Source organism: Halobacillus sp. ABR2_026 (assembly GCF_056158545.1).
Map to the genome: position 1 here is coordinate 2,157,126 of NZ_JBSWTM010000001.1, position 57,418 is coordinate 2,214,543.

The window sequence follows — 57,418 nt, forward strand, 5'->3', positions numbered from 1 at the left end:
CTGATTTAGTTCATTTAACTTCTCTAATTTTGAATAGAGTTCTTTGTTTTTTTGTAATCTCTCCTCAAGATTTGACCCCTTATAGGTATCCAATTGTTCATCCTTAAACATCCCTAGGTTTTTAAAGTCATCACTAGAAAGGTGGCCTTTATGAAGAATCTCTATCACTTCTTTGTAATCATAAAAAGTAGTAAATTGCATTAAACGATCGTGATCTATTTGACTTAAATAGTTATTTAATATAATGCGGTCAGTAGAAGATTGAACTTCCTCTTGAATTTTTTTTCGGATACTCAAAGATAATTCTTTGGGATGCAGAGGCATTCCCTCGCTCTGAAGGGATATACTTCCGCCACTGATTGAATCTAAGTCATCAGAAATAATACTTAGAAGCGCTTTCCCATTCCACTCGTCAACTTGGTCCCCCACACGATTCCTTAATGTTACAAGAAAATCATTGGTAATGTTTTTACTTGTATTGGCTACTACTAAGTCTGCGCCTTGATCATAACAAAATTGCCTTGTTATAAAATCTTCACCATTTTCTAAACGATATGAAAATGAAGCAGGATTTAACGATTCATTTAATGAAGTAGTAAATTCCTCAACATCCTCATTGTTATTTAAAATTAAATAGTATCTCTCCCCTGGAGAAGGTTTAGATTGTGAGAAGTATTCATATATTAAATTTGAAATAAATTTAAAAAATAGGTTTGACATATTGTGCATCACCACTATCACTCTTCTTTTCAATATAATTCTGTTGCTCAAGAAGCTGTATGGCTTCTTTTTTACTGTACTGATCGAAAGCAATCCCTCTTCTTTCTAACTCCTTAAAGAATTCCTTCAATGAGATCTTTTCATTTTTAACAGCTACAGCGCTTAGCATAAGAAAATCATCTTGTTTAAGGGATAAAATATATCCATGCTTACCTCTAGCCTTTAAAAATTTACTTTTCCCTAAATTATCGATGTTTTTCCCGTACTTAAAACACACCTCTTTACTCATACCCTCTTGAAGTTGTGAGAAAAGAGCTTTAAATAGATCAGAAAAAGTTGAGTGCTCATTCATCGTATTAGGTACTTCTTGGCCCGCTAGATTTGAATATTCTTTTATCCAATCAATTAGCTTTCGTTTTTCTTCAAGCTGCTCACTGCTTGATAATTCCTGAAGAGTTTCAATAATCGCTTTATAAGTTTTTAAATCGCTTCGCTCTTCTTTCGATTGGCTTAAATGTGACAGGCAATGGATATGCACAAATAAATTGTGAGCATTATTTTTAATCATCCTATAGTCTTCAACAGCTTGTCTATACGCTCCGATTCCGGTTTCCCAATCAAAGGTAAAATAAAAGGAATCCATTTTTTGCAAAGCTTCATTACCAAACTTTTGAGACTTCCTAAGAAACTGTAATACATATTGAAAGGTGTAAAAATGGACGATATTAAAGAAATGTTTAATAAAATAATCTTTTTGTTTACTAAGGTATAGAAAGTCCTCAATAAACAATTCCTTTAACAAGGGGAGAGTATTTGAATATTTTGGTTCTTTATATTGTTGGTTATGGCCTTTACTCTCGAGCTCTGGTAAAGAAGATATAATTAATTCTGTCAGCAAATTATTTGTCTCTTTTGAAGAAAACAGAGAGGATATTTGCTCATTGTTGTCGAATAAAAGATCATAAATAAATCGTGAATACTTCTCTTTCTCCTTTTTATCCCCCTTCTTTTCTTCAAGTAGCGTTATATAATTAAAGAGGTATAAATGTAACGGCTTTAACTCTGAGTTATTTTTAAATAGGAAATCTTCTAAAAAACCAGCTAATACTTCATGGTTTTCATCATCTCTAAATTCTACATTGTCCACAACATTGTTAATCAAGGGGTAGTCAGAATACGTAAAATCACTCTCATCAGTGAACGTAGGTTCTTTGAAGTTATTAGTTATTCTCACTAACTCACCAATAATTTCATTAATGCTTTCATTAAAAACTCTTGTTAATTTAGATGAAGTAAAAGGAAATGCATCTTTCACATTTCCAGTGTCATGCGATAAACCATTCTTCGTCTGTTTTTTTGAAAGTATCTTATGAATATCCTCGAAATAAAAAACAGTACTCATCTTATTTTTCCACCTTCTCAAATGCAAATGCTCCTAAGAAATCCTTTCCTAAGCTAAACAACTCATTTTCACCATGATAGTGAATTAGCAAATCTGCATTCTTAGAGATTGATATTAGTTGATTCATAAATGTCACAAATGATAGTCCATCTTCATAGTCTTTTTTGTTAGGTCGATACCCTTTAATCACTTTATCTAGAAGTTCAAAAAGCGCATAATCAATTTCAAAGTGGATGATTTCTGATTTGGATTGATCTGTAAAAGCTAAATTTATTGTTGTATCAAAAGTTTCTAGTACCTCTAATGCATTTGGTTTTTTTCCAAGAGGAGAAGGTATAAAATCAATTTTCTGAGCAAGACGATAGTTCTCAGACATACTATTAATATATACATAACCTCTTTTAGGAGAACCTCTCCAGGATAATATTGCTTCCCAAACACTTGTATAAATTTCTTTGACAATTTTGTTGGACATCCGATTGTATCCATATAAATAACGGACATATTTTCTCATTGATGTTTTTTCGACTTCTTCTTGTAATAAGGGATCCGTAAAAAATGCTGCTCGAATAAACAATTTACTAATAGATTGAAAGGACTCATCTTCGAGTGAGTTCTCCTTTTCCATTAATAAATCTACAAATGGATTCAATATTTTTTTATAACTCTTCTCTTTTATATACCGTTCAATGGCCTTATTAAAATCTTGAGAGCTGTAAATCGTGTTTATTATCTCGTCTATAGAGTGTGAACGTTCATGAATAGGGTCGTATTTTTGAATTCTGTCAACGACTTCACTTCTTCCCTTACGATCAAATAAAAGAGATGGCAATGAATAGTCGATTCTTTCAAACTCCGTCATATTTTGAATTTTAATTTCTTCGATACTTGTCTCTGTAGGAATTAGAATGTCTGATATGAAATTGAAGAAGGTTCTTGTTGAGATCACCATCTTGTCTTCTAAAATCAAATAACAAAGCAGTTTATTTAGCAGTTTGCTTGTATTTTCATTCGAGAGTAACTCGTAATTTAAATGAACGACAGTATAAGTGTCATTTTGTATATCTAATTGATAGGCTTGATAAAATGGATTTACAGTGTCTTTCCGAGTGATCTTTTGTAAGATTTCACTAAAATAATTGGAAAATACTTTACTTTCACTTAATTGGAATGGTTGATAATCTGAGAAATTAATAATAGCAAAAGAATCATCTTTATAAACTTCTGTGATTTCCTCTGTAAAAAGTTTACTTTCTTCAATAAACGCTTTGAACTTATTGAAAGTTAAATCCTCATGAGAGTAATTAATAAAATTATTTATAACCCCTAAGTTGATCGCTAAAATAATTTGTTCGTTCCCCATTTGATACTCTTGATCACTAAAGGGCCGTAATTTTTCTTTTAATGTATCTAAACTATTTTTTTCAGGAGAGTCACTCTCCGTTGCATCATTAATAATCGTAATGTCCTGAATTAACTGCGGTTTCTTTTCCTTCAAATAGGATAGTAAATGAGATTTTCCATCTCCTACACTTCCGGAAAGCAAAATCAGTTTTTTTCTTTTATCCTGAGAAGCTTCTAATTCCTTCTCTAAATTACGCTGTATATTTCGTTCCACATGCAGATAGTCCTTGAACTTTGAAAAGTTACCTACATTTTCAAGTGCTTCCTGAGATGAGGCTTTCAATCTACTTAACTCACGAATTAAATAGCTTTCACCCTTTTCTAAATCTTGTTCTATATGGAAAGTCTCCGTATCGTTAGTAGAAGTTTGCGTTTCAGTAGCAGAAGTGTTTTTATTCGTAAATTGTTGGATGTGTTGTTTAATTAAATCTTGGATATAACCTTCATCGACATTTGTTGCTGGTTTTGGTTCTTTATATTCTGGTGTCTCAAAATCAGGCGATCCATAGACCTCTGCGTACCATCCTGCCAATTGAAACACTTGTTTGTGTACTTTCAAAGCTATAATTTGAGAATGTTCTTTATCATCGTGGGCAGCTTTGTTTCCTTGAAATCTTAAAAAATCAAATTTTTCTTGCAATCTTTTATCTAGTACGCCATCGTTATATAGTTCTCTGATCATTTCGTAAAGAGTTGGAGAGAAATTTTGGGTGCTGTTCTTTTTTTCTTCCTTATATATAACCTTTAGCAGGTTTTCGGCAAATTTCCTTCCTTGAATAACCGCAGAAGTTGCATCTATATAAACTAATTCATCTACTTTTTGTGCTAAATTATATAGCGAGGATTGATACTTTTCTATAAAACTACAAAACATATCTTCCGACATTCTTAAGAAACCTCCGTACTTAGTTACAAATTTGTAATCTAATTTTAACATAGATGACTCAAGTAATTTAAGCAAATTCCCAACAAAAGTTGATGTGAAATGATTGAGAGATTGTCCAAAAGCTTTTATAATAAAAGTACAATATTACGTACGTAATCAGGGGGATGTATATGGATTTTGGTTTCAGTTACAACTTTCCTGCCATTAGAGGTATTCAAGCAGGCGAAGAATATTATATTGCAATGTGTCCTTTGAGAGTAATTCCAAAGATTTTTTTATTTGATGAAGAAGAAGTACCACCAGATTATCGCGCACAACGAATTATAAACAAGAACCGTATTCCGGATATTACAAATTATATCGTTGATAACAAAGAGGATTACGTCTTTTCTTCCTTAACTGCTTCTATTGATGGGGAAGTTGAGTTTAAATCTGTATCACCTGAGCCTATGTACAGTGATATGGGGATGCTTACAATATCTCTTGATTCTAGATTCCTAATTAATGATGGACAACATAGGAGAGCTGCTATAGAAGAGGCATTAAAAATAAATCCTGAATTAGGTAGTGAAACAATATCCGTAGTTTTTTTCATTGACACCGAGCTTAAGAAATCTCAACAGATATTTTCGGATCTAAACCGACACGCAGTGAATACAACCTCCTCTATAGGAATCTTGTATGACCATCGTGACAAGCTTGCTATTGCAACAAGGAATATCGTTAATAATAATCAGTTCTTAAAGAGATATACAGATCGGGAAAAAGTATCATTATCAAAGAACTCACCTAAAATTATCGCTTTAAACCATATCTTTAACGCTAACTTAAGACTTTTAGGCATATCCAAAGGGGACAATATCACTGAACAAGATGAAAAGTTTCTGATAGAATTTTGGAACGTACTAACGGATTCAATTAATGAATGGAAAATGGTCATGAATCAAGAGCTCACCCCAAAAGATTTAAGAATGAACTATATTGTGGGGCATGGCGTTTTTCTAGAAGCGATCGGTATTGTAGGTAAAGAGTTATACGAAAATGAACAGGATTGGAAGCATTATATTACTTTATTGAAGAACGCTGACTGGTCACGAACGAATACAGATTATTGGAAGGGTAGAGCAATAAATGTCAATGGCCGCGTTCAAAAAACTGCACACACTATTAAATTAACGGCTATACAAATTAAAAAATTATTAAATCTCACCCTTACAGATAGTGAACAGATGATAGAAGAGCAATTTCAGAAAGGAACTTTAAAATGAGTGGAATTATTACAGAGGCATTTAACAATAAAACAACCTTGATCGAACAGGCAAAAGAAGAAGTAAAGAAAACCTACATGAATGATGACCGCCCATGGGTAATTGGTTACAGTGGAGGAAAGGATTCAACAGTTGTCGTCCAGCTTGTTTTCGAGGCCTTAAGTGAGATGCCTTCAGATCAACTAACTAAAAAAGTTTATGTTATATCTTCAGATACATTAGTTGAGACACCTCTAATTATTCAATCAATAAATACTACTCTACGTAGAATTGAAGAAAAAGCAGTAGAACTAAATTTACCTATTGAAACACATAAAGTAAAACCAATGGTAGACCAGTCATTTTGGGTAAACATTATCGGTAAAGGTTACCCCTCTCCTAACCAGCAATTTAGATGGTGTACGGATCGTTTAAAAATAGACCCAGCAAATCAATTTATCAAAGAGAAAGTTAACTCATTTGGAGAGGTTATTATGGTTCTAGGAGTCAGAGAGCAAGAAAGCGCGACAAGAGCCAATGTCATTAAGTCCCACTCTGTTGATGGAAAAGTATTAATGCGTCACTCCACCCTATCCAATGCATATGTTTATGCACCGATACGAAAATTCGACTTGGATGAAGTATGGAACTACTTGTTAAGTTTCGAATCCCCATGGGGTGATGACAACTACGAATTGCATCGGTTATATCAAGAGTCCGGTAGCGGAGAATGCCCTTTAGTTGTTGATAAAACTGTCAAGGAGTCAGCTGGTTCTTGCGGGAACTCCCGCTTCGGATGCTGGGTTTGTACAGTCGTGAATGAAGATAAAGCCTTAAGTGGATTTATTGACAGTGGACACGACTGGATGAAGCCATTATTAGACTTTAGAAACTGGTTAGCTTCTATTCGAGATGATCGTACCCGACGCATGAAATATCGTATGAATGGACAGGTCTATTTCATGCCCATGCAAGTTAAGAATATTGATGGCACTGATTATGTAATTGTTCCTAAAAAAGGTAGTCGAAAAAAAGACCTTATTCCACTGGAGAAATTCGACATTATTGAGAAGCATGAGGTAAAAGAGTATTTATACAAGAACAATATTGACTTATCATCCTCTGACGATCCAATGGTTTTAATTAGAGATGAAAATGAGAGCCTTTGCCGCTTTGGACTAGGTGCCTTTACTCTAGAGGCTAGAAAAGAAATTTTACAATATCTCCTTAAAGTTCAAAAAGACTTAACACATCCATTTGATGAAGAATATGACCTTATTAAAGAAGATGAGCTTAAAGAAATCAGGAAATCTGGTTCAGCCATGGTGATTTTGAAGATAGTCTTCCACAATTGTTTAATAGTGTTTTTGGATATCATTTAAACTGGGAAAAAGATGAACGTTTAATTTTTGACCAAGATGAACTCCATCAACTTGAAATGATGTGTCAAGAAGAAGGCGTCGACTTCAAATTAATTAAAAAGCTACTTCTTATTGAAAAAGAACATACAGGATATAAAGTTAGAAGAGGATTAATGGATCAACTATCAAATGCTCTCCAACAGGATTATTTACATTTATAATTGCAAACTCGAAAGGATTACAAACAATGATAATTAAGAGTATTACACTAAATAATATTGGGCCCTACGAAGGGAAAAATATACTTGACTTCAATACGAAAGATAAGAAGAATACAATCCTTATTGGAGGAAAAAACGGTTCTGGGAAAACCACATTTCTTAACAGCGTTCGTCTTGCCCTTTATGGTCCTTTAGCTTATGGGTTTAAAACTGCTTCTAAAGATTATATTAAAAAAGTTCAAGCATTACTAAATTCAAATTCATTAAAAAAGCAATTTGATGATATTAAAGATCATGAAGAACAATTCAGTATAAGGATAGACTTTTCTATTATTCAAGATTTCACCCGAAACAATGTTGCAATCATAAGAAGTTGGGACGTTGATACCTTTCCTGTAAAGGAAAAAGTTAGCGTTATTAAAAATGGTATTGAGGTGAGTGAAGTAGAAAAAGATAAATTCTTCTCTCATTTACGGACTAGCTTCCCCCCTTCTCTATTAGAATTGTGTTTTTTTGATGGAGAAGAAATTTCACACCTTACAGATGAAGACCATTTATCGCATTATTTACAAACTCTCTCATCAAAAATCTTTAACTTGGATTTGTTTCAAAACTTAGAAAGTGATTTAAATGATTACTTGGATCAGAGTTCAAAGTCTAAAGAACAAAGTAAATTAGAAGAAGAAAAAAATAGTGTAGAAGAAGAATTAAAAAGGGCAATTCGAGTTTTGGAAGAACTAAAAACAGATGAAGAAAGCACAATCAATGAATTAGAGTATAACCAAGTAAGATACAAAGAAGTAAAAAATGATTTTGCTGTCCACGGTGGATTAGCGTACGAAGAAAGGGACAAAATCCAAAATCGTATCAATGATATTGAAGGGGACAGAAAACATTTAAATGAAAGAATAAAAGAGTTCATAGCAATGGAACTTCCATTTTTCCTTGCATTCCCTAAACTTTCAGAACTTGTTAAGCAACTAAAAGAGGAAGAAGACTTTCATGTTTCAAATGTACTGAAAGAGAAAATCCAGCATCTTCCTACAGATGAGCTTGTTAAAAATATTGGTTTAAACACTAATGATGAACAAGAAGCAGCTTTAAAAAATTCTCTTGTAAAATACCTAGTTTCTACAGAGGAAGTAGATATTGTCCATAATGCTTCAAAGACTGAAGCACAGCAAGTATACTCTCTCTTACAAAATACAAACCTTGAAAGATTGCAGATCATCATAAGATCTATAGAAGAAAATCAAGAGTTATTGAATGAATTGCAAGAACTGAGACAAAAACTTAGAGATAATGATGATTCACCAGAATTTAGTGAAATGATTGAAAGCATGGAAGTTTTCAATCATAAAGTGTCAGAGTTAGAGATTAATCTCTCTACAATTAAAGAAGAAATTCACGAAATACAGAATGAAATTGATGAACTTAATCGCAAATACGAAAAAATCAAACAACAGCTTCATAATATTCAAAAGACTAAATCCTCTTTTGAGCAGTCTCAAAAGGTCATTCAAATAAGTAAGAAGTTTCAAAAGCAGCAATTAAGAAATAAAATCAAAGATATTGAATATTTCTCAACAAAAATGTTTAAGGACCTCATACGAAAAAAAGAATTTATTAAGTATATTAAAATTAACCCTGAAGATTTCACGCTTACAATTTTAGACTTCAATAACGAAGAAATAAATAAAGACATTCTATCTGCAGGTGAAAAAGAGTTATTAGCTCTATCAATCATATGGGGTACTATAATGTCATCCAAAAAAGAACTTCCTTTGATTCTAGATACTTTACTAGGACGATTAGACAACGAACACAAGCATTCGATTGTCACAAAATTATTGCCTAAATTCGGTGTGCAGAATATCGTATTATCTACTGATTCTGAAATCGACCAAAAATTGTATGAGGGTATTAAGGACACAACGGCTAACGAATACACTTTAAACTACGACTCTTCATTAAGAAAAACGAAGATTGAACATCACTTCTTTAACCTAGTTACAAGAAAGGTGAATCTTTCATGAATTTTAGACTGAAAACTAACACGCAGACCGCAGAAACCTTAAAAGTTCTACAGAACTCTACTGGCCTTACACCAAATATTTTAAGTAGAATCGGGATCTCCCTATCTGTGCAGCACCCAGATCAACCACAACTGGTGGATTCTGATAAAAACGGACTAGAGTTCAATCGTAACACTCTAACTGGTGATCACGACTACTTTTATAAATCGTTAATAAGACAACATGCAAAACAGGAAATATCTGAAGAAAGTTACTTCCCAGGTCTTTTTAATGCTCATCTAACCAGGGGAGTAAAGATATTAAATGAGGAGTATAAACACTCAGGTAACTTTAGTAAATTACTAATGAATTTAATAAAGACTAGTGAAGAAAATCTTAAGGGGGTTTGAAGATGCTCTATTTAGATCATAGTGCAACAACTCCTATACTTCCCGAAGTAAAAGATAAAATGATGGTGTACCTAACCAATGAATTCGGCAACCCATCTGGTAAATACTATGAACTAGCAAACAATGCAAAATCAGCTATTAGTAATGCAAGATCGGAAATAAGTAAGTTAATCAATTCAAGTGAAGAAGAAATTATCTTTACTAGCGGTGCAACCGAAAGTAATAACATGGCTTTGAAAGGAGTTGCTGACTATTATAGTGCAGCAAACAAACGTCATATTATTACCTCCAAATCAGAGCATAGTGCAGTTATTGATGTCTGTGAGTTTTTGGAGAGTAAAGGGTTTAATATAACTTATTTAGATGTGGACCGCTACGGAAGAGTTAATCCGAGGGACCTAGAAAAAGCAATTAATAAAGATACGTTACTCGTATCTATTATGTGGGGAAATAATGAACTAGGCTCGTTGAATGATGTTAAAGAGCTCTCTGAAATATGCAAAGAACAAGGCGTGCTTTTTCATACAGATGCAACTCAAGTTCTAGGTAAAACCCCTATAGATTGGGAGGGAATACCAGGAGTTAGCTTTCTCTCAGTTTCAGCTCATAAAATGCACGGGCCTAAGGGAGTTGGAGCACTAATAATTAGGAAAGATCAGTATGGAAACTTAATTCCACTCACTCCCCTCTTCCATGGTGGGGGTCAAGAAAAGGGTATAAGAAGCGGAACTTATTCCGTACACAATATAGTGGGATTTGGAGAAGCAGCTAGAATTGCGCGAGTTAACTTAGACGATAATATAGAGCAGTTATATAAATTAGAAGAAAAGCTAATTGCGATTTTGAAGAATAAATTTGGACAACAAATTAGCTTTAATTCAGATCATCAAAATAAATTGCCAGGCGTTATTAACGTCCGTTTTATTGGATTAAATAACGAAGTATTACTAAAAAAATTATCACCAATTATTGCAGCTTCAACTGGGTCTGCATGTAGTAGTGCAAAACCTTCACATGTATTGCAAGCTACAGGTTTAGAACTTTCAGAAGTGCGCGAATCTATTCGTTTTTCTTTTTCGCCATATACAAATCTAGATGATATCGATATATTTTATGAATTGTAAAAAGCAAGGGCCTATTGCCCTTGCTTTTTTATTCTGTAGCTATAATAAATCATTAACTAAACTCTTTTTCTTCCATGTATCATAATCCTCTATATCAGCAAATTCTTGGACATAGTCCATAATTTTTTGCAATGCATTTTTTTGATCACTCATAAATACATTATAGACCTTATTAGCCCCGCTAGCTGCATATTCTTCTGCAATCTTAATTTTTTCTTTGAACTTCTCTTCAGAGTAATCATAAATAAACTCAAGGTTATTAGTTTCCAAATAAGCTACCATATTTATAACAGGCTCATCAGTTGTTAGGTTGAAAACCTGCCAATGGATTAATTCTAAGCTCTCTGTAAATGGGGAACGTTTGCCTTCCAAAAATCCAACTACCATGGATAACATAAATAAATCTTTATAACTTTCAAAAACTCCAAACTCTTTCTTATCTGTTAATTCTTGATAAATATATTCTTGGTCTTTCGGCCTTCTGACTCTAGTGTTCATCATATTTACCACCTCTGAATTTCAGTGTATTCGTATGGTGTATCATGATGTTGTTGTGGATCATGATAATTTAAAGTGTATTGATTCCCAATATAAGGATTTAAAGCCCCCTCCACTTCACCCTTCCATTGTGAAGTAGATACAATAATAACTATTTGTTCAGATAAAGAATGAATTCCTCTTGCTACACGTTCTCTATGATCCGAGTCTAAAGCTCCGAAAGGTGAATCCATAACTAGAGGGTAAATTCCGCCTTCACTTATTAACTCGGTTGATTTCTTATGATGTTTCCGTGCGATATCTACAATTGCTCCAATAAAGGACAAGCTGGTAATTTGACGCTCTCCTTGTGATAAAGGTACTTTATCACCCATGTAACTTTGGACATTAATTTTAAAATCTTCAGTAAGGTTAATTTTAAATCCTTTTCTCAAGAAGTTATTATAAACTTCCTCAAGTTTTTCTTGTAAATCCTTTTTCACTTCTTCTTCTTTTAAGTTATATATTCTATTCATAACAGAAGTTAATTTTTCACATGTTTGCATTCTTTTTTTTGCTAACTGAGCCTTGTTTTGTATTTGCTCCTGTTCTCCAATCTTTTTGGTTAGCGATGCAATTTCGGATTCTAAATCTTTTATATGATCCTCTAAGACCCCTTGTTGCTTCAAATACTCATCAATATTAGATTGGTATTCCCTTCGGTTTTTTTCTAGGGATTGAACATCTTCATATTCTCTATTGCTTAAATCTGTACTAATTTCTACTAATTTATCCTCTGTATCACGTATGATTTCTTTTGTTTTATATTCACTCTTTTCAAGATCATGAAGGTCATTTAGAAATCTTTCTTTCGTATCAATGACGATCCCCATATCTCTTTTCAGAGTATTTAGTAAGAGAGAACGATTTTGAGGCCCTATCTTTGCTGCCAGTTCTTCTAAATGTGACTTGTGCTCATGAGTTATATTTTCTCCACATATACATACACCGTCTTGAATAATCGTATTGATTAATTCTTTTGATAAATCAGGATAGGTAGTGCTTTCCTGAATATCCATATCTGATAAGTGTTGATCAACCTTTGACTTTAATAAGTGTGCAGCAGCTAAATATGACTGTTTACTAACAGCTTTTCTAATTTTGTTTAATAACTCTGTATGCATGGCTTTTAGCTTTTCCAATTCTGTTTCTAAGTGCTTTCTTTCCTGTTGCTTTTCGCTAACTCCTTTAACCAAAGACAATTGCTCATCTACATCTTTTATTTGTTCTTTTCTTTTAATAATGTTTTTTTTCATTTGGTTAAGGCGTTCTTGTTTTTCATTCTGCTTTTCCTTAAGTGAATCTTGTTCCTCTAATAGGCGCTTTGTTTGTTCATCTGCAATATCTGCCCATTCTTTCTGAAACTCCCTACGAGCATCCTCGGTATGTTTTATTCCTCTCTCAATGATTTCGAGATCCATAACAATTTTTATTGCATCTCTAATTTCATTATTATCTTCATGACGAGAAAGATGATCTATGCGTTCCCCATCAAAGAAAAAGTAATTTCTCAAATCTTCAGGAAGTACTTGATTAATCTCTTCCGTTGGGTTGGATAAACCTTTCCACATCTCCCCATTAAAAAATTTCAATAAAACGTTATTTTCTATTTTTGTTAATTTATTTCCATACTTTATCCCACTTAAACTTCTCTTTAATATGTAATCAAACCCTTTTGACTCAAACTCTATTTCCACATACATTTCAAGCTTTCCGGCATCAGGGGTTGATTCAAAAGCATAGTTGTTAAATAATTTATGTGGATCAGGAAGATCGGTCTTATTATACAAGACCCAGTTAAATGAATTTAGTAGTGCAGTCTTTCCAGATCCATTTTCTCCATGAATTACTGTAACGTTTTTATCATCAATTGAAGAAAATTCCAAAACCTGTTTACCATAATATTGTCTAAAATTGCATAAACTGAGCTTCTTTATAATCACGACCTCACCCCCTGCTTAACGAAATTATATATATCTTTTTTAATAGAAGTCCCTTGTAATGACTTTCTATGAAGCAGTTCTTTTTCAGCTTTAACAATTTTCATAAAAATTTGTTGTTCATCTTCACTTAGTTCATCAAGTATCCGATACAAATCTTTTTCATTCATTTTTGACACCCCTTTTATACATCTAACAGATTAAATTCTTTCTTTAACTCCCATATTACCTCTTCTGCCTCAGGTCCATTTATTGCCAGATTAGAAAACTCTTTAAAACGGTGAAATTCTTTCTTTAGTTGATTTCTAACCATATTATAATATTCATCTTGAGCTGTTGAGATTTCCTCTAAATTTGGAGGGACGACTATAAAATCATGAATGACAGCATATTTTTTATCCGGGTGTTTCCTTAGAACTCTCCCTCTACGTTGTATGAATTCTTTAGGGTTTCCAGAACTAGCGATTAGATAGGCTGTCTTTGTTGCTGGTACATCAATTCCTTCATCTAAACATTTAATTGCAACTAATGCATCTGTCTCACCGTTTTCAAAAGCACTTAATAATTCTTCTCTTTCCATATTAGACTCTTTGGATGTAAATCGCTTAGCATTCATTTTAAATTCTGCACTAAGTAATTCGGTTATAGCATCAACTTGCCGTTGCTCTTGATATTGGCCATCTCCACAGTAGAACAATGAATGTGAACTACTTCCTCTTTCTTTTAAAAGGGCTGTCAATTCCTCTACTTTATTATGTGCAGAATATATGATTCGTGCACGTTTTAAAGCAAGTCGCTCCATCGACTCCTTTGCGTCACTATTAGTTTTAGATTGGTGATATAGCTTTTTAATTTTGTTTGTCAATTCAATATAGTCCTCAGTTTCTTCATCATTCAGGTATACTAGCCTAGGATAGTAATAATACTCCGTTAAGTAGCCTTCCTTTATAGCTTCTTTTAATGAAAACGAATACACTACTTCGTTTCCAAAATAAGACATTAATCGGTCCGTTCCTTCTTCATCCATCCACCTTGTAGGTGTAGCAGTTAGAGCCAGCCTATATTTGAAGTGGCTGGGCAATTTCGAATTTAAATTTTTCGCACCAAAATAATGAGCTTCGTCAACTATAATCAGCGTCTCTTCACTCATTCGTTTCAAACGCTCCTGCATTGGTTTTAGTGAAAAAGTAGCATTAGTTGTAACAGTTACTGTAATATCGGTTAATTCTTTCTTAAAGGCTCTCAAATTATCGTCTAAATAAGGGGTCCACTTTTTTGAATCCCCAAAAGCTTTAACAGGTCTTAAACCAAAGTTTCTACATTCCTTTATCCATTGAGTAGATAACTGGTTAAAAGGTGTAACAATTATAATATTTGTCCTTTTAGTTATTTCAAATAAATCTGCAGCTATTGCTAGTGCCGTTATTGTCTTACCAGTACCTGTAGCCATTTCCAACAAACCCTGTTGGCTGTTGTTATACCAACTTTGTATTGCAATCCTCTGGTACTCTCTTAAATTTATATATGTAGGCAACATAAAACCCATCAGATTCACCCCTATTTATACTACTATTTTATCAGAAAATGGCTACATTTGGCTAAACATTCTGTAGGATGGCTTGTCAGAGTTCTCCTAATGTTAGTAAAATAGATTTAGTGAACCTAATATAGTTAAGAGGAGCTGTACCATGCACTACACTGAAAAAATCCTTATTCATCAACTAGCTCAAAAATATAATTTAGACAAGGAACTGATTCACAAATTAATAAATGAATCAAAAAATAACTCTTATCAGGATATAAAAGAAAGCAAAAGAGTAGCAAATATAGAAAGTTTAATACATTTTTATATCAGTAAAGAAACTGAGGGTGTCTAACCATGAGATTAAAACAAATTGTTTTTGAAAATTACAAAACATATTACGGGTTACAAGAAATAGATTTAACAATTACCGAGGAAGATAAAAAGCACAATCGCAATGTTATCCTCTTAGGAGGATTAAATGGTGCTGGAAAAACCACTATACTTAAAGCTATTCGCTATATTCTTTTTGGACGACGAGGTATCACTAAGGTTGAATATGATCGCTTAATGGCAAACACAATAAATAACACTTATTTTGATGAGGGTGGTAGAGAATGCTTTATATCCTTAACACTTGAAATGGATACAGGTGAAGAATGGAAATTAAAGGTGAACTGGCTCTTTGATAAACAGAAGCAGTTAGTAGCTGAAGATCGTAGCATTGAGGTGAAAAAACCGGAGTCGATTACAAGAAAAAAGATGAACGTAACAGACCTAGCCTCATTCAATCGTTTTATAGATCGCATTATCCCCTATAATGCTGCTCCTTTCTTCATCTTCGATGGTGAAGAAATTAAAGATTTAATAACTAAACAAAACAGCTCTGAGATGAAAGAGGCTATTCATAAAATTACAGGTTTAGACAGCTATAAACTACTCTTAAATGACCTGGAATCCCTAGAATCTCAGTTATATAAAAAGCTATCATCAGCCACTAATAAAACCACTTTAGATCAGTACAAAAATGAATTAGATAAAACAGAAAAAGAAATAGATAAATATGAAAATTTCATACAAAAAACAAGAAAAGAAATACAAGAAATAGAAAATAGAATTACTGAAACCACGGAAAAGCGGAACGATAAAATATCCAAAAATTCTAGATCCAGGGAAAAGTTAGTAAGAAAACAGTCTGAAATCCAAACTAGATTAAAGCTTGAACAAGAAGAATTCGAAAAAAAATATAAAGAAAATATCCTTAGTATCATTCTATCTGATGAGATCAGTGAACTAAAAAAGGCAATTAAGTTAGAAAAAGGTGAACGAAACAAAAAAATATTACGAGAGAATTCTCTTGAGCCTTATAACGAATTTATAAATCAACTATTAAGTAAGGAAATCAATCCACCGTTAACAAATCTACAATTAACACAAATTAAATCAATTGGAGAGAAAATATGGCTTAACGAAGAGGAAAGTGTCAGTCATAAATCCAGAGAATTACATGATTTGTCTACTAAAGAGGAAAATACATTGATCAATATACCTATATTAAAGGCGGATCAATTAGTAAAGATGAAAACAGTAATATCAGACCTAGAAAACAAGTATGAACAATTAGAGTCCGAAATCCAATCTGCTCCTGAGTCTGTTGAAATTGATGAGGAAACAAAATTATTAGCCCAGCTCCAAGAACAAAAAGGTGTCTTGAATTCTAAAGTTAGAACAGCATTCAAAAAACTAACTCCCTTGAAGGAAAAATTAACGAACACGAGAAATAAATTAACTAGACTATCTGGAAATGACGTTTCTTCTGAAGATTTGAACACTAAACTTGATTACGTTAAACGTACCAAGAATTTTTCTGACGAATTTCTATTAAAAGCAACTAAGTTAAAAGCTGAAATGATTAGAGAAGAATTTGTAAAAATGCTAAAAAAACTAATTAGAAAAACGGATGAATTTGGAGAAGTAATATTTGACATCGAGAATTATTCTATTCGTTTGTATAACGAACGTGGGCAAGAAGTAAGTATTTTAGACCGTTCTGCAGGAGAAATGCAAATGATTTCATCTGCTTTAATATGGGCTCTTATTAAGGCATCAGATCTTGATTTACCTATGGTTATTGACACTCCACTTGGTCGACTAGATAGCATTCATAGAAACAGACTCATTGAAAATTATTACAAAGAATTATCTGATCAAGTTATTATTCTATCAACAGATACTGAAATTACTAAGGATTATGTTGATATGATGAAGAGTCACTCTGCTAAACAATATTTGTTAGATTACAATGAGGAACATAAATACACACTTATCAGAGAAGGCTATTTTGAACTTGTGGAGGTGAACTAATGGCGAATAAAAAAATGAACTTATCTTATGAAGGAAAGCAACTATTAGAGAATACAATAGATTCATTGGACTTGGAGCGAGCCACAGTTATAAAAATTGCCCTTGCCAAAGGAATTTCTGCAAAAGATGAAATTGAGTTTAATACTACTTCTACTCCTAAATGGACGATACCTGATGGATTAATCAAAGACACTGAATATCTTATGTTTAAACATCTAATCATTGAAAAAGAGAAAGAGACTTTGGACAATCTAGAGATTCAAAACTATTTTCTTAAATATATAGAAAAAGGAATAAGAATATTAAACATGAATATTATTAATAAAAACAGTTTAGAAGACACTCGCTTTGTAATAATTTAAACAATCTCCTGAAGAATAATAAATATTGTCCTTCAGGTTAATATTTATTATTCTTTCAGATTCTAAGGAAATCATCAGGTCCGTTTTATTAGATCGTATAGGTTTCGAGCAATAAAAATCCAGTCAATATTTATTTATTGACTGGATTTTATTGATTAATGTATTACTTTCTAAATTCACTAATGTCGACACTATTATTCACTCGACCTTCGTCCACTTACCATTCCCCCACGTTTGGAAACCACGATCAGATTCTTGGATCTCTACAATAGAAGAACCAGCAGGGTTATCATTCGCGATGATGGTATCAAGCTCTCCGCTTAACCCGCTCAAACGAGCCCAGTAGCCTCCTCCACTTTCACTCTTGTACGTCCCCGGTTCGATGTCTTTTCCAACCAGGTACGTACCATCACCGAAGCTGGTTTGTGTTTCAGGTGCATAGCTGTCATCAATCAACGTCCAGCTGCCTGTACCCTGAGTGCTGAAGGCGGTGTCGGATTCTTTCACTTCTACGTATTCCTGGCCTTGTGGGTTGCCATTCGCGATGATGTCGTCGAATTCACCGCTGAATCCTGCAAGGCGTTCCCAGTAGTACACGGATCCTTCTGATTTATAGAGGCCTGGTTCGATGTCCGTTCCGACTTCGTGCATGCCTGTAGATACTTTTACGGTATCATCTTCTGGAGGTGCTTCTTCTTCCTTCTCTTCCACGGCCGGTTCTTCGGTTTCCTCTTCAGCTGGTACTTCACTTTCGTCTGTTGAGATTTCTTCGGTCTCTGTGCTAGCCGCTTCCACTTCCTCGACTGGCGTCTCTTCCGGTTCTGCTTCTACCTGGTCCTGTTCTTCCCCTCCGCCTTGTGCTGCTGCGAAAACGACGAGGATCACGACTCCCCAGAACCACCATTTTTTGATGAAGCTTTTCTTTTGTTTTGCCATGTGTTTGTTCCTCCTTGATTTGTGTTAACTCAAGGATAACGGATGGGGTGATCAAAAATTTGCACTCCCAACACATGTTCTCTATTCATACTGCTTGGACATCTTTTGCACTTCTTCTTTCACTTGTGCGACGAGGTTTTCTGGTGAGACGACTTTCGCTTTGTGGCCCCAGGTTAGAATCCAGCCGATGAGCCCTATGCTCATTTTCGCCTTCGTCGATAGGAGGAACCGGTCGTCACTGATCGGTTTTATGGAGGCGTCTTTTCCGAAACGGTCGAGGACGACGTTCAGGAGACTTGCATCGAATTCGATTTTGATCCACGCATCCTCCCCTGCGAACATGTGGAAGCTTTGGTCGACGTATTCTTTGACGAGGAAATCCTGTTCCCGTTTGAAACGTTCTTCCGATATTTCGATGTTCCGCATCCGGTCCAGACGATAGTGGCGCATTTCCCCGTTTCCGCGGAACCTTCCGATCAGATAATAGAAATCGTTCTGCCAGATAAGGGCGTAAGGTTCGACATGATATGTATCGCCATCCCGGTGGTACTCGAATTCTTTGTCCATGTTGTATTTTCCGTACTGGTAACGGAGCACCTTCTGTTCTGAGATCGCCCTGTGGACATTGTCGATACTCAATTTGACGAGTTCATAATCGTCGTTCGCAGACTGGGAGTAGAGCAGCGGGTCCGGAAGTGTCTTCGCAATATGTCTACTCGTCAGCTGCTTGTTCCGTTCAATTAAATCCTTCTTCTCTTTTTCTGTGATGAACTTCGCGGAAAGGATGGCATCATTGATGAGCCGCAGCTGATAGGTCTCAAAGACGCGGTCCTGATAGCTGTAATACACTTTACCGAACCGTCCGGTATTACGGATGATTTCAATCCCTGCATCTTCGAGCACGTCCATATCCCGCTTGAGTGTACGGGCATCGAATTTCGCTTCCGGACCGAAGTAGAGCTTCAGTTTTTCACAGATTTCCTGGATGCTCAGTTCATGATGTTCATCCGTCTCTTCGAAAAGGATATCTCTCAGTTTGAGTGATCGTGTGTTGTTGTTCAATTCCATGATACGGCCTCCCCTATTTCGAATCTCCTTCCAGTATAATACAGGAAGCAGCCGGAATAAATGGAGTTTTCTTGATATGTATAGAACTGTAATGGATTGAACGGAGCTTGTCACAAATGGAATATTCTCTAGAAGATAATGCTTACGGTCATCTGAACAATGGTAGGCATTTTATTTTATGACTCACCGAATACAAATCAGGCGAACCGCCCGAACTCTTTCTCAAACCCCAACATCACTGTCCCCACCGGACCATTCCTCTGCTTCCTCAAAATAACCTCCACCACATCACTGCCTTCCTGCGAATAGTAATCATCGCGGTACAAGAAACTGATGACGTCAGCGTCCTGTTCGATGTTTCCGGATTCCCTCAAGTCCGACATCATCGGGCGTTTATCTTGACGCTGCTCGACACTACGGGAAAGCTGGGAGAGAAGGATGATCGGTATGTTGAGTTCTCGGGCGAGGAGTTTCAACTCGCGGGTGATGGCGCCGACTTCAAGTTCGCGCCGTTCATACCGGCCTTTGACGTTCATCAGCTGCAAATAATCGATGATGATGAGGTGATTTTGTTTGGAATCGCCAGCTACGGAGGCTCTGATTTTTGTGGTGATGTCCTGGACGGTTTGTTGGCGCTCGTGGATGGAGAGGTTCCACTCGGCGATTTCCCCTATGGCGTGGAAAGAACGTTTGTAATCTTCAGCGGAGAAACACATCGTACGCCATTTTTGACCATCAATGCGTGCTTCTGAAGAAATCATCCGCTGCAACAGCTGCTTGGATCCCATTTCCAGACTGAACAGGTCGACCGCTCCTCCGTTCTTGCAATGGTTCATGGCTATATTCAAGGCGAAGGCAGTCTTCCCCATCGAAGGCCGGGCGGCGACGATGATCAAATCGCCACGCTGCGCGCCACCGGTCATTTTGTCATAGTCTTCGAACCCTGTGGCTAAACCTGTCTGGACAGGTGATGAAATCATCTCGATGGCTATGTCACTGAGTTGTTCTTTCACCGTTTGCTCCTCCGATTCCTGGTCCTGATCCATCAGATGGAGCTGTTGCTTCAAGCCGAGCAGTGCATCAGCACTCGGGTTCTCTATGTACTTGATTGCCGACTGTCTCATTTGCTGGTTCGTGTATGATTCGACGAGGAGTTTTTCATAGAAGTGGAAGTTCTCGGTTGTCGGGACGGATTCGGCCAGCCCGAGCAAGTAGCTCACTCCGCCCACCTGTGCGATCTCTTCTCCGAGACTCGTGGTTACCGTCACCATATCCACCGGTGTTCCTGAGTCGTCCACCTGTTGCATCGCTAGGAAAATGCGTCGATGGTCGTATCGAGAGAAATGCTCAGGGGAGAGGGTTGTCTGCTTGATTTTCTCCCCGTCTACAATAAAAATACCTAACACGGCCTGTTCTGTCTGTAGATTATGACTCATGAGACTTCTCCTCTGCCAGTGAACGGAGTTTATCCATGAACCGCTGGCGGATCTCATCAGATACTTCGGCTGCTTCCGCCTCCCACACTTTCATCTGCTCCAAGTGACGGTTTTCCTCCGGTTCATAGACAGCGATTTCTCCGATGGTCGGCGGGAACGGACTGCGGACGGCGAAATCGGAAAGCTTGGCCATCACGCCTTGATAATCCATTTCCAAAAGTTTCGGAATCAACATATTCGCCACACGCTCGGTGATATCGAATTTCTGCGGATACAATTCACTGATCGTCTCGAGCACCTCGATGGCTTCTTCTCTATTCATGCCTGTACCTCCTCTCTCAACTTATCGAACACCGATTTGTTCTTTTCATGCTTTGAACCTGTCCTCTTTTTCTTGTGATTCTCCTGCGCACGTTCCGCCCCTTTCAGAGTGCGGACGCCTGCTTGCTGCCACTGTTTCAAAATGCCCTCACAATAGCTGAAGAAACGCTTGTTGCTCTCGACCGCAAGTTTCATCGATTGAATGACGAGTTCATCAGACATCTCTTCACACCACTGAGTGATTTTTTCTGCGATGAACGGCGACAACATCCCGATGTTGTTTTCGTAAAAAAGGTGGGGATTCTCAGCTGGCTTTTCTACTACTACTTCTTCTTTTTCTTTCGTTTCGTTTTGTTTAATTAATGTGTTCGACTTCCCGCTATCACTGCCGTTCGACTTGCCGCCACTACTCTCATCCACACTGTCGTTCTCGCTTTCCATTTCTTCATATAATGGATTGATCCGATAGATGGGGGCCTGGTTGCCTGGTCTCGAAGTGAACGTCACATACCCTTTCTCCACCAGTTCCTTGCGTGCTTTCCGAATGCTGCTCTCGCTCAAGTTGGATTTCAGACAAAGGACGGTCATTGAAGCCGTAAATTCTTTTTTCCAACGGGATTTGTTATTCACATGCATGAGGCTGTGCCAAAGGTTGATGGCGGCAGAAGTTAGAGGGTTGAATTCCTGGTGATCGTAGAAGGCGTTGATCGCTTTGATATAGTTCATTTGGATTCTCCTATTCTTATGGAAAGATGGAGGATTTGTGCATAGAAAAACACTTCCTCAATTCTATAATCGAAGGAAGTGTGTGTTTGGTGTCTATGAATTTGAAAGTTTTTTTATTTTTTTGAAGAGATCTGTTTTTTCAAGAGTTTGTTGTTGGTATGAAAAGGATTCTTTCTTTTAAAAAGGGATTGGATTTAAGTCTCTTTTCAAGTATAAAGGGTGTCTTGGATGTTTCCCGTTAGCTGTTTTCTTAATACAATGAGGTTCATACTGAGATAAAATAACTTGAACTTCCTTATCCCTGTTTTTTATCGAACAATGGTTTTCTCCCCATGCAAAAACCAATAATTCCGAATCATAAGCAGCCTCCAAGATGTAACGATCGTTTTCGTCTCCGATTGGATTGGGATGGCTTCTCAGGTAATCTGGATTTTTCGATCGAAGGGCAAATAGGTTTACGACATTCATTCTTCCATACCTCCACGACCTGGAAAACCCCACACATCTATTGATCGTTCGATCACAGACATTTATATCTGCATAACTAGGGTTTAACATGACAAAGGTGACCCCTTCTCTATGAACATCCCATTCACATTTCAAAAGATACCTGTAATCTTCCCTTTCATCCATGACTGCATGTACCTTTTCGTCAGCATGCCAATACCTGCCCCCTGATGGTAAAGACATTTCTTCACTCCCTTTTTCTCATTGTATTCAATAAAATTGCATCATTACCTTCCTGTTGCAGGAAAAAAACCTTTTCAATTTGTCCCTATTAGATATAAGTAGAATCAGAGAGATTTCCTCCATGGTACCTCCTCACTAAAATGTTCTCACTCAGATTGATCCATTTTTAAAAGTAAGGTTCTGTTAAAGTTCAGTGTTGATATTTGCAGCAACGGATGGAAGTGTCAATGAATGATAGGATGGTAAAAAGAAATTTATTTCCAAGTGTCGAAACCTTTAAATGATCTACATTCACGATCCACCCATTGAAACTTGTTGGATTATGATTTCGAAACGGAGTCTTTAGCTAATTGGCAGGATTGTTGAAGACTTGATTTCGAGACTTCTGTGTTGTGGATAGGGGCTGCGGGGAATGACTCGCTTTCCCCGGAGGCGCGGTGAGCCTCCTCGGACTACGTCCTCCGGGGTCTCACCAAGCACTCGCTTCCTCGTAGATATCCGGTTTCTGCGCCTAGCGGCTAGTGAGACTTCCCTCGCTTCTGTACGAGGCGCCTGCACACTTAAGATAGGAGTCTCGCCATTCCCCTCCGCCCCTTTGCCATGGCAGATTCTCTAAATCACTACTGGAACAATCAGCTTGAATGACTGATGTTAGTAGATCATATAACCTCTCCACAGCAGGCATTCAAAATTTACAAGCTTGATACAGAGCACTTTATGCCTGCCTTAATATGGGGAAGAGGGAACAATTCCTCTAGGTATAGGGGGCGTTTCTCCTCACTATGAAAGGGATGGTTGGGAAGCTGCGAGACTCCCGCGGGAATGGATGGGCTGGCGAGACCCCACAGGACGAAGTCCGAGGAGGCTTGCCGCCATCCCCGCAGGAAAGCGAGTGGCTTCCCTGCCACCCCTGACGCTCAACCAGGCAATAAAACCCCAGAACATCTCGAAACTGAGTCTTCCACAAACGGGAGCTTTCGTTGAATAAGCTAACTATAAAAATGAAGAACCTCCATAACATTGGACGTTCTTTTTTTTGGAGTAATATCAAAACTAAACTTTAAAAGAGCCAAAAGTAAAGAAGAGAAATGGTTGAATAGATACTTAAATTTGTTAAAATAATGGTATTATTTTCTTTTTAATGGGTACATAGAACCTGAAAGAACTACTAAAGAAAAGGAGAGAAATTATGCAGCGTACATGGAAAAGCTCGCTTTGGGTTATGCTGATCGTTATCGTTTTAACTGGGTGCGGTTCATCGGATGATACATCAGCAGGTACTTCGAGTGAAAACAACACCTCACAGAATGAGTCCAGCGACGAAGGTTCCTCCAACTCTACGGATACGGAGAACTCGGAAACGTCTAAAGACAGCAAAGATAAAACGGAGGAATCAGAAACATCCGAAGGCAGTAGTGATGATAAAGATGTATATGAAGCTTCTGGAGACAATGACGAAGAACATCCATCCACCGGCAATATGTTGGATAAAGAAAAAGTGATCAAATACAAGGATGGTTCTATTTTGATTACGATTAACAACGCTGAGCTCACCACATTTTTTGAATCTTCCAATGCAGACCCGGAGAACTCTTTTTCCAACAGAGAAATCACCAATGATTCTGAAGTCTTCTTTCATCTGACCGGAACGATTAAAAATGATACATCAGACAGCTTTTCTTTTGGACATAAACTGGCCCCTGTGGGTTTCACGCTTACTTATGATGATGAACACGAATTCGATATGACCGGCACGACAGAGGAAAAAGACGGCAGTGAGTTCAAAGGAACATCCTCAGTGGATGCTTTGACCACAGGTAAAATACATGTGTATGCCAAAGTACCAAAACCCGTGTCAGAAACCGATAAACCATTGGTTCTCCACGTACGTGTGGAGGAAGAAACCATCGATATTCCTATACGTTAAAGAAAGAGAGGTCTAAATATTGACCTCTCTTTCTTCATTCTTAAAAAAAATACACCTGTGACATTCCTTGTGCCTTTCGCTATCCATTATGTTAGCTCCAGTGAAAACTCCCCCTCCATCTACAAAAGGGGTCTATAAGGAGAATTATCAGGATTACTCACTCTTTTGAAAAGAAAAAGCCTAAGACTAAAAAGAGCCTTAAGCTTTCATAAAATCAAGTGTAAACGTTTTGCTTCAACTCTCTTCTCCGCTGATGCAGAATCGGTTCGGTATAACCGTTCGGCTGTTTGGGCCCTTCAAAAATCAGGTCTCTCGCAGCCTGATAAGCAATCGATTGATCATAATCAGGAGCCATCGGTCTATACTCGGGATCATGAGCATTTTGTCCATCTACGACCTTGGCCATCTTTCTCAAGGTTTGTTCCACCTGTTCTTCGGTGACAATCCCATGATGCAGCCAGTTGGACATATGCTGGCTGGATATTCTTAGTGTCGCACGGTCTTCCATCAAGCCGATGTTGTTGATATCAGGGACTTTGGAACAACCGACGCCATGGTTCACCCAGCGTACGACATATCCGAGGATTCCCTGAGCATTGTTTTCAAGTTCCTGCTGAATTTCTTCCTCACTCCAATTGGTCGAAGAGGCGACAGGCACTTGAAGGATGTCGTCGATGTTGTCCGTGATATTCTCAAGGATTTTCTCCTGTATCGCTTTTACATTGATCTCATGGTAATGAAGCGCATGGAGGGAGGCTGCCGTTGGAGATGGTACCCAGGCGGTGTTCGCTCCTGCTTTCAACTGACTTCCTTTTTGCTCCATCATGTTGTGCATCAACTCAGGCATCGCCCACATCCCTTTTCCGATTTGAGCTTTGCCTACGAGTCCGGTTTCGATTCCTACATGGACATTGGACTGTTCATACGCCTGCAGCCACGTGGACGTTTTCATTTCCTGCTTGCGAATCATCGCTCCCGCTTCCATGGAGGTATGGATTTCATCCCCTGTCCGATCAAGGAAGCCGGTGTTGATGAAGACGATCCGCTCTTTCACTTCATGGATGCAGTTCTTCAGATTCAAGGTCGTCCGGCGTTCTTCATCCATCACCCCGATTTTAATCGTATGGCGTTGTAGTCCGAGCATGTCTTCAATCTTATTGAAAAGGGTATTCGCAAAAGCCACTTCTTTTGAACCGTGCATTTTCGGTTTGACGATGTAGATGGATCCTTCAACAGAGTTCTGGTATTTCCCATTTTGAAGCAGGTCATGCTTACCTAAGAGAGAGGTCACGACACCATCGACGATCCCTTCCGGCACTTCGTCTCCGTTTTTATCCAAAATCGCAGGGGTTGTCATCAAGTGGCCGACATTGCGGATGAACATCAGGGAACGCCCCTTGAGAACCCTTTCGCCGCCTTCAGGGGTGGTGTAACTGCGATCAGGCTGGAGGTGACGGGTCACTTCTTTGCCCCCTTTGTTGAAGGAAGCGGTCAAGTCGCCTTTCATGAGACCAAGCAAATTTCGATAGAGGAGCACCTTGTCCTCGGCATCGACGGCTGCGACGGAATCCTCACAGTCCATGATCGTCGTAGTCGCGGATTCAACGAGCACATCTTTCACTCCAGCCGGATCTTCCTTACCTATTGGGTGATTCGGATCCAGTTGAATTTCTACATGCAGCCCATGATTTTCAAGCAGGATGGCAGAAGGATCTTCAGGAACACCCTGGTACCCTTTGAACTTCCCAGGATCGACCAATGTTCTCTCTGAGCCATCGTTGAGTGTTGCACTCAGCTCTCCTCCCGTCACCTTGTATGTAACCACATCTTTATGGGAGGTTTCTGCCAAAGGAGCGACCCGGTCCAGGAAATCCTTGGCATACGTGACGACTTTCTTTCCTCTTACCGGGTTATAGTGACTTCCCTGCTCCGCTCCATCATCTTCACTGATGACATCTGTTCCATACAACGCATCATAAAGACTTCCGAACCTTGCATTGGCTGCATTCAGTGCATAGCGGGCATTATCGACTGGAACAACTAATTGAGGGCCTGCCTGGTAAGCGATTTCGTGATCAACATTTTCCGTCGTGACCTTGAAGTCATCCACTTTCGGTTCAAGGTAGCCGATTTCCTCGAGAAACCCTTTATACTCTTCAAATTCATAACCAGCGTTATTGTTTTTGTACCACGTATCCAGCTGGTTTTGAATAGCATCGCGCTCTCCCAGCAGCAATCGGTTGACTGGCGTCCATTCATACAGCAAAGTTTCAAAATCACTCCAAAATTGTTCATCCGCCACCCCACTCTCTGGAAGAGCTTCAGATACAATGAATTCATACAAGGCTTGATCTACGTTCAAATTACCGATTTTCACATATTGACTCATGAGTCCTTCCTCCTTTATATCTTTGTTACTGTACTCTCATAAAAAGCATTTCGATGATTTTACCGCCGATATACACCCCTGCTACACCAAGCACACCAGCGAGAACAGGAGGGGCAGGTAAAGGAAGTTTGATCAATTTAAAAACGACACCGATGAAGATTCCTGCCATCAACGCGAGAATCGCTTCTTTTACCATAAGAGTTCCTCCTTCCCGCACTTACTGGGAGACTTTATCTGCCTCGGCATTCACTTTCTTCAAGTTCGTTGAGTAAGGAGCCGAGATTACACCTTTTTCGGTAATGATGCCGCTGATCAACGCATTCGGCGTTATATCAAACGATGGATAGAGAGCATTCGTTCCTTCAGGGGCGATGGCGATACCTTTCAGGTGGGTGACTTCGCTGGCATCACGCATTTCCACCTCAATGTCAGCTCCACTCGGTGTTTCGAAATCAATCGTATGGCTCGAGGTCGCTGTATAAAACGGGATATCGTGCTCTTTGGCGGCCAGGGCGTGCATGTACGTGCCTACCTTATTGGCTAAATCTCCGTTGGCTGACACACGATCCGATCCTACGACGATCTTATCGATCCGTCCGGTACTCATACAAAACCCGGACATATTATCCGTGATCAGCGTATGTGGAATCCCGAATTTTTTCAGTTCATACGCCGTGATCCGGGCTCCTTGCAGATAAGGACGTGTCTCACAAGTGATGACATGGATGTTCTTGCCCTGCTCGTGGGCGGTACGGATGACTGATAAAGCCCGACCTCCATACCCGGCTCCACCTAAGGCACCGGAGTGACAGTGAGTCATCACCGTATCGCCGTCTTCGATCAACTCGGCTCCGTTGCGGCCGAGTTCATATTCAAAAGCAAGCTGGCGCTCGAGAATCTCTACAGCCTTCGCTTCCATCACGTCGATGAGCTCCTGCCCACTCCCCTTGATGGAAGCCGACATTTCGTCAACCGTTTTCATCAGGTTCACAGCCGTCGGACGTGTGCTTTTTAACAAAAACCCCGCTTCCTTAACAGCTTCTGGGTCGCCATCAGAGACAAGCGCCGCTAAGTAAAGGCCGTAAGCTCCGCAGATGCCGATCGCACCTGAACCGCGGATCTGCATGGAGCGAATCGTTTCACCCAAATCTTCGACTGTGGAACAAGTCATAACCTCTTCAGAAAAAGGCAGCTTCGTCTGATCGATGACTTTCAACGTCCCCTCTTCGAACCAGATCGGAAGCGCGAGATTTTCTTCTTGATAACGCTGCACCAATTGTTGAATATCAGTCATGATAATCCCCCCTCCCGTTTAATTTGTGACCGGTACACCTGCACGTAATTGCGTTAGGATGAATGCCTGTTTCGCTGTTGCTTCGGTAAGGTCGACGACGTTGTATGCCGCTTCGAGCGTCGGTCCGACTGAACAGACGCCATGATCCTTCATCAGTGTGATCTTAATATCCGGGTACTGCGTGAAAACGTCTGTCACATGTTGCGCAAGTTCCTTGGAACCTGAGGGTGCGACGTCCGCCACCGGCACATGACCGAGAAGTTTCCTTGCCGTCACGGTAGGAAGCGGGAGTTCTTCTCCTAAACACGCATAGCCAATCGCATAATTCGGATGACAATGGACGATCGCATTGACATCAGGGCGGACTTTATAGACGCCGAGGTGAAACCCGATTTCTTTCGAAGGCTTTCCTTGGCCTTCGATGACCTCTCCGTCCATATTGACAACGAGGGCATCTTCCCTGCTCACTTCCCCGAGGCTGACCCCGCTTCTTTTGATCAGCACATAGTCGGTCCCCGGGATCCTTACACTGATGTTTCCACCGGTCGCCTGGGTGAAGCCTTTTTGATAAACCTTATGGGATACATGCTGCAGTTCTTTTTTCAATAAATCGTGGCTCATCTTTCATTCCTCCTGTTTATAAAAGTGATGGTAAAACTCCTCCACATGAACCCTCAGTCTGTCTGCGAATGCAACCGCTTCTGCACTGTTTGCGCGAAGCGTTTCTGCTCGTTCCTGCACCCGTTGGATCACTCGGTGCTCATCAAATGAAGTGATCTGCTTATTCTTCATCACCCATTCTCCCTGGATCATGACGGAATCGATGGAAGAGCCGTTTTCATGGAAGACGAGCTGGGTGACGGCATCATGAGTGTTCGCCCATGTTGTCGTGTTTTTGTTGAGGAAAACAAGATCGGCGTCAAAACCTTCTGCGATCTCACCTTTTCGATTTTCATTTCCTAAGACACGTGCCCCTTGCACAGTAGCCATGTTGAACACTTGTGAGGCATCCGGCCATCTGCCTGGATTCCTCTCGGCCATCCGTGGCATCATGGCTGCCAGTTTCATCGTTTCAAAGGGACTGTGTGTGGTGCCACAATTGGAAGCATCGGTCCCTAATCCAACAGGGAACCCTGTTTGTAAATAATCAAAGACCCGTGCTTGTCCACTGCCCAAAATCATGTTGCTTGCCGGGTTATGAACGATTGATACGCCTCGGTCCTTGAGTAGATCCATTTCCCATTCATCAACCCAGATCGCATGGGCGGCGGTGAGGCGCTCATCGAGAGATGCCGGCCTGATCCAAGTGTTGAATGACCCCGCCCTCCCCATAATGGCGCCTGCTGTAATCTCTTTGAATCTTCGTTTCTAAGAGGTGGGTATGGATAGGGAGGTCATAGGTTCGGCTGAGATGATCGCATAACTCCAAAGCTTCCGCGGTACACCTTTGCGGGGCATTCGGACCGACCGCAAGCTGGATCCGTCCCTCTTTCCCATGCCACTTCTCGATTAATTCGCTGTAAAAGTCATGCATTTGTGCGGATGACCTTGGTGGGACTTCCATTTTTCTTCTTAGATCATCAGGTAACTCCAACTGAAGAAAGTGATGATCGGGCACATCGTGAATCATCGGAGCAAAGGATACGTGCATTCCCGATTCGAGGTAGGCTTCCAATGCGCTTTCTGATCTCGGAATGTGCGGGAAGTGGTCCAAACAGGAAGTCACCCCGCTCCGGATCATCTCTGTTGCTCCCAGCAAGACCGCCAGATAGATATCTTCATCGGTTAAGGAATGGCCATAAGCCACGGTATATAACGACCATAGCTCTAAAGGCAGGCCGGTTTCTGTACCTTTGAGCAGGTTGGAGTACGAGTGATAATGCGCATTCGTCATGCCCGGGATGATCAACTGGCCGCTGGCATCGACCTCTCGGGTTTCAGGGCTGCCGGGATAAGATCCAGAAGGGAGAATCTTTTCAATTTTCCCCTCTTTGATCAGTAGGTCCCCCGTTCTCACTGTACCTTCCCTGTCGATCCATTCCGCCTGTCTGATGACAAGGCTCATGTTACGCCTGTGTCGCTTCTAACTTTTCAAGTTTTGCTTCACGGGCTTTCAAAGCTCTCGCATACGCTTCATGCGCGATCGATGGTTTGTCATCGGTCGCCCGTTCAATCGTCTTCAGGAATAGATCTCTGATTTTGTCCTGGTTCTCAATGACGACATTTTTATGTGTATCAAGATCCGGTGGAACATCCGTCGTTCCTGCCGCAAGGTCTGTCGACATCGTGACAACCGCATAGGCGATGCCGAGTTCTCTTGCCAGAATGGCTTCTGTCGCATTCGTCATGCCGACAACATCCATTCCCCACTGCTTGTAGATATTGATTTCCAATGCCGTTTCATAGCGGGGGCCGTCCACACAGATGTAATTCGCCTTTGGTGTGACATCCAGGTCAAGCTCCTTAGCTGCCTCTAAGAACGTCGCGTTCAGATCCGGACAGTACGGCTGTGTGATTTCCACCGAATATTTATCGTAAGTCGAGACGCGCTTCGTCGTAACGTCCATAAATTGATCCAGGAGGGCAAGCGCTCCGACCGGAATATCAGGATTCAAAGAGCCGACCGCGCACATGGCAAGGACATGGTCTATACCGAGCTGTTTCAAAGCCATCATGTTTGCCCGGTAATTGATCTGGTGAGCAAGGCTGTCATGAGACTTCCCGTGCCTCGGAAGGAAATAGATGTCTTTTCCTGCATGCTCTCCTTCATAGACAACGACATCTCCATATTCTGTAGACACCTGAACTTCCTTCATGTCATCCACTAAGTTGTAAAACCCTGTGCCTCCGACGATTCCGATTTTCATAGAACACTTCCTCCTTCAACTTTGGTTTGTTGCGTTAATAAGGATGGGTAAAAGTAAGGCTTGCCTGAATCTTTCTTCAGCTGATCCCAGTGGCTCAGGATTTTGATCGCTTCTGTCGCCACAGCGATCGATTGTTCCACGCCTTCTCCTTTATATTCGAATTCATCTTTGACTCTGTTGGCAACCGCTGTAAAAATAGCGCCCGCTCTCAAATTGAACAAACTGCTCAAAGTCAGAACTGTTGCGGCTTCCATTTCGAAGTTCAGGACTCCGGCCCGCTGCATGTCATCCATGATCGTGTGCATCCAGCTTTGGTTATAGTTGTTGTACCCTGGGCGTCCCTGGCCACAGAAGAAGGAAGCGGCCGTGTAGCCGATGCCGACGTGATAGGTGACGCCCAAACGTTCTGCAGCCTCAATGGTCGCCATCACGACTTCCTGGTTGGCAACCGCCGGAAACTTCTGATCGACATACTGATCGCTCGTCCCGTCGTAGCGGACCGCACCGGCACAGATGATCAAGTCTCCTGGTGCGATATCCTCCTGCATCGCCCCACAAGTCCCGACACGAAGGAAGGTTTCCGCCCCTACTTCAGCAAGCTCTTCCAAAGCACTTGCCGTTGACGGTCCACCCGCTCCTGTCGAGCAGGCCGAGATTCCTACCCCGCCGACTTTCCCCGTGTATGTAACGTGTTCACGGTAAGTGGCGATGTGTTCTTTCTCATCCCAAAGCTCGGCCATCTGTCCCACACGTTCCGGGTCTCCGGGCAGCAGAACATATTTCTCTACATCACCGGGGCGGCACCGTATATGATATTGCGATTGATCTGCTGATTCTGGTCGATTTGCTTTTGCTTTCCATTTAAGATCCTGAGCCAATTTGAACAGCCTCCTCTTTTATCTCTTGGTTTGGTTTGTTTTCTTTGATCCATGAAAGGATGGAATCGATCGTCAAGTACGTTTTGTTTGCATCCAAGTCCGACAATTGATTGGCGAAGCTTGTGATTTGTGGTGGCTGAAGGCCTGCCTCTTCCATGACGCCTTTGTGGGAAAAAACGACATCCGCCTGGTCATCCGCAATCTTTTTACTCTGGTTCATGACGACGGTCCGACAGTTCAATTCCCCGATCAGGTGCATATCGTGGGTAATCAAGACGACGATGTGGCCATGCGCTTTGAACATCCTGACTAAATCGAGGACACGTTTACACCCTTTATGGTCCTGCCCCGTCGTCGGTTCATCCAGGACGATCACTTTGGGGGACACCGCCATGATGGATGCCATCGCCACTTCTTTCCGCTGACTGGAATTCAAATCAAAGGGATTATCATCCAGCCTGTCCTCCAGTTCAAACAATTCAATGGCTTTGTTAACCCTTTCCTCGATTTCAGTCTCAGACATTTTCAAATTGGTACAGCCGTATTCCAGCTCTTTTCTCACAGAAGGAAGAAACGTCTGGTGGTTCGGATTTTGGAAAACATAGCCGACTAAACTGGAGAGTTTGGATATTTTCTCTTTTTTCGTATTCAACCCGCCTACGGTAATTTCACCTTTTGTAGGGGTCAACAGCCCGTTGAAGTGCTTCACGAGCGTCGTTTTCCCGGATCCATTACTGCCAAGGATCGCGACGACTTCTCCTTCGTAGATATCGAGATTGATATCTTTAATCGCGGTCACCCCATTCGGATAAACATGAGAGACATTTTTCACAGACATGTATGGTTGCATCGCTTCTGCCCCCTCAAACGTTATTTGTTTGCGCTTTCATAAGACCGAACAGCTTTTTCTATAGTTGTCGCAAGTGCCGCATTCTTTATGGAATTTCTTGTTATACTGTGATAAAAATTCGGTCACTTGCGGGGCGTGCAGGGTCCATTCATGCAGACGGTCGATTTCTGTAAAAACTTCTTCCGTCGTGCCGAACATTTTGACTTCCCCCTCATCCAAAACTAAGACCTTATCACAATACGCGGCGATTCTCTCTACCTCATGGTCGATGATGATGCCTGTCATTCCATAGGCTTTCAAATTCTTCAACACATCATAGACTTCATTTTTTCCTTTTGGATCAAGCATTGATGTCGGCTCGTCCATGATCATGATGGTCGGTCTCATCGCAAGCACCGCAGCAATCGCGAGACGCTGCTGCTGTCCACCGGACAGGGCAAGCGGGCTGCGTTCTTCGAAACCTTCCAGACCGACTTGGGAGAGGGCATCTTTGATGCGGCCAAGCATTTCATCCCGGGGGACTCCAAGATTCCCCATTCCAAATGCGATTTCTTCTTCAATCGTCATCTGGCTCAATTGGTTCTCAGGTTCCTGAAAGACAAAACCGACATGTTCTGACATCGCAGCCACATTACTTTCGTGGACATTCATCCCTTTGACTGTGACCTCCCCTTCGATCTCTCCCTGGATCACCTGGGGCACAAGACCATTCACACACATGGCTAAGGTCGATTTCCCAGCACCTGTTGGGCCGATGATGCCGAGGATCTCTCCATAATCGATGGAAAAGTTGATATTTTTCAAGACCGGTTCTTCTGTATCCGGATACTCAAATGTGAGATTTTTCACTTGTATCGCTTGTTCAGGCATCAATTCACACCTCCGAATTTCCCTTGAAATCGTTTGACCAGGAACTTAACGAGCATAAACCCGCAAACGATCCACGTTCCAATAAGGGAATAGGTTAATAGAGCGTTGGTTGTCCACTGCAAGGATCCCATCATGAACAACTTCAAGTAGATTTCAAACACCAGGACAGCGAGCATCCCGATCAGGAAAGAATAGTCGAGGGATCCGATATTCGTTTCACGGAGGCTTGTTTTGTTTCCTTTTCTACTAAAGGCTCGGCATTCGAGAACGTAAGAGAGTTGGTGAACTTTCATAAATGTAATGATGAACAAGGGAGCGAACATGGGGACGAGATTCTTCACACGTTGAATAATGTTCCCTTTCACATCGAGACATCTCGCCTGCTGGGCTTCCATGACGATTTTAGCTTCACGGGCGATGATCGGGATGATTTGAAAGGTTGATAGTAAGATAAACGCAAAAGAATGAGGGACTTTCCATTTCACAAGGGCTGAAGCCATGTCAGATGGGTGGGTCGTCATGACGAAGAGGACAGCACCTGTACCGATAACGAGAATTCTGAAAGACATGACAGACGCATAAACCATCGACTCATACTTGAAAGTCAAACCGCCAAAAATCTCAAAGACTGGTGTAACGCCGATCGGATTATAGATTCCATGAACGGTCATGATCAGGACTGCAAAAAGCAGTAGGAATTGAATGGAAATCAAATACGGTTTTACGAGTTTTGCTAAAACGACGAGCGGGAAAAGAGCAACCAGCAATAAAAGCTGGAGAGCCGGATCATTCATGATAAATGAACTGGCAACGACAAAAACTACGAAAATCATCTTCGTCCTTGGGTCCAAGCTGTGAATCAAGCTATCTTTTGGCAAGTACAAACTGTTCACGCTTTTTCCTCCTTCGTATAGTTAGGATGGGTATTTCTGTACGAGGCCGTTCTCATCGACGACGGTTGTGGATCCCCTTTCGATCAGCGTCGGCTGAAACGTAATCGTTTCCTTGAAATTCTTATCTTCCTTTATGATTTTGACAATCAATTCCACCGTCTTCTCTCCCATATCTGCCGTAGGCGTTCGGATCGTCGTCAATTCAGGAGCGACAATTTCCGCAAATTGAGAATCGTCAAAACCGATGACTGAGAGCTCTTCCGGAATCGATAGGTTCATCTCCCTTGCTGCCTTGTAAATTCCGACGGCAATCGCGTCGTTTCCGGCGAAAATGGCTGTGGGACGATCAGCAAGTGCTAACAGTTCCTTCCCTTTGTGATACCCGCTATGGATTTTGAATTCATCCAGACGCACATAATGATCGGTGGGTTGAAGACCATGATCTTCAAGTGCTTTTGAATAACCTTTAAACCTTTCCACTGTCGCATAAGAATCTTCCTGGCCACCGATATAGCCAATCCTCTCATGCCCATATTCCAAAAGGTGCTGGGTTGCTTGATAGCCTCCCTCATAGTTATCAACGAGCACTTCATCCAGTTTCACGTTTTCCACTTGGCTTCCTAATAAAATCATTGGAAGATCGGGACGGTTCTTCATAACCTCTTTAATGTTCCGATCGTTCATTTCAGGTGTGGAAAAAATGATACCGTCAATCCCTTTTCTAAGCAGGAAATTCAGGTATTCCGCTTCTTTTTCCAAATCATTGTCCGTGTTACATAAAATCACGTTAAAACCATATTGATGCGCCTGATCCTCAATGGCCCGGGTCAATTCACCATAGAAGATGTTTTTAATATCCGGAATGATCAACCCGAGGGTCGAGGTTTTTTTCTTAATCATGGCCGTTGCCACCATGCTCTTCTGGAATTTAAGTTCTTCTACCGCTTTATACACTTTTTCTTTTGTGCTTACGCTGCAGTATCCACTATTATTCAAAACTCTCGAAACTGTAGAGATGGATACATTGGCCGCCTTAGCTACATCTTTGATCGTAGTCATTGTCACCACTTCCTATCTGTATGGAAACGTTTTTATGCAATGAAAGAAAAAATCAGCTTCATTCCCTGATAGAGTCGCATGCAAACGCTTTCTATTTGTGTCTATTATACGGGAAAGGAAGGGTTTATTTCAACAATTTTCAGAAAATAAAGATAGTTATTTTCCATTATTTCTTGCAGATGCTTTTGATAATGTGGAAACGTTTTTATAAACGGATAGAAAGAGACTTAGGAAACCGTTGTCTTCTGTTTTGCTTTACAGACCGGATTCTTAAGAGAGCCGATTCCATCGATGTAACATTCGATTTCATCCTTCTCTTTTAAAAACTCTGCTCCGAGCGGACTCCCTGTAAGAATGACATCCCCTGGCTGCAGGGTCATCACATGACTCAAATACGAAATCATCCGCTCGATAGTGACGATCATTAAGCTTGTCGGACTGCTCTGTTTTCTCTCCCCGTTATGAGCAGCTTCTATCACGGCCTTTTTATGGTCAAACTCTGTTTCTACGACAGGACCGAGAGGCGTAAACGTATCGAATGATTTCCCAAGCGTCCAATGACCGTTGTCATGGAAATATTGAGGCGCTGTTACATCATTCCCGATGGTATAACCGAAAATATGATCCTGGACTTCCTCTTCTTTCAGTCCTCTCGCTTTTTTCCCGATCACCACAGCAAGTTCCGACTCAAACTTTACTTCACCGATGGTTTCGGGGATTTGAATGGCGTCAGAAGGACCGATGACAGAACTGTTCGGTTTGAAAAAGAAGACCGGCATTTCTGGTCCTTCTTCCGGCAGTTCGTCTACCTGTGATACATAATTCGCTCCGATCCCGATCACTTGGTTCAGTTCTACGGGGGCCAACCACTCTATTTCTTCTATGGAGTAGGTCTCACCTGTATATTCCCAGGTGTTAAAGACATCTCCTGAAACCTCTTTCACCTCTCCACCTTCAAGGACTCCTGCTTTCTTCTTCCCTTCAATCGTAAAACGTAAAAATTTCATCGTTTAACCTCCAGTTCATCTGTCATTTTCGCCTTTCTGGCCACACCGCTCCGGATAGCCGCATCGGCTACAGCTTTTGACACCCGGTCAACGACACGTTCATCCAATGGATCTGGAATGACATAATCTTTACTCAAACGATCGTGATCCACTAATGAAGCAATAGCTTCCACAGCAGCCACTTTCATCTTTTCATTGATTTCTCTAGCGGAAACACTCAAGGCACCTTTGAAAATGCCGGGAAAAGCCAATACATTATTGATTTGATTTGGAAAATCAGACCTCCCTGTCCCCATCACCGCAACACCTGCCTTTTCCGCTTCCTCCGGCATAATTTCAGGGATGGGATTTGCCATGGCGAAGATCACAGGGTCATCGTTCATCGAAGCCACCATTTCCTTAGTGAGAGCTCCCGCAACAGAAACTCCGATAAAGACATCCGCCTTTTTCAAAACCTCTGACAACTCTCCTGAGCTCCTTGATTCATTGGTCATGGCAGCGACTTCTTCTTTCAATGGGTTCATACGGTAATGACGCCCTTCATAGATAGCCCCTTTCGAATCACAGAGGATGATCTCTCCGACCCCCATATTCACGAGCAGTTTGACTACAGCGATTCCTGCCGCTCCGGCTCCATTGATGACGACTTTCACATGCTCTAATTTCTTTTGAACGACTTTCAAAGCATTGATGAAACCGGCGGCAGTCACAATGGCCGTCCCATGCTGATCATCATGAAACACCGGGATTTGAAGTTCCCTTTTCAATGTTTCTTCAATGTAAAAGCAGTGGGGAGCAGAAATATCTTCGAGGTTGATTCCTCCAAAGGTCGTTTCCAACGCCTTCACGGCATCGATGAACGCCTCAGGATCTTTACGATTGATACATATTGGAAAAGCATCGACATCAGCAAATAATTTAAATAGCGCCGCTTTACCTTCCATTACAGGATAGGAAGCTCCGGCCCCTATATCCCCAAGCCCTAAGACTGCAGTTCCATTCGTGACGACACCGACCAGATTTCCTCTCATTGTATAATCGTAGATGGCTTCTTCATTTTCATGGATTTCCTTGCATGGTTCTGCGACTCCCGGAGAATAAACGAGACTCAGATCTTCTCTACTCTCCACTGGCACCTTCACTTCCACGCTCAGTTTTCCGCGGTATTTTTGATGAAGATCCAAAGCATTTCTGCGCAAATCCAACGGCCATCCCTCCTCTTTATTGTAGGAAAAGGACCCAATAGGTTAAAAAAACGGATTCGATCCTTTTCCACACATTCAACCAGGTCATATCTTTTGATTTATTCTCTCTTTTTTTATATGCTTAAAGGTAAGTACATGGAGCATCATACAACGCGATTTCCCAAATTCAGTTGTATTGATGTTCTTTTTTATGCCGTTTTCTTTTTGTCTGCACTCTTCTTCGGGGCAATCCCAATTTTCTCTCTTATGTCTTTGGCATTTGGAAGGAAACGGACCGGAAAGATTTTAAGAATCATCCAGACGATGTAGAACGTCAACAACTTGTCAGCGACTGTGCCCGGAATATTCGCAACAAAAGCGGCATTGAAAATTTCCTGACCGGAAGCAATCAACCCTGCGGTCAATACGTCGACGGTATGTCCAGAGAATCCACCGAACGCATACACAGATATGACGGTGGCGACTGCGGAAGCTAAGATTCCCGTCACGGCACCGGCTGTCATGACTTTCCATGCTTTCTTAAACCACCCTTTTTTATAGAAGAAGTAGGCTAAAAAAGCGACAAATATTCCGACAAGAGCAAAAGGTAAGTATGTCCATCGAACAATAAGAGCTAAAATGACGTTGGTCATCAAAGCGGTTGCCGCACCCCAAAGCGGGCCTAAGACGATGGCATTTAGTACGGTACCGATATTATTCAGAAACAATGGCAGCTTGAGCATTTCTACAATCGAGTTTGCCACCCAGTTCAAGGCAATACCGGCTGGAATCATCGCAACAATGAAACTGGAATTCTTTTTCATCATGATTCGTTATGTCCCTCCTCTGTTATAAAAGCGAATAGACAAACCTCCTTTTAGTACCACCCTCCTTAAATGATTATTTCAAATCACCTAAACATAAAAACGTTTCCACAAATTGACTCCAAGAACCTTATCAAGTTTTGTGGAAACGCTTTCTTAGACTGAATTATACATAGAGTCGTTTGTAATTTCAACAATATTTTGAAAATAATAATAATTTCAAGATATTACCTGTTTACATTCGACAAAAGCCTACATCATTCGTTCTTTTTCAGACAGATATTCGATCCCATCTATTCAAATAGTGAAGAATAAACTCTAATTGAGAGCTTTGACTTCATCTGATTTCATGTGGAAACCTTTCCCTATTTGGTAGAACTACGCCCACTTGAAATCTTTCATGTAATGATACGTAAGGAAAAAAGCCCCACGGAAAAATTCCGTGGGGCTTCTGATCACCATTATTTTTGCTCTAGTGAAAACTTCGCACTCATGACATCACTACTGTTCGTCCCAACAAATACTTCAAACTCTCCAGCATCACTCTTATGTTCCATGTTCGCATGATAATACCTGAGCTGTTCTTCCGTTAAGGTAAACTCTACGGTCTTTGCCTCGCCAGGCTGGAGGTAGACTTTCTCAAAGTCCTTCAGCTCTTTCAGCGGACGGACGACCTCTCCCACTAAATCTCTTACATACAATTGGACGATTTCCTCTCCGGCATAGTCCCCGGTGTTGGCCACTTGAATCGACACGTGCAAAGAATCATCCGGCTGGATCCGCTCAGAGGATAGCGTTAGGTCATCGTACTGGAACCGGCTGTAGCTCAATCCATAACCGAACGGGAAGAGTGGTTCGTTCGGGATATCGAGGTACTGGGATACATAGCGTTCCTGAGCATCCGGGGCATCTTTCGGACGACCAGTATTGTATCGGTTGTAGTAGATCGGCACTTGTCCGGCAGAGTAAGGCATCGACATCGTCAGCTTGGCGGATGGGTTCACTTCGCCGAACAGGAGATCAGCAAGTGCGTTCCCGCCTTCCGTTCCCGGATACCAGGCTTCAATGACAGCATCGGCATTTTCGATAACTTCACGTACATCCAGGGGGCGGCCATTGAAAAGGACCGCGGTCACTGGTTTTCCTAAAGCTTTGAGTTTTTTCAGGAGCTCGAGCTGCACTTCAGGAATGCGGATGTCGGCGCGGCAGCCGGCTTCTCCGCTCATATCAGAATGCTCCCCGAGCGCAACGACGAGGACTTCTGCCTGTTCTGCTTTTTCAAGTGCTGCTTTCACTTGTTCGTCCGTTCCCGTTTCAATGCCGCTTCCGGCTGATGTCAGCAGTTGTCCTTCATTCAAGTACCGGGAAAGGCCGGAAGCAACGGTGACGGTATCTTCGGCGGACCCTCCCCACGACCACGGTCCGAGGATATCGGTGTTGTCGGCGAATGGACCGATGAGGGCGACCTTTTGATCCTTTTTGAGCGGCAGGGTCTGTTCGTTTTTCAGGAGCACCATCGATTTCGACGCCAGTTCACGGGACGCTTCCCTGTTTTCAGGAGCGAGAACATAGCTTGCTTCTTCCTCCTCACTCGCTCCCCTGTACGGGTTATCGAACAATCCGAGTTTTTCTTTCAATTGAAGGATGCGTAACACCGCTTCATCGAGGGTGCTTTGCTCGAGGGTCCCTTCTCCGATCAGTTCCTCGACATGATTGACGTAGCAGGACGTCATCATTTCGATGTCGACGCCTGCTTTCATTGCTTTATCAGCTGCCTGTTTTTCATCTTCGGCGACGCCGTGTGGGATCAGTTCCTTCACCGCTCCCCAATCGGAGATGAGCACTCCGTCAAAGTTCCATTCATCCCGCAGAAGCCCCCTCATCAATGGTTCGTTTCCAGTAGACGGCATCCCGTTCAGGAAATTGAAGGCGGTCATCACCATCTGGGCTCCTTCGTCTAAGGCCGCTTTATAGGCAGGGAGGTAGTTTTCCCGCAGCTGCCATTCGGACATATCGACGGTATTGTAATCACGGCCGCCCTCCGGTGCCCCGTATGCAGCGAAGTGTTTCACGCAGGAAGCGACTTTATAGGGATCGTTTTCCAGATCGCCTTGATACCCTCTGACAAAGGAACGGGCGAACTGGCTGTTCAGAAACGTGTCCTCGCCGGTACATTCCATGACCCGCCCCCATCTCGGTTCGCGGGATAGGTCGACCATCGGTGCGAAGGTGACGTGGACTCCCGCTACCGCCGCTTCTTTCGCAGCGATCGCTGCGCTTTGCTCAGCGAGATCTAAATCCCAGGAACACCCGATCGCAAGCGGTACAGGGAAGATCGTCTTGAAGCCGTGGACGATGTCCGACATGAATAACAACGGGATCCCCAGCCGGTTTTCTTCCATATGAACCTTTTGGATGTTGATCGTCTCATTCGCACCGGACGCTCCCAATACCGAACCTGTTCGTTTGATATCTCCTTCATCGATGTTCATCTGGACCATCGGACCTGTGATTTCCCCGCGGTCGGATGCTCCTTTAAAGAAAGGCGTCGCCAGTTGGACGAGCTGCCCCACTTTCTCTTCGATTGTCATTTGTTCCATCAAGTTCTTCAATTGATGTTCTGCCATGAATGGTCCCCCTCTATTGAATGTTAAGTGAAACGTTTCGAAATAAACATACCTGCAGTATAATCCCGCTCATCTCATCCGTCAACCGTCATATGTAGGCATTAAGTAAGGTTTTGTCGTTTTTATTAGAAAAATCAAATAAGTAGTTGAAAGCGGATACAAACTAAATTATAATACAGTTATCGAAACGTTTCAATAAACGTAATCAATTACAAAGGGGTGCTTTACGTGAAGGGCAAATTATGGTTGTTGATCGCTGTTGTGGTGACATCTTTGGCATTGGCGGGATGTTCAGACAATTCATCCTCCGATGGGGATGAAAACACGGTAACGGTATGGGCAATGGGTGAAGAAGGAAAAAAATTGAAAGAATTCAGTAAAGATTTCGAAGAACAGAACGAAAATCTGACCGTTGATGTACAAGCAATCCCTTGGGATACGGCGCATGACAAACTGTTGACGGCCGTTGCTTCAGGAAATGGTCCGGATGTCGTTCAACTCGGCACCACATGGGTCCCGGAATTTGCAGAAGCCGGAGCTCTTCTCGACTTATCCGAACATATGGAAGACTACCCTAATTTCGCAAAAGAAAATTACTTCGACGGCTCCGTTTCAACTATGGAACATGGAGATCTGGTGGTAGGTATTCCATGGTATGCGGATACGCGTGTCATTTACTACCGTGAAGACATTCTGAAAGAAGCGGGCTATGACGAAGCACCAAAAACGTGGGACGAGCTGAAGGAAGCCGCTCAAACGTTAGCCGATCGCGGCGAAGACTCTTACGGGCTTGATATCGACCGCAATGATCAGATCACTCCGTTCATTTTTGCATGGCAGAACGGCTATGAATCGAACCTTGAAGAAGGCAACCTGAACTTCGATTCTCCTGAATTCAAAGAAGCGATTCAATATTATACGAGCTACTTCGAAGAAGGCATCAGTCAGAAACAGGAAGGTAAGGACATCGTAGAAGCGTTCAAAGATGGTTCGAAACCGATGTTCTTCAGTGGTCCATGGATGGTCAATATCATCAATGACCAGGCTCCGGACCTTGAAGGCAAATGGGCGACAGCCGTCATGCCGACCAAAGAAACGAACACTTCCAGCATGGGTGGTGCGAACCTCTCCATCTTTGAAAGCTCCGACAATGTCGACGGCGCGCTTGAATTCATCTCTTATATGACGGATGTGGATACGCAGTTGAGCTGGTTGGAAGAGTCCAACACTCTCCCTTCCCGTACGGAAGCCTGGGAAGATCCGATCATGCAGGAAGATCCGAATTATGCGACATTCGGTAAACAGCTGGAGAATACGAAACCGGGTCTGCAGACCGAGAACTTCGAACGGATTGCACAGGAGCTGCTCGCTCACATTGAACGCATCACCGTCGGTGGTGCGGACGTTGAAGAAGAGCTCGAGGCCTTCCATAAGGAAGCGCAGAGCTTGATCGAGGAATAAAACATCACATGACAGGATGGAATGGAGGCCCCATTCCATCTTCTTTTATCCATGTCATGACAAGATAGGTGGGTATCCATGAAATTAAAAAATAGACACCCTTACATGTTCATATCCCCGGCGGTTCTGTTGTTATCTCTCTTCAGTCTGATTCCGATCCTGATCGCCTTTGTCATCAGCTTCACGGATATGAACTTGAAAGGTCTGGCCGACTGGTCTTCGATTTCCTTCATCGGCCTTGAAAATTACAAAGAACTGTTTGCAGATGATAAATTCATTACATCGATTTTCAACACCATTTTTTACGTAGTTATCGGCGTTCCTTTAGTCATCATTTGTTCATTGTCTATCGCTTTGCTGCTGAACTACGGGACAAGCAAACTGTTCACGATGTTCCGGGCGGTCTACTATATGCCTTCGATCACGAACATCATCGCGGTCGCCGTCATCTGGGGCTATTTGTACAATACCGAATACGGTTTGTTCAACTATATCCTTTCGCTGCTGACGATCGACAACATTCCATGGCTGCAGGAGCCGACCATCGCGAAAATCTCCCTGATCATCCTTGCCGTCTGGAAAGGGATCGGGATCAATATGATCATCTTCCTCGCTGCTTTGCAGGGCATTCCGAAATCGTATTATGAAGCCGCTGAAATGGACGGGGCGAACCGCCTGCAGGTGCTTTTTCATGTAACATTGCCGCTCCTGCGTTACGCCACGTTCTTCGTGACCGTCACCACCTTGATCGGCTGGATGCAGTTCTTCGAAGAGCCGTTCGTCATGACCGATGGCGGCCCGCTCGATGGAACGATTTCCATCGCTCTCTTCATATATAAAGAAGGTTTCCAGTTCAGTGAGTTCGGCTATGCGGCTGCTGCGTCCTTCGTCCTTTTCGCGATGATCATCATCGTGACGATGATCCAATTCAAGTTCAGGAAATCAGATACGGAATACTAATCGAAAGGAGTTCCAACAGTTATGGCACAAGCGACGAAGAAGAACAAATGGGAACAGGCGCTGGTCATCTTGGTGATGGTGGCGGGTGGCGTTCTCGTCTCGATCCCTTTCATATGGATGATCTCAAGCTCCTTCAAACCAGAGAGTGAAGTGTTGGCGATCCCGCCAACGATCATTCCGGACAACCCGACCCTTGAAAATTACATCAACCTGTTCACGAATATGAATTTTGCCGTTTACTTGAGAAATACACTCATCATCGTTCTCTTCTCTTTCTTAGGGTTGCTGTTCAATGCGATGGCCGGCTACGGATTCGCTAAGTACAATTTCAAAGGCCGGGAAAAAGTCTTTTACATTGTCCTTGCGACGATGATGATTCCTGGGCAGGTGACCATGATCCCTGTGTACCTGTTGTTGAACGCAATGGGACTGACGAATACGATGACCGGGATCATCCTGCCGGGACTCGCCGTCGCCTTCAGCATCTTTTTATTCCGGCAGTTCATGACGACCATTCCTGATGATTTGATTGAAGCGGCCAGGCTTGACGGTGCCGGCGAATTTTATATCTTCTTCCGCCTCGTCATGCCGATTGCGAAACCGATTTTTGCGGTGCAGGGAATATTGACCTTCATCGCCGGTTGGAACAGCTTCCTCTGGCCGTTGATCATCGCGAACGATGAAAGTCTTTATACACTATCCGTCGGACTCTCCCTGTTACAGGGACAATACGCGAACAATTTCGCCCTGCAGATGGCGGGTGCTGCTTTCATGGTGGTCCCGATCATCATCATCTTTTCTTTCTTCCAAAAATATATTGTGGAAGGTTTTACCATGTCAGGCATCAAATAAACAAGTTTATGCTTGAAAACTGTTATAATGAAGTATACGAATGGACAGATGGAGGATTTTTATATGGCTACAATCAAAGATGTGGCTAAGCGAGCGGGGGTCGCTCTTTCGACAGCTTCCTACGCGTTGAATGGCCATCAGAAAGTGAGTGCAGCAACGGTCGAAAAAGTGCTCAAAGCCGCTAGAGAATTGAATTACCAGAAGAACGGGTTCGCATCTGACCTGAAGCGGACCAAAACGAATACGATCGCCTTGATCCTTAGTGATATGTCCGGGCCTTACTTCTCGGAATTGATCAAAGGCGTCCAGGAGGTGACGGCGAGCCATCAGTATGATCTGATCGCCTGCAGTTCCGTGGGAGGTGACCGCTCCACCGCTACGAAATTCCTGCGGGAAAAACGCGTCGATGGAGCGATCATCCTCGCGCATAACATCAGCACCCAGGTCATTGAGGAATCAGCCCGTGAAGACTTCCCGATCGTGGTTCTCGACCGGGACGTTAAGAACCCGTTCGCCATCCACGTGAACGTCGATAACCGCCACGGGGCCTTTGAAGCGACGGAACATTTGATCGAGAATGGACACCGGTCCATTGCGTATATCAGCGGGCCCCACGATTCCCATGATAATGAGGAGCGTTTCAAAGGTTTTTCAGAAGCCTTGGAAAACCACGAACTCCCCTTCCAATCCCGCTTTAAAATCAACGGGAATTTCACACGCGAAGGCGGCTACCGGGCAACGAAAATGCTCATCGCCCAGCAGCAGCTGCCTGATGCTGTGTTTTATGCCAACGACGAAATGGCGATCGGCGGTCTGCAGGCGTTTTCTGAAAAAGGGATTTCCGTCCCGGATGACGTCTCTGTCATCGGGTTTGATGATATCCAGCTATCCGAATACGTCCACCCGCCTTTGACGACCGTCAAACAGCCGAAATACGAAGCCGGCGCCTTAGCGGTCCATACGATCTTTCAAATGCTGGCCGGTGAGAAAGTGGATCCGTTGTTCAACCTTTCCACCGAATTTGTGAAACGATCTTCTGTACGGAGTAAATAAAAAAAGCCTGGATTCTCATAAAAGAATCCGGGCTTTTTTTCTCATCATTGCCTTTATTTTATCGAAAATTCCTCTTTAATCAGCAGCTCTTCAGGAGCCTGTCCGATATCAGATTCGTGGAAATAATCTCTGATTACTCCATCCTCAAGGTAGTTGATGATCGCTACCATCGTCATCCCCTGATCAAGAGCAAGGTAAGCATTCGTCACTTCCCCTGTTTCCACATTCACAGAATCGAGGAAGCCATATTTGCTGTAAGTATCGAAACGTTTCAACTGATGAATGTTCTTGAGCGCTTCCATCGGTGCATATTCAAGAGCCAGGAATGTCGCGTGAGGCGTTACGGTGCCGTCTGATTTGTACCCATCCATTCCGAGCGGTGTCGCAGCGAATTCAGAGTAATCCTCAGGCGTCGCGGCTGGAGACATCCCCCAGGCTGCGTAACCTTCTTCCTTCGCGTATTCGATTTGGATGTCCGTATGGCGTTTGTTGTTCAATCCCAGAGCATCTTTCCCCAGCTCTTTTTCCTTCAGAACAAGTGGCGGCATAAGCGCTTCGAACATGCTTCCACCCCAGCTCGGTACATACTTTTTACCATTGTACGTATAGTGCCCTTCAAATACGTCCACGCCATCATAAGTCGTCGTATATCCTTCTGGCTGTTGTGCCTGCCAATCCCAGCTGTCCGGCATCGTGCGGTACATCTTCCACCAGTGTTCTTCCGGTACATCGCCCTTACCGATCGCAATGTAGCTCGCGACACGAGGTTCCGTGTAAAACGCGCCGTAATGGTGGGACGTATAACTTTCTGCGGCGACGTCATACCCCCCTCTCATCTGCCCGACTTCCGGGGTATAGAGCGTGGAGTAATCCATGTCCTGTACGATCGCGTTTGACTGAGCATACAGCTCAGGATAAGCTTGTCCGACGACGATCAGGCCTGCAGAAAGCCAGCCGTTATCGACCGTTGAAATGAACTCTCCCCAGTCCGTATAAAGCGATCCATCGGACGTGTTGTACCAGTTGTAGAACAATCCATTCCATGTTTCCATACCTTCAAGGGTTGTCAGGGTCGTCTTGATTTTATCCACGGCTGTATCACGGGAGATGTGCCCCGCTTCCTCTGCTGCAATCGTGCTCATCATGTAGATGCCTATGTTCGTTGGTGACGTGTGCTTCTGTGCCGTCATTTCTCCCTGCTCATCATACCGGACCGCATCATACGTCAGCCCGGTTTCTTCCACAGTAAAATCTTCAAAATACCGGTACGTTTTCTTTGAAATCGCTTCCAATTGTTTCGATAAAACAAATTCCTTCCATTTCTGACCATGCTTCGCCATCGTCGTTGCCGGCGCGGCGACACTCATCATCAGGATGAGGGCCAAAAATAACAGCGACACCTTTTTCTTCAAAAAACCACTTCCTTTCCAAGTTTGGTGAAACGTTTCGATTAAAGTGTACAAAACTATGAGCGCTGGGTAAATGCGATAATAGTAGTAATTGTCGTAAATTTCAGATATTTAGTGGGAGGAAAGTAATGGATACTTCTTCTATGGAGCGAAAAAAATCGGGACTTCCAAACAAATAACACCTCTATAGATTTATCAGGTGGCTTTAGCAAAGATACATAATAAAGGCGATTACTCCAGGAAGTAATCGCCTTTTCTTTCTTAACATTGTATTCCCTGCTCATTCTGTTTACTCATCATACGAGTTCAGCGCATTCACACTGTGAGCAAGAGCCGATCCTGCTTTTAATGCCGTGGCAACGAAAATGGCTTCCGCTACCTCTTCTTTTACAGCTCCCTGCTTCTTGGCTCCTTTCGTATGCACATCAATGCAGTAAGGACAGACTGTGGTATGCGCAACGGCTACGGCTATGAGCTCTTTATCTTTCGCAGAAATAGCCCCGCCTTTCATGGACTGCTGATCGAAGTCGACAAAGGCATGGAACGCCCCCTCATTAAGATTGGAAAGTTCTTTGAGACGGCTGAAATAAGAGGCTTTGTATAAAGCATCATCGCCTTTCTCATCGTATGTATTGAGCGCATTGACACTGTGTGCGATGGCTGAACCTGCTTTCAGCGCTGTCGCCACAAGAATCGCTTCAGAAACTTCCTCCTTTGTCGCTTCCTGCTTCTTTACATTCTTCACATGCAGATCGATGCAATACGGACAGCCTGTAACGTGAGCCACAGCGACCGCGATTAATTCTTTCAATTTACCATCCAGCTTTCCTGGTGCTAACGCTTTTTTATCAAACTCTACGAAAGTCTTGAAGGCTTCTGGAGCCAAATCTCCGAGTTCCGGCAGCCTCTCAAAATAGGAGGTTGCATATAAAACGTCGTTTCCCATGGTCCTCTCTCCTTTGTATTCTTTTCGTTCATTCTTATGATAAATAGTACCATCCAGTGGTTGCCCCGTAAATGAATCGAGGGAATTTTCTGTCATCTGGTGAAAAAGAAACCCATTTTTTGAAACTCTATGATTTCCGACTCGTATAGAATAGAAATCATACAAAAATCGGAGGATCTTACAGATGGAATTTTCATTAGACGCTGTCATCCTGGCAGCAGGAATCGCCTTAGCCGGCTACTTCATCGGAGATGGACTGAAAAATATCGGGCAGAGAAATCCCATGGATGAACATTTGGATCAAACCATTCGCGAACACATAAAAAAGGGGAAAGAAAAATGATAGTCGTCGGATTGTTATTGACCCCTGCTTTTCTTATCGCACTCGTTTATTTGCTGCGCTTTTCATGGGGAGAGAAAGGAAAGACGGCCCAGGGGAAAGCCGTGATTCATTCCAGTTATGCAAAAGCAGCACCGATTTTCCCTCTCGGCTGGCTTGGGCTGGAGCTTTATCATATGTGGGTCGCGCCTTTGTCTTACTCGACGTACAGGGATGGAATCTGGGTGTTGCTGCTGCTCACGTTCATCTTCATCGGGGCAAGGTTGTTCGGCCACCGGAAATCAGTCGTGGCCTGAGGGGTTTCATTCCACAGGTGGACCTTTCTGTTTAATGGTCGTGTAGGACAGAAGCTCACTCCACCCTCTTCCATGCCGGTCAATAAGGGCGGTGAATAAGGATACGCCATACCATAACCCTTGGGTGAGGATGACGGGGCCGAAGCCGACGAAGGTCCGCCAGATCGTCTGCAGAGGGTGCGGTGCTTTCCCTGAATTGGAGCGGATGTCGAGGTTCGTCAGGAGCAGGCCGATCGTCCTTCCTTTTGCGAACATCGGAACGAGTAGAAGCAGGGTGACATGGATGATGATAAACGCCTTCCAGAAAACCGGGTTGGGATCGAACCCCCTCCCTGTGTCCTGCGTGGCAGTATAAAGAATGGCGAGAAATCCCGACAGGATAAGCTCAAGGCCTGTAGCTATGAATCTGAGGAACAAGTTTTGTTCGGACAAACGGATCACCTCCTTTCTGTGCTATATCCTATGGCTGTACTTAAGGTTCGGTTTGCCCATTCACCCATTAGACAGAAAAAGAGATGGAGCATTTGCCCCATCTCTTTTTCTTTTATTAGTGTTCTCTTCGACAAATTGTGCGTTTTCTGTCATAGCATCTCTCTCCTCACTTTCTTTATACTTGATGAGGATGCGATACCATGAGTTTTGAAAGGACCGATACTATGAAAAAATTCAACTATGTCCCGTGGGTCGTGGGACTTTCCATTGCGATCAACCTCATCGTCGTGGCGTTGTTGTTCGTACCTAAAATCGACGGGGATCTTGGCTTCAACCTCAAAATCCTCCCGCTTCTCAATGCAGTGTTCAACTCGTTCACCTTCGTGTTTTTGTCTGCCGCTTTGTTTATGATCATCCGGAAGAACGTCAAGTGGCACAAGCGTTTCATTTTTGCAGCGTTTTCAACGACCGCTCTGTTCCTCATCTCGTACCTGACGTACCATTCGATGGCGGACTCGACGTCGTTCGGCGGCGAAGGAATCATCGCGACAATCTATTATTTCATTCTGATCACCCATATCGTACTGGCCGCGCTCATCGTACCGCTCGCACTGCTTACCTTGTTCCGCGGACTTGCGATGAAAGTAGATAAGCACAGGAAAATCGCGAGGTGGACGATGCCGATCTGGCTTTATGTCAGTTTGACCGGTGTCATCGTCTACCTGATGATTTCTCCTTACTATTGATGAAGAAGACAGACGTGTCAGAGCGTCTGTCTTTTTGTCGAAACTCTTCCCTTCCTTCTTTCTGTTTATTATTGTAAGATAATATAGAGGACACGTTTAAAAAGGGTTTTCTTACATTTCGAGCTTTTCACGTTTAAAATTTTCCTATACAGGGAAAATATGCTTTCAGGTCTAAATTTAAGGAGACGATGATGGACTTACTCCAATTTATGAAGAACGAAGGTTTCACGTCGGCCAAATTCTCCTCGTTGACTGGTAAAGATGTCCAGCTGGTGTTGAGTGAAATCGCTTCAACGGAAGACCTGTATCAATGGATGAACGGAACCCCGAACTCCGTCACGTATTATCCTTATGAACGAGTCCCGTATATCGACTGTTTCTATGAACAGGAGACGATGAAAATACGCTTGATGAAAGTATGACGGTACGATCTGACCTTGGAAGCTGAGGTTGGGTCGGGCCGTTTTTTTAAGAGAATGGGAGTTTACAAATCTTCGACTCTCCGCTACGATGGAAGCAGCGTATAAGAACTGCATACATGTTTTGCACTAGGGGGGCTGCTTGAAGCGGCTGAGAGGATCCGTTCCGACCCTTGGAACCCGAACTGGATAATACCAGCGTGGGGAAGTGCGGTCGTCATTCACAAGGACCTTTACCGGTTCTTCCTTTATGATTGGTAGACTGCATTCCCATGGGATGCAGTTTTTTTGTGCTTATTAAAAAGGAGGAATGAATCATGGAGAACAATCAATGTGGAACATCAAGAATCGCAGGATGCTCATTCTCGGTGCATCCAATGTCCGATCAGTTCGTCGACTATATCAAAGGGAGCCTCGAGCAGGTGGACAGCTCGAAGGTTTGGATGAAGACGGATGATGTCACGACGACGGTCCGGGGTCGGATGGAACACGTCTTTGATGTCACAGAAGCGATTCTTCTACATATCGCAAAAACAGGCGTGCATGTCGCCTTCCAAGGCACCTTTTCCATCGGTTGTCCCGGGGATTCATCCGGGGATGCCCATATCGATGAAAATCCAAAACGCCTGAATGCTCCTCAGATCGAGGACATCGAACAGCGGATTGCTGCGAAATTCTCGTTATATCCGATGGGTGGCGGTGATTACATGGACATCATCTACCAGCAGATCGAGGCAATGAAAGAACGAGGGGTCGACGTCAGTCCTGCCCACTACTCCACCCGTCTTGATGGGGATACGCGGGACATTTTCACAGGACTGGAAGACGTGTTCAGAGCGACGGAAGCGGGCGGTTCTTCCCATACGGTGATGACCGTGACCGTCTCTGCCAACAGCCCTTCCCATGAGGAGGCGAAAGAATGAACAGCTGGAAGTTGAAAGAAATCGTCGTCATGTCCGTCCTCGCCGTCGTCTTTGCTGTCGTCTATCTCGCCTTCCTTCCGGTCGGCAAAATTCTCGTCGGTTTTTTCGGACCGATCGGCTATGACCTGATCTTCGGCATCTGGTTCATCGTTTCCATCATCGCCGCCTACATCATCCGAAAACCCGGGGCAGCGTTCATTTCAGAGACCATCGCAGCAGCGGTCGAAGTGCTGCTCGGCAATGCGGTCGGACCGATCCTCCTCATCACAGGGATCGTTCAGGGGCTCGGGGCTGAATCAGCCTTCGCCATGACCCGTTACAAACGATACGACCTGTTCACGCTAATGCTCGCAGGGGTGATGGCCGCAGTCTTCAGCTTCGTCTGGGGGTACTTCCTTCAGGGCTACGCCGCCCTTGGCACCGGATATGTGCTTGCGATGTTCATCGTCCGGCTCATCAGCGGAGCCGTCATTTCAGGCGTTGCCGGCAAGGCGCTCAGCGATGCGCTGGCGAAGACCGGCGTCCTGTCAAGCTTCGCTCTCGGCAAAGAATACCGGAGGAAGCGGGCAGCATGAGTAGAGAAATTGTAAGGACCAAAGGATTAAGCCTCTTTTACGAAGAACAAGAACACCCCGTGCTCTCAAGCCTTGATTTCACCGTAGACCAGGGAGATGGCGTCCTTCTCCTCGGCCCGAGCGGGTCGGGGAAAAGTTCCCTCACCCACTGCCTGAACGGGCTTTACCCGAGAGAGCTTGACGGGCATCTTGAAGGAGAGGTTTACATCGACGGAACGAACACCGCCGACTATCCGGCAGGGGCGCTCTCCCGCAAGGTCGGGGTCGTCTTCCAGGATCCTGAAACTCAGTTTTGTATGTTGACGGTCGAAGATGAGATTGCTTTCGGTCTTGAAAACTTGAACACCCCGCTCGGTGCCATGAAGGAAAAAGTGGATCAGGCGCTTGCCTGGGTCGGGATGGAAGACTATAAAACAGCCCATCTATCCGACCTTTCCGGCGGTCAGAAGCAGAAAATCGCGCTCGCGTGCATCCTCGCGATGGAACCGGACATCGTCATCCTTGATGAGCCGACCGCAAACCTCGATCCAATTGCACGGACCCATTTTATAAGACTGATGAAGACTCTGAAAAAAGAGTTGGCCTTCACTCTGCTCGTCATCGAACACAAGTTGGAAGGATGGCTGGACGGCCTGGAGAGACTATTGATCATCGACAAGACCGGAAGCCTTGCCTACGACGGTCCGACGTTCGACTATTTGAGGACGAGCGCACCGGAAGTCCATAAGATGGGAATCCAGCTTCCGTATGCCACAAGGATCGCCTTGAAGCACAGCTGGTCGGCCCCCTACCCACTACGGGTGGAAGAACTGCCGGCTGGGCCGGAAGATTTTGCTGTTCCTTATGACGAAAAGAATCAAAATGTCCCATTGAAGGCGGAAGGTGTACAGTGGAAAACGATTTTGAAAAACATCGATCTCTCGGTAAAGGAAGGCGAATGGATCGCGCTTCTCGGAAAGAACGGGAGCGGAAAATCCTCGCTTTCTAAAATCCTTGCCGGCATCCAGCGGCCGGATGATGGCACCCTCACCCTGCATAACCAGCCGTTAAAGAAATGGCGGGAGAAGGACATGCGCAAAGAAATCGGATACGTTTTCCAAAACCCGGAGCATCAGTTCATCACCGATACTGTGTATGACGAAGTCGCCTTCAGTCTGAAACACTCTGGAATGGCTGAAGAGCGTTGGAAAGGTATCGTCCGGGACACTTTGACCTTCTGCCGTCTGGAAGCATTCGCCGACCAGCACCCTTTCCTGCTCAGTCAGGGACAGAAACGACGGCTCAGCGTCGCGACGATGATCGTCGAAGATCAACAGCTCCTCATCCTCGATGAACCGACGTTCGGCCAGGATGAACAGTCGACGGCAGAATTGATGACCCTCCTCAAGGAAAAGCATCGGAACGGAACGACGATCGTGATGATCACCCATGACATGGAGCTTGTCGAAGAATATGCAACACGCACCGTCGTGATGGATGCCGGACAAATCGCGTTTGACGGGCGGCCGGATGATCTGTGGCAGACGGAAAACCTGGCAGACTTTCATCTGGAACTTCCACCCGGCGAGCAATGGAAAAGAATCGATAAAGCACGGAAGGAGCGGGCGTATGTATCTTCATAACGTGAATCCAACTGTCAAAGCTTTGACGATCATCGGCGCTGTTTTCCTGCTCGCCTTTGTATTCGATCCAGTAACCCCGGCCCTGTATATCTTATGGACGGTCGCCGCGACGTTTTTGTTCGGTTCGTTCAAAAAGAAGCATTACCTGTTTTATTTTCTGCCGTTCACCCTGTTCGCTTTCGGGATGTTCTGGACGACGATCGTTTTCTCTGATGGATCTGGAAGTTCATCCGGCACGGTTTATGATGTGCTGTGGATGGAATTCCCTCAGGAAGACGTCCGCGTCGCGGCAGCGCTCGGTTTACGAGTGCTTGCCTTCGCAAGTCTCTCTCTGCTGTTCCTATTCACGACGGATATGGTCCAATTCATCCTGAGCCTCATCCAACAGTTGAAGCTGCCACCGAAAATCGCTTATGGCGTCATGGCCGGCTACCGCTTCCTTCCGATGCTGCGGACAGAATTCAGCCAAGTACGCGCAGCCCACAGGATCCGCGGCGTCAACCAGCCGGATTCATGGAAGGAAAAACTGGTGCAATACAAACGGTTCGCTATCCCTCTTCTCGCAGGAGCGATCAGAAAAGCAGAACGAACCGCGATTGCCATGGAATCCAAAGGGTTTACAGGTTCCCGCAGCCGGACGTATTACCGGCCGATGAGCGTGGAAGGGAAAGACATGCTTTTCCCGTTGATGATGTTCGGAATGCTCGCTGCTGTTGCCATTGTCTCCATCTACCTCGGAACCTTCACTTGGTATAATGGACAAATATAGTGGTTCTTCATACGATCTCCTTAAAAACACAAAAGCTCAGAGCAGAGGCTCTGAGCTTTCTTTTTCCTATGTACGATCAGTTCAAATACTCAGCCTTGAAAAGTATAAGGGGCCGAGGATTCAAGTAAACGTTCAACTCCACCTGGATAGTAGGGCATCCGTCTGTTCGCAGTAGGCAGATCCAGCCACACCACTTCTTCAATCTCATCTTTATACAGGATTTGGATGTCCCCTTCTACAATATTCGCTTTATACACTATGAATAAAGCATGATGGCCCGTATCTTCAATGAAGGCTTCATTGACAGCAACGATGTGCCCAACCTCAATCGTGGCATTCGTTTCTTCCTTACATTCCCGCCTTGCTGCTTGTTCGAATGTTTCCCCTTCCTCAACGGCACCTCCTGGAAGGGACCACCCTCCATCTACATTTTTAACCATCAGTACCTTCTTTTCGCTTTCATCAAAGATAAAGGCGTAAGCGACGTCCACTCGTTTCACGATCAATCACTCCTATTTGGTTGCTGCCTAACCTAGCTAACCACCCTTTACAATACGTTAAACATATCCGTTACCTGCCATTAAGTTTCCTTACATTCCAGTAATAGCGAAATAAGAGGCAATGATGGCAAGCACCCCTACCGTCCCTTTAAAATAACTGAGGTAACGGTGTTTGACGGTGTTATGCTCATCTATCGATTTAAGAATCATAAAACAACCTAATAACGGTAGAACAAAAGGCATCACCTTTGAGGGTTCTTCCGTGAATAATGCAAACGTTATAAGAGAAATACCTAAAATTAATAGTAAAGATTTTGCGATTTTCAAAAGATCACCTCGATATTATTTCTTTCCTATCATCAACTAAAACATTTGAACTCGGACAAGCTCGGAAGCATTGGGGAGAAGATAAGGACACCTTGTTGCAAGAAGTGCTCAACACCCTATGGTTGTAAACATACCATCGATTATATTTGCCTAATTAAACATGTGGATCAGAATGATATCAGTCATAATTAATGAGATTAAAATGAGCACGCTTCCGTATCGATACATTTTATGTTCTTTAAATCCCCATGCGGCCAATGTAATCAGGGCAAATAACACAATAGATGCTTGCAACCTCTGAATTCTAACCTGCTTTTGAAAGATAGCCAGCATATTTGAAGGTTCCCCCACAAAAGCTTGTTCGTTCGTTTCTTTTCCATACCAATTATAAACAATGACTTGATGGGTGGACGTTTCTTCTATGTACTCCAACTTTTTATAACCAAGCACTGGTAAATCCATGGAAAAGATAAAAAGCAAACCACCTGTAATGAAAATGAATAGTTGGACGAACGTCTTTCCTTTCACCAAAATGCCCTCCCCCGAAGCTTCGTTTTCATGGTCACAATTATGAAGGCATTTGATGAATAGCCTTAACTGCTTTCCTTCTATAAAAAGAAAACCAACCCTACAATCGCCATTATTATACCACTCACCCGATTCGCTATCAGGGCAAGATCACTAGGCTCAGAGTCTCGCAATTTCCATCCTATTTCTAAAAACCAAGCGGCAGATGGAAAAATCGTTATGAACAATCCCACTAAAGCGATCCCTATCCCTAATGGATTTCCCCAGGAGTTATTAGGAGAAATGGTGGCAGCCTTGTGTAATTGTTCGTATTTCTCAATCGCCTCATCTGCCATATCCATCTCTGCCATTGTTAGATCACTAGAGCCTCGACCATAACCTGTATTTCCTGTTTCTTCGTAATAATACTCATGGCCATTACTGAACACGACTTCATACTTGTAATGATCGGTTCCTCCTTCAAAGGACACCTCCACTACTGCTCCATTGGATATTTCGATTTCTTTAGTAGATTCTGCGGTTACATGACTTGTGATAAAAACAGATACAAAAAATATGATAAACACTTGGAAAAATAGTTTCATGTTACTCCCCCCCTGTACGATCAAATAACGAAGAACAATAGCTTATCGTTCTGGTAGGATCCCTAATGATTGTTCCCTAAATGTTGGGACCTTAATGTGTAGGTGGAGTCAAGGATAGAGCATCCCATAAGGGTGCGGGAGTAAAATCCTTATCACAAACCATACGATAGGACTTAAAATCGCAAACACCAATGCAATACTAAACGTCTGCTTATACCGCTTTTGTTTTCTTGATATCGGATGGACCAAATCCCAACCGGTTCTCACAACTAGAACGAAAACAAAGAGAGTTATCGAATACATATAAGGAATGTCCAGTATTTTTGAAGAAATGAATACGGAAAATATTACGATAAAGGTGACGATATTGTCGATCCTGTTATCGACCTCTTCCAAATAGTTCTCCATTATTATGAAATATTTATTCAAGGAATACCCCCGCTTCGTTAAGACCTATAGTTCGCCGTTCATGTACTTCCCGTAGTTCCTTTCTGAAGCTTAAACTATTTTTATTAGTAATAAACATAATAGAAAGGTGGTTATCCCAACAAAAAGCGCATATTTATTTATGTGTTTCAAAACGATCACTCCTATCCAGCACATACATGTTACATTGAAACGTAACCGTTCAAGAAGTCAGCCGTTACCTTAACCACTGGTACCAGTAATAACACAGCCGCCCCAATATATGTATAACCTCTTCTATTTTTATTGCTTTTCACTTGTTCAATTCCTAAGAGTAAAAAGAACACAAACAAAAAGGGTAGAAATATGACAGATGGTATTTGAAAACCATCCATAAATAGATGAGAGAATCCTAATACCATAGCCGTAATGGCCAGGATTATATTAACAATTTTAAAGGCGGCCATACCTTCTTCCTCCTATCGTTTTTTATGTAAGCCATTCTTGAAACCAACGCAGGCATTATACTTGTAAATGCTAAGAAAAAAACTGTCATAGAACCTATCCTGATAGGACTTAATATGAGAACAAGCATAACAAGGAATCCCCCTATACGGAGCAGGAATACACGCCATTTTTCTTCTAGTCCTAACACCTTCTCCATTTTGCATATTTTACACGTCTACTTCCATGGTTTTCGAGGCAACCCAATCAATCATTTCACCTTTTCCACCTCAAATTCTAACTGATCTAAATCCCAGACATCTTCCTTGTCCTTCTTATCAACTTTCACCTCGACCGTTTGTCCTTCCTCATATTTCTTTGGGTCAGACACGTGGACCCTTTGTGTATCAGGGATCTCTTCAAATGAAAATTCCTCCGCACCGCCTACGGTTACCCAAGTATTGAT

General features: G+C 42.7%; 58 protein-coding genes and 1 riboswitch (2 of these 59 only partly in view). Of the genes, 21 read left to right on the forward strand and 37 right to left on the reverse strand.

Going from position 1 to position 57,418, the window contains the following annotated elements; translation table 11 throughout:
* The 3 genes in view from dptH to dptF are tightly spaced (at most 1 nt apart) and all read right to left on the reverse strand, a layout consistent with a single transcriptional unit that may run on beyond the window.
* Positions 1-720, reverse strand: partial view of a DNA phosphorothioation-dependent restriction protein DptH gene (gene dptH, locus ACXADE_RS11140; protein WP_474980540.1) — the 5' portion only. It extends 3,240 nt beyond the left edge of the window; the window shows 720 of its 3,960 coding nt (coding positions 1-720); it begins with the start codon at positions 718-720; the stop codon falls past the left edge of the window.
* A complete protein-coding gene (dptG, locus tag ACXADE_RS11145; protein ID WP_474980541.1) occupies positions 701-2,122 on the reverse strand; it encodes a DNA phosphorothioation-dependent restriction protein DptG in 1,422 nt (473 codons plus the stop codon). Before dptG ends, dptH begins: the two co-directional genes overlap by 20 nt.
* Position 2,123: 1 nt before the next feature.
* Complete coding sequence (gene dptF / locus ACXADE_RS11150) at positions 2,124-4,412, reverse strand: DNA phosphorothioation-dependent restriction protein DptF (protein ID WP_474980542.1); 2,289 nt, start codon at positions 4,410-4,412, stop codon at positions 2,124-2,126.
* A gap of 170 nt (positions 4,413-4,582) precedes the next feature.
* On the opposite strand from dptF, the gene dndB reads away from it, so the two are divergent.
* The 5 genes from dndB (at position 4,583) to ACXADE_RS11175 (ending at position 10,790) form a co-directional block, all read left to right on the forward strand.
* Complete coding sequence (gene dndB, locus ACXADE_RS11155) at positions 4,583-5,680, forward strand: DNA sulfur modification protein DndB (RefSeq protein WP_474980543.1); 1,098 nt, start codon at positions 4,583-4,585, stop codon at positions 5,678-5,680.
* A complete protein-coding gene (gene dndC, locus ACXADE_RS11160) occupies positions 5,677-7,041 on the forward strand; it encodes a DNA phosphorothioation system sulfurtransferase DndC (RefSeq protein WP_474980544.1) in 1,365 nt (454 codons plus the stop codon). The genes dndB and dndC overlap by 4 nt, the downstream gene beginning before the upstream one ends.
* Before the next feature lie 226 nt (positions 7,042-7,267).
* Entirely contained in the window at positions 7,268-9,277 is a 2,010-nt protein-coding gene (gene dndD / locus ACXADE_RS11165) for a DNA sulfur modification protein DndD (protein ID WP_474980545.1), read from the forward strand.
* Complete coding sequence (locus tag ACXADE_RS11170; protein ID WP_474980546.1) at positions 9,274-9,666, forward strand: DndE family protein; 393 nt, start codon at positions 9,274-9,276, stop codon at positions 9,664-9,666. Before dndD (ACXADE_RS11165) ends, ACXADE_RS11170 begins: the two co-directional genes overlap by 4 nt.
* Before the next feature lie 2 nt (positions 9,667-9,668).
* A complete protein-coding gene (locus ACXADE_RS11175; RefSeq protein WP_474980547.1) occupies positions 9,669-10,790 on the forward strand; it encodes a cysteine desulfurase family protein in 1,122 nt (373 codons plus the stop codon).
* A gap of 39 nt (positions 10,791-10,829) precedes the next feature.
* Here ACXADE_RS11175 and ACXADE_RS11180 read toward each other — a convergent pair whose 3' ends face one another.
* Genes ACXADE_RS11180 through ACXADE_RS11195 form a run of 4 tightly spaced genes read right to left on the reverse strand, consistent with a single transcriptional unit; the run spans position 10,830 to position 14,813 of the window.
* Positions 10,830-11,288, reverse strand: coding sequence for a hypothetical protein (locus ACXADE_RS11180; RefSeq protein ID WP_160839920.1), 459 nt, complete (start codon positions 11,286-11,288; stop codon positions 10,830-10,832).
* Between the two features lie 5 nt (positions 11,289-11,293).
* Entirely contained in the window at positions 11,294-13,270 is a 1,977-nt protein-coding gene (locus tag ACXADE_RS11185) for an AAA family ATPase (protein ID WP_474980548.1), read from the reverse strand.
* Positions 13,267-13,437, reverse strand: coding sequence for a hypothetical protein (locus ACXADE_RS11190; RefSeq protein WP_160839918.1), 171 nt, complete (start codon positions 13,435-13,437; stop codon positions 13,267-13,269). Before ACXADE_RS11190 ends, ACXADE_RS11185 begins: the two co-directional genes overlap by 4 nt.
* Before the next feature lie 14 nt (positions 13,438-13,451).
* Positions 13,452-14,813, reverse strand: coding sequence for a DEAD/DEAH box helicase family protein (locus tag ACXADE_RS11195; protein ID WP_474980549.1), 1,362 nt, complete (start codon positions 14,811-14,813; stop codon positions 13,452-13,454).
* A gap of 142 nt (positions 14,814-14,955) precedes the next feature.
* On the opposite strand from ACXADE_RS11195, the gene ACXADE_RS11200 reads away from it, so the two are divergent.
* Genes ACXADE_RS11200 through ACXADE_RS11210 form a run of 3 tightly spaced genes read left to right on the forward strand, consistent with a single transcriptional unit; the run spans position 14,956 to position 17,515 of the window.
* Positions 14,956-15,144, forward strand: a complete 189-nt coding sequence (locus ACXADE_RS11200) for a hypothetical protein (protein WP_474980550.1) — start codon at positions 14,956-14,958, stop codon at positions 15,142-15,144.
* Between the two features lie 2 nt (positions 15,145-15,146).
* On the forward strand, positions 15,147-17,153 hold the full coding sequence (dndD, locus tag ACXADE_RS11205; protein ID WP_474980551.1) for a DNA sulfur modification protein DndD: 2,007 nt from the start codon (positions 15,147-15,149) through the stop codon (positions 17,151-17,153).
* Positions 17,153-17,515 (forward strand): hypothetical protein, encoded by a 363-nt coding sequence (locus ACXADE_RS11210; RefSeq protein ID WP_474980552.1) that lies wholly within the window; start codon positions 17,153-17,155, stop codon positions 17,513-17,515. The genes dndD (ACXADE_RS11205) and ACXADE_RS11210 overlap by 1 nt, the downstream gene beginning before the upstream one ends.
* Before the next feature lie 198 nt (positions 17,516-17,713).
* Here ACXADE_RS11210 and ACXADE_RS11215 read toward each other — a convergent pair whose 3' ends face one another.
* From ACXADE_RS11215 to ACXADE_RS11240, 6 genes are all read right to left on the reverse strand, one after another.
* Positions 17,714-18,451 (reverse strand): hypothetical protein, encoded by a 738-nt coding sequence (locus ACXADE_RS11215; protein ID WP_474980553.1) that lies wholly within the window; start codon positions 18,449-18,451, stop codon positions 17,714-17,716.
* Positions 18,452-18,532: 81 nt separating this feature from the next.
* The gene (locus ACXADE_RS11220) at positions 18,533-19,519 is read right to left on the reverse strand and encodes a helix-turn-helix transcriptional regulator (RefSeq protein ID WP_474980554.1); all 987 of its coding nucleotides are present in this window, start codon (positions 19,517-19,519) and stop codon (positions 18,533-18,535) included.
* Between the two features lie 197 nt (positions 19,520-19,716).
* The gene (gene dnaB / locus ACXADE_RS11225; RefSeq protein WP_474980555.1) at positions 19,717-20,955 is read right to left on the reverse strand and encodes a replicative DNA helicase; all 1,239 of its coding nucleotides are present in this window, start codon (positions 20,953-20,955) and stop codon (positions 19,717-19,719) included.
* Positions 20,945-21,277: a hypothetical protein gene (locus ACXADE_RS11230; RefSeq protein ID WP_474980556.1), complete on the reverse strand. Its 333-nt coding sequence runs from the start codon at positions 21,275-21,277 to the stop codon at positions 20,945-20,947. The genes dnaB and ACXADE_RS11230 overlap by 11 nt, the downstream gene beginning before the upstream one ends.
* On the reverse strand, positions 21,274-22,002 hold the full coding sequence (locus ACXADE_RS11235; protein ID WP_474980557.1) for a DnaD domain protein: 729 nt from the start codon (positions 22,000-22,002) through the stop codon (positions 21,274-21,276). The genes ACXADE_RS11230 and ACXADE_RS11235 overlap by 4 nt, the downstream gene beginning before the upstream one ends.
* Positions 22,003-22,179: 177 nt before the next feature.
* Complete coding sequence (locus ACXADE_RS11240) at positions 22,180-22,692, reverse strand: DUF1643 domain-containing protein (RefSeq protein ID WP_474980558.1); 513 nt, start codon at positions 22,690-22,692, stop codon at positions 22,180-22,182.
* 1,189 nt (positions 22,693-23,881) lie between these two features.
* Here ACXADE_RS11240 and ACXADE_RS11245 point away from each other — a divergent pair.
* Complete coding sequence (locus ACXADE_RS11245) at positions 23,882-24,619, forward strand: hypothetical protein (RefSeq protein ID WP_474980559.1); 738 nt, start codon at positions 23,882-23,884, stop codon at positions 24,617-24,619.
* A gap of 214 nt (positions 24,620-24,833) precedes the next feature.
* Here the strand turns inward: ACXADE_RS11245 and ACXADE_RS11250 are convergent, their stop codons facing one another.
* The 16 genes from ACXADE_RS11250 to bglX form a co-directional block, all read right to left on the reverse strand.
* Complete coding sequence (locus tag ACXADE_RS11250) at positions 24,834-27,008, reverse strand: malate synthase G (protein WP_474980560.1); 2,175 nt, start codon at positions 27,006-27,008, stop codon at positions 24,834-24,836.
* A 25-nt stretch (positions 27,009-27,033) separates the two neighbouring features.
* Complete coding sequence (locus ACXADE_RS11255) at positions 27,034-27,204, reverse strand: DUF1427 family protein (RefSeq protein ID WP_160911653.1); 171 nt, start codon at positions 27,202-27,204, stop codon at positions 27,034-27,036.
* A gap of 21 nt (positions 27,205-27,225) precedes the next feature.
* Positions 27,226-28,302 carry an S-methyl-5-thioribose-1-phosphate isomerase gene (gene mtnA / locus ACXADE_RS11260; RefSeq protein WP_474980561.1) on the reverse strand — a complete coding sequence of 359 codons (1,077 nt, stop codon included), beginning with the start codon at positions 28,300-28,302 and terminating at the stop codon, positions 27,226-27,228.
* Positions 28,303-28,320: 18 nt separating this feature from the next.
* Entirely contained in the window at positions 28,321-28,923 is a 603-nt protein-coding gene (locus ACXADE_RS11265; protein WP_474980562.1) for a class II aldolase/adducin family protein, read from the reverse strand.
* 3 nt (positions 28,924-28,926) lie between these two features.
* Positions 28,927-29,634: an amidohydrolase family protein gene (locus ACXADE_RS11270; RefSeq protein WP_474980563.1), complete on the reverse strand. Its 708-nt coding sequence runs from the start codon at positions 29,632-29,634 to the stop codon at positions 28,927-28,929.
* Positions 29,582-30,367, reverse strand: coding sequence for an amidohydrolase family protein (locus ACXADE_RS11275; protein WP_474980564.1), 786 nt, complete (start codon positions 30,365-30,367; stop codon positions 29,582-29,584). Before ACXADE_RS11275 ends, ACXADE_RS11270 begins: the two co-directional genes overlap by 53 nt.
* Before the next feature lies 1 nt (position 30,368).
* Positions 30,369-31,169 carry an MTAP family purine nucleoside phosphorylase gene (locus ACXADE_RS11280; RefSeq protein ID WP_474980565.1) on the reverse strand — a complete coding sequence of 267 codons (801 nt, stop codon included), beginning with the start codon at positions 31,167-31,169 and terminating at the stop codon, positions 30,369-30,371.
* Complete coding sequence (locus ACXADE_RS11285) at positions 31,166-32,047, reverse strand: nucleoside phosphorylase (protein ID WP_474980566.1); 882 nt, start codon at positions 32,045-32,047, stop codon at positions 31,166-31,168. The genes ACXADE_RS11280 and ACXADE_RS11285 overlap by 4 nt, the downstream gene beginning before the upstream one ends.
* Positions 32,031-32,897, reverse strand: a complete 867-nt coding sequence (locus tag ACXADE_RS11290; protein WP_474980567.1) for an energy-coupling factor ABC transporter ATP-binding protein — start codon at positions 32,895-32,897, stop codon at positions 32,031-32,033. Before ACXADE_RS11290 ends, ACXADE_RS11285 begins: the two co-directional genes overlap by 17 nt.
* 36 nt (positions 32,898-32,933) lie before the next feature.
* Positions 32,934-33,767 (reverse strand): energy-coupling factor ABC transporter ATP-binding protein, encoded by an 834-nt coding sequence (locus ACXADE_RS11295; RefSeq protein ID WP_474980568.1) that lies wholly within the window; start codon positions 33,765-33,767, stop codon positions 32,934-32,936.
* Entirely contained in the window at positions 33,767-34,660 is an 894-nt protein-coding gene (locus tag ACXADE_RS11300) for an energy-coupling factor transporter transmembrane component T family protein (protein WP_474980569.1), read from the reverse strand. The genes ACXADE_RS11295 and ACXADE_RS11300 overlap by 1 nt, the downstream gene beginning before the upstream one ends.
* A gap of 21 nt (positions 34,661-34,681) precedes the next feature.
* Complete coding sequence (locus tag ACXADE_RS11305) at positions 34,682-35,719, reverse strand: LacI family DNA-binding transcriptional regulator (RefSeq protein ID WP_474980570.1); 1,038 nt, start codon at positions 35,717-35,719, stop codon at positions 34,682-34,684.
* Positions 35,720-35,946: 227 nt separating this feature from the next.
* Complete coding sequence (locus ACXADE_RS11310) at positions 35,947-36,726, reverse strand: fumarylacetoacetate hydrolase family protein (protein WP_474980571.1); 780 nt, start codon at positions 36,724-36,726, stop codon at positions 35,947-35,949.
* Positions 36,723-37,931 (reverse strand): NAD(P)-dependent malic enzyme, encoded by a 1,209-nt coding sequence (locus ACXADE_RS11315; RefSeq protein ID WP_474980572.1) that lies wholly within the window; start codon positions 37,929-37,931, stop codon positions 36,723-36,725. The genes ACXADE_RS11310 and ACXADE_RS11315 overlap by 4 nt, the downstream gene beginning before the upstream one ends.
* Before the next feature lie 188 nt (positions 37,932-38,119).
* Positions 38,120-38,737 (reverse strand): ECF transporter S component, encoded by a 618-nt coding sequence (locus tag ACXADE_RS11320; RefSeq protein WP_474980573.1) that lies wholly within the window; start codon positions 38,735-38,737, stop codon positions 38,120-38,122.
* A 458-nt stretch (positions 38,738-39,195) separates the two neighbouring features.
* Complete coding sequence (bglX, locus tag ACXADE_RS11325) at positions 39,196-41,361, reverse strand: beta-glucosidase BglX (RefSeq protein ID WP_474980574.1); 2,166 nt, start codon at positions 41,359-41,361, stop codon at positions 39,196-39,198.
* A 228-nt stretch (positions 41,362-41,589) separates the two neighbouring features.
* Between bglX and ACXADE_RS11330 the strand changes: the two genes are divergently transcribed.
* The 4 genes from ACXADE_RS11330 to ACXADE_RS11345 all read left to right on the forward strand — a co-directional run bounded on the left by ACXADE_RS11330 (position 41,590) and on the right by ACXADE_RS11345 (position 45,687).
* Positions 41,590-42,822 (forward strand): sugar ABC transporter substrate-binding protein, encoded by a 1,233-nt coding sequence (locus ACXADE_RS11330; protein WP_474980575.1) that lies wholly within the window; start codon positions 41,590-41,592, stop codon positions 42,820-42,822.
* Between the two features lie 78 nt (positions 42,823-42,900).
* Positions 42,901-43,782 carry a carbohydrate ABC transporter permease gene (locus ACXADE_RS11335; RefSeq protein WP_474980576.1) on the forward strand — a complete coding sequence of 294 codons (882 nt, stop codon included), beginning with the start codon at positions 42,901-42,903 and terminating at the stop codon, positions 43,780-43,782.
* Positions 43,783-43,803: 21 nt separating this feature from the next.
* Positions 43,804-44,634 (forward strand): carbohydrate ABC transporter permease, encoded by an 831-nt coding sequence (locus ACXADE_RS11340; protein WP_474980577.1) that lies wholly within the window; start codon positions 43,804-43,806, stop codon positions 44,632-44,634.
* 63 nt (positions 44,635-44,697) lie between these two features.
* Positions 44,698-45,687: a LacI family DNA-binding transcriptional regulator gene (locus ACXADE_RS11345; RefSeq protein WP_474980578.1), complete on the forward strand. Its 990-nt coding sequence runs from the start codon at positions 44,698-44,700 to the stop codon at positions 45,685-45,687.
* 53 nt (positions 45,688-45,740) lie between these two features.
* On the opposite strand, the gene ACXADE_RS11350 is transcribed toward ACXADE_RS11345, so the two are convergent.
* Positions 45,741-47,099, reverse strand: coding sequence for a glucoamylase family protein (locus tag ACXADE_RS11350; protein WP_474980579.1), 1,359 nt, complete (start codon positions 47,097-47,099; stop codon positions 45,741-45,743).
* 286 nt (positions 47,100-47,385) lie between these two features.
* Complete coding sequence (locus ACXADE_RS11355) at positions 47,386-48,042, reverse strand: carboxymuconolactone decarboxylase family protein (protein WP_474980580.1); 657 nt, start codon at positions 48,040-48,042, stop codon at positions 47,386-47,388.
* 184 nt (positions 48,043-48,226) lie between these two features.
* Between ACXADE_RS11355 and ACXADE_RS11360 the strand changes: the two genes are divergently transcribed.
* Both ACXADE_RS11360 and ACXADE_RS11365 read left to right on the forward strand, forming a co-directional pair.
* Complete coding sequence (locus ACXADE_RS11360; RefSeq protein ID WP_474980581.1) at positions 48,227-48,385, forward strand: hypothetical protein; 159 nt, start codon at positions 48,227-48,229, stop codon at positions 48,383-48,385.
* Positions 48,382-48,678: a hypothetical protein gene (locus tag ACXADE_RS11365; protein ID WP_474980582.1), complete on the forward strand. Its 297-nt coding sequence runs from the start codon at positions 48,382-48,384 to the stop codon at positions 48,676-48,678. Before ACXADE_RS11360 ends, ACXADE_RS11365 begins: the two co-directional genes overlap by 4 nt.
* Before the next feature lie 6 nt (positions 48,679-48,684).
* Here ACXADE_RS11365 and ACXADE_RS11370 read toward each other — a convergent pair whose 3' ends face one another.
* Positions 48,685-49,110, reverse strand: a complete 426-nt coding sequence (locus ACXADE_RS11370; protein WP_474980583.1) for an RDD family protein — start codon at positions 49,108-49,110, stop codon at positions 48,685-48,687.
* 200 nt (positions 49,111-49,310) lie between these two features.
* On the opposite strand from ACXADE_RS11370, the gene ACXADE_RS11375 reads away from it, so the two are divergent.
* The 6 genes from ACXADE_RS11375 to ACXADE_RS11400 all read left to right on the forward strand — a co-directional run bounded on the left by ACXADE_RS11375 (position 49,311) and on the right by ACXADE_RS11400 (position 54,164).
* Positions 49,311-49,856, forward strand: a complete 546-nt coding sequence (locus ACXADE_RS11375; protein ID WP_474980584.1) for a DUF420 domain-containing protein — start codon at positions 49,311-49,313, stop codon at positions 49,854-49,856.
* A 191-nt stretch (positions 49,857-50,047) separates the two neighbouring features.
* Positions 50,048-50,278, forward strand: coding sequence for a hypothetical protein (locus tag ACXADE_RS11380; protein WP_474980585.1), 231 nt, complete (start codon positions 50,048-50,050; stop codon positions 50,276-50,278).
* A gap of 118 nt (positions 50,279-50,396) precedes the next feature.
* Positions 50,397-50,499, forward strand: a riboswitch (TPP riboswitch).
* A 93-nt stretch (positions 50,500-50,592) separates the two neighbouring features.
* Positions 50,593-51,198 carry a YkoF family thiamine/hydroxymethylpyrimidine-binding protein gene (locus ACXADE_RS11385; protein WP_474980586.1) on the forward strand — a complete coding sequence of 202 codons (606 nt, stop codon included), beginning with the start codon at positions 50,593-50,595 and terminating at the stop codon, positions 51,196-51,198.
* On the forward strand, positions 51,195-51,773 hold the full coding sequence (locus tag ACXADE_RS11390; RefSeq protein ID WP_474980587.1) for an ECF transporter S component: 579 nt from the start codon (positions 51,195-51,197) through the stop codon (positions 51,771-51,773). Before ACXADE_RS11385 ends, ACXADE_RS11390 begins: the two co-directional genes overlap by 4 nt.
* Positions 51,770-53,395 (forward strand): ABC transporter ATP-binding protein, encoded by a 1,626-nt coding sequence (locus tag ACXADE_RS11395; RefSeq protein WP_474980588.1) that lies wholly within the window; start codon positions 51,770-51,772, stop codon positions 53,393-53,395. The genes ACXADE_RS11390 and ACXADE_RS11395 overlap by 4 nt, the downstream gene beginning before the upstream one ends.
* A complete protein-coding gene (locus tag ACXADE_RS11400) occupies positions 53,382-54,164 on the forward strand; it encodes an energy-coupling factor transporter transmembrane component T family protein (RefSeq protein WP_474980589.1) in 783 nt (260 codons plus the stop codon). Before ACXADE_RS11395 ends, ACXADE_RS11400 begins: the two co-directional genes overlap by 14 nt.
* An 89-nt stretch (positions 54,165-54,253) precedes the next feature.
* Here the strand turns inward: ACXADE_RS11400 and ACXADE_RS11405 are convergent, their stop codons facing one another.
* The 5 genes from ACXADE_RS11405 to ACXADE_RS11425 all read right to left on the reverse strand — a co-directional run.
* Positions 54,254-54,664 carry an NUDIX hydrolase gene (locus tag ACXADE_RS11405; protein WP_474980590.1) on the reverse strand — a complete coding sequence of 137 codons (411 nt, stop codon included), beginning with the start codon at positions 54,662-54,664 and terminating at the stop codon, positions 54,254-54,256.
* A gap of 477 nt (positions 54,665-55,141) precedes the next feature.
* Positions 55,142-55,519 (reverse strand): hypothetical protein, encoded by a 378-nt coding sequence (locus tag ACXADE_RS11410; RefSeq protein WP_474980591.1) that lies wholly within the window; start codon positions 55,517-55,519, stop codon positions 55,142-55,144.
* An 80-nt stretch (positions 55,520-55,599) separates the two neighbouring features.
* A complete protein-coding gene (locus ACXADE_RS11415; RefSeq protein WP_474980592.1) occupies positions 55,600-56,103 on the reverse strand; it encodes a DUF6199 family natural product biosynthesis protein in 504 nt (167 codons plus the stop codon).
* A gap of 608 nt (positions 56,104-56,711) precedes the next feature.
* Positions 56,712-56,975 (reverse strand): hypothetical protein, encoded by a 264-nt coding sequence (locus ACXADE_RS11420; protein ID WP_474980593.1) that lies wholly within the window; start codon positions 56,973-56,975, stop codon positions 56,712-56,714.
* A 248-nt stretch (positions 56,976-57,223) separates the two neighbouring features.
* On the reverse strand, positions 57,224-57,418 hold the 3' portion of the coding sequence (locus tag ACXADE_RS11425; protein WP_474980594.1) for a hypothetical protein. It continues 138 nt past the right edge of the window; 195 of the gene's 333 nt are visible here — the last part of the coding sequence; its start codon lies off the right edge, out of view — the gene reads right to left on this strand; its stop codon occupies positions 57,224-57,226.

What these genes read in the sequence shown, in the direction of transcription:
- ACXADE_RS11415 (WP_474980592.1), bottom strand. Translation starts at nt 56,103, where the DNA reads ATGAAACTATTTTTCCAAGTGTTTATCATATTTTTTGTATCTGTTTTT.
- ACXADE_RS11420 (WP_474980593.1), bottom strand. Translation starts at nt 56,975, where the DNA reads ATGGCCGCCTTTAAAATTGTTAATATAATCCTGGCCATTACGGCTATG.
- ACXADE_RS11275 (WP_474980564.1), bottom strand. Translation starts at nt 30,367, where the DNA reads ATGAGCCTTGTCATCAGACAGGCGGAATGGATCGACAGGGAAGGTACA.
- ACXADE_RS11250 (WP_474980560.1), bottom strand. Translation starts at nt 27,008, where the DNA reads ATGAGTCAATATGTGAAAATCGGTAATTTGAACGTAGATCAAGCCTTG.
- ACXADE_RS11390 (WP_474980587.1), top strand. Translation starts at nt 51,195, where the DNA reads ATGAACAGCTGGAAGTTGAAAGAAATCGTCGTCATGTCCGTCCTCGCC.
- dndD (WP_474980551.1), top strand. Translation starts at nt 15,147, where the DNA reads ATGAGATTAAAACAAATTGTTTTTGAAAATTACAAAACATATTACGGG.
- ACXADE_RS11295 (WP_474980568.1), bottom strand. Translation starts at nt 33,767, where the DNA reads ATGCCTGAACAAGCGATACAAGTGAAAAATCTCACATTTGAGTATCCG.
- dptG (WP_474980541.1), bottom strand. Translation starts at nt 2,122, where the DNA reads ATGAGTACTGTTTTTTATTTCGAGGATATTCATAAGATACTTTCAAAA.
- ACXADE_RS11335 (WP_474980576.1), top strand. Translation starts at nt 42,901, where the DNA reads ATGAAATTAAAAAATAGACACCCTTACATGTTCATATCCCCGGCGGTT.
- ACXADE_RS11170 (WP_474980546.1), top strand. Translation starts at nt 9,274, where the DNA reads ATGAATTTTAGACTGAAAACTAACACGCAGACCGCAGAAACCTTAAAA.
- ACXADE_RS11360 (WP_474980581.1), top strand. Translation starts at nt 48,227, where the DNA reads ATGGAATTTTCATTAGACGCTGTCATCCTGGCAGCAGGAATCGCCTTA.
- ACXADE_RS11355 (WP_474980580.1), bottom strand. Translation starts at nt 48,042, where the DNA reads ATGGGAAACGACGTTTTATATGCAACCTCCTATTTTGAGAGGCTGCCG.
- ACXADE_RS11395 (WP_474980588.1), top strand. Translation starts at nt 51,770, where the DNA reads ATGAGTAGAGAAATTGTAAGGACCAAAGGATTAAGCCTCTTTTACGAA.
- ACXADE_RS11320 (WP_474980573.1), bottom strand. Translation starts at nt 38,737, where the DNA reads ATGATGAAAAAGAATTCCAGTTTCATTGTTGCGATGATTCCAGCCGGT.
- dndC (WP_474980544.1), top strand. Translation starts at nt 5,677, where the DNA reads ATGAGTGGAATTATTACAGAGGCATTTAACAATAAAACAACCTTGATC.
- ACXADE_RS11230 (WP_474980556.1), bottom strand. Translation starts at nt 21,277, where the DNA reads ATGAATAGAGAAGAAGCCATCGAGGTGCTCGAGACGATCAGTGAATTG.
- ACXADE_RS11305 (WP_474980570.1), bottom strand. Translation starts at nt 35,719, where the DNA reads ATGACTACGATCAAAGATGTAGCTAAGGCGGCCAATGTATCCATCTCT.
- bglX (WP_474980574.1), bottom strand. Translation starts at nt 41,361, where the DNA reads ATGGCAGAACATCAATTGAAGAACTTGATGGAACAAATGACAATCGAA.
- ACXADE_RS11310 (WP_474980571.1), bottom strand. Translation starts at nt 36,726, where the DNA reads ATGAAATTTTTACGTTTTACGATTGAAGGGAAGAAGAAAGCAGGAGTC.
- ACXADE_RS11175 (WP_474980547.1), top strand. Translation starts at nt 9,669, where the DNA reads ATGCTCTATTTAGATCATAGTGCAACAACTCCTATACTTCCCGAAGTA.
- ACXADE_RS11400 (WP_474980589.1), top strand. Translation starts at nt 53,382, where the DNA reads ATGTATCTTCATAACGTGAATCCAACTGTCAAAGCTTTGACGATCATC.
- dnaB (WP_474980555.1), bottom strand. Translation starts at nt 20,955, where the DNA reads ATGAGTCATAATCTACAGACAGAACAGGCCGTGTTAGGTATTTTTATT.
- ACXADE_RS11245 (WP_474980559.1), top strand. Translation starts at nt 23,882, where the DNA reads ATGCAGCGTACATGGAAAAGCTCGCTTTGGGTTATGCTGATCGTTATC.
- ACXADE_RS11345 (WP_474980578.1), top strand. Translation starts at nt 44,698, where the DNA reads ATGGCTACAATCAAAGATGTGGCTAAGCGAGCGGGGGTCGCTCTTTCG.
- ACXADE_RS11265 (WP_474980562.1), bottom strand. Translation starts at nt 28,923, where the DNA reads ATGAGCCACGATTTATTGAAAAAAGAACTGCAGCATGTATCCCATAAG.
- ACXADE_RS11190 (WP_160839918.1), bottom strand. Translation starts at nt 13,437, where the DNA reads ATGAATGAAAAAGATTTGTATCGGATACTTGATGAACTAAGTGAAGAT.
- ACXADE_RS11375 (WP_474980584.1), top strand. Translation starts at nt 49,311, where the DNA reads ATGAGTTTTGAAAGGACCGATACTATGAAAAAATTCAACTATGTCCCG.
- ACXADE_RS11215 (WP_474980553.1), bottom strand. Translation starts at nt 18,451, where the DNA reads ATGGCAAAACAAAAGAAAAGCTTCATCAAAAAATGGTGGTTCTGGGGA.
- ACXADE_RS11210 (WP_474980552.1), top strand. Translation starts at nt 17,153, where the DNA reads ATGGCGAATAAAAAAATGAACTTATCTTATGAAGGAAAGCAACTATTA.
- dndB (WP_474980543.1), top strand. Translation starts at nt 4,583, where the DNA reads ATGGATTTTGGTTTCAGTTACAACTTTCCTGCCATTAGAGGTATTCAA.
- ACXADE_RS11270 (WP_474980563.1), bottom strand. Translation starts at nt 29,634, where the DNA reads ATGGGGAGGGCGGGGTCATTCAACACTTGGATCAGGCCGGCATCTCTC.
- mtnA (WP_474980561.1), bottom strand. Translation starts at nt 28,302, where the DNA reads ATGACTGATATTCAACAATTGGTGCAGCGTTATCAAGAAGAAAATCTC.
- ACXADE_RS11235 (WP_474980557.1), bottom strand. Translation starts at nt 22,002, where the DNA reads ATGAACTATATCAAAGCGATCAACGCCTTCTACGATCACCAGGAATTC.
- ACXADE_RS11365 (WP_474980582.1), top strand. Translation starts at nt 48,382, where the DNA reads ATGATAGTCGTCGGATTGTTATTGACCCCTGCTTTTCTTATCGCACTC.
- ACXADE_RS11380 (WP_474980585.1), top strand. Translation starts at nt 50,048, where the DNA reads ATGGACTTACTCCAATTTATGAAGAACGAAGGTTTCACGTCGGCCAAA.
- ACXADE_RS11385 (WP_474980586.1), top strand. Translation starts at nt 50,593, where the DNA reads ATGGAGAACAATCAATGTGGAACATCAAGAATCGCAGGATGCTCATTC.
- ACXADE_RS11240 (WP_474980558.1), bottom strand. Translation starts at nt 22,692, where the DNA reads ATGTCTTTACCATCAGGGGGCAGGTATTGGCATGCTGACGAAAAGGTA.
- ACXADE_RS11290 (WP_474980567.1), bottom strand. Translation starts at nt 32,897, where the DNA reads ATGCAACCATACATGTCTGTGAAAAATGTCTCTCATGTTTATCCGAAT.
- ACXADE_RS11280 (WP_474980565.1), bottom strand. Translation starts at nt 31,169, where the DNA reads ATGAAAATCGGAATCGTCGGAGGCACAGGGTTTTACAACTTAGTGGAT.
- ACXADE_RS11180 (WP_160839920.1), bottom strand. Translation starts at nt 11,288, where the DNA reads ATGAACACTAGAGTCAGAAGGCCGAAAGACCAAGAATATATTTATCAA.
- dndD (WP_474980545.1), top strand. Translation starts at nt 7,268, where the DNA reads ATGATAATTAAGAGTATTACACTAAATAATATTGGGCCCTACGAAGGG.
- ACXADE_RS11255 (WP_160911653.1), bottom strand. Translation starts at nt 27,204, where the DNA reads ATGGTAAAAGAAGCGATTCTCGCGTTGATGGCAGGAATCTTCATCGGT.
- ACXADE_RS11195 (WP_474980549.1), bottom strand. Translation starts at nt 14,813, where the DNA reads ATGGGTTTTATGTTGCCTACATATATAAATTTAAGAGAGTACCAGAGG.
- ACXADE_RS11200 (WP_474980550.1), top strand. Translation starts at nt 14,956, where the DNA reads ATGCACTACACTGAAAAAATCCTTATTCATCAACTAGCTCAAAAATAT.
- dptF (WP_474980542.1), bottom strand. Translation starts at nt 4,412, where the DNA reads ATGTCGGAAGATATGTTTTGTAGTTTTATAGAAAAGTATCAATCCTCG.
- ACXADE_RS11220 (WP_474980554.1), bottom strand. Translation starts at nt 19,519, where the DNA reads ATGGAATTGAACAACAACACACGATCACTCAAACTGAGAGATATCCTT.
- ACXADE_RS11340 (WP_474980577.1), top strand. Translation starts at nt 43,804, where the DNA reads ATGGCACAAGCGACGAAGAAGAACAAATGGGAACAGGCGCTGGTCATC.